28 protein-coding genes (1 of these 28 cut by a window edge) are annotated in these 48,048 nt (G+C 41.3%); 12 read left to right on the top strand and 16 right to left on the bottom strand.

Going from position 1 to position 48,048, the window contains the following annotated elements; all coding sequences use genetic code 11:
• Nucleotides 1-53: 53 nt before the first annotated feature.
• The gene (locus MTBBW1_RS15845; protein ID WP_080804736.1) at nt 54-12,671 is read right to left on the bottom strand and encodes a type I polyketide synthase; all 12,618 of its coding nucleotides are present in this window, start codon (nt 12,669-12,671) and stop codon (nt 54-56) included.
• A 691-nt stretch (nt 12,672-13,362) separates the two neighbouring features.
• On the opposite strand from MTBBW1_RS15845, the gene MTBBW1_RS15840 reads away from it, so the two are divergent.
• The 3 genes from MTBBW1_RS15840 (at nt 13,363) to MTBBW1_RS15830 (ending at nt 17,713) form a co-directional block, all read left to right on the top strand.
• Nucleotides 13,363-14,964, top strand: coding sequence for a sigma-54-dependent transcriptional regulator (locus MTBBW1_RS15840; protein ID WP_245809425.1), 1,602 nt, complete (start codon nt 13,363-13,365; stop codon nt 14,962-14,964).
• 1 nt (nt 14,965) lies between these two features.
• Nucleotides 14,966-15,865, top strand: a complete 900-nt coding sequence (locus tag MTBBW1_RS15835) for an acyltransferase (protein ID WP_080804735.1) — start codon at nt 14,966-14,968, stop codon at nt 15,863-15,865.
• 282 nt (nt 15,866-16,147) lie between these two features.
• A complete protein-coding gene (locus tag MTBBW1_RS15830; RefSeq protein ID WP_080804734.1) occupies nt 16,148-17,713 on the top strand; it encodes an AAA family ATPase in 1,566 nt (521 codons plus the stop codon).
• A 193-nt stretch (nt 17,714-17,906) separates the two neighbouring features.
• Here the strand turns inward: MTBBW1_RS15830 and MTBBW1_RS15825 are convergent, their stop codons facing one another.
• Genes MTBBW1_RS15825 through MTBBW1_RS15815 form a run of 3 tightly spaced genes read right to left on the bottom strand, consistent with a single transcriptional unit; the run spans nt 17,907 to nt 19,297 of the window.
• The gene (locus MTBBW1_RS15825) at nt 17,907-18,326 is read right to left on the bottom strand and encodes a PspC domain-containing protein (protein WP_080804733.1); all 420 of its coding nucleotides are present in this window, start codon (nt 18,324-18,326) and stop codon (nt 17,907-17,909) included.
• 15 nt (nt 18,327-18,341) lie between these two features.
• Nucleotides 18,342-18,614, bottom strand: a complete 273-nt coding sequence (locus MTBBW1_RS15820; RefSeq protein WP_080804732.1) for a hypothetical protein — start codon at nt 18,612-18,614, stop codon at nt 18,342-18,344.
• Nucleotides 18,614-19,297, bottom strand: a complete 684-nt coding sequence (locus MTBBW1_RS15815; protein WP_080804731.1) for a PspA/IM30 family protein — start codon at nt 19,295-19,297, stop codon at nt 18,614-18,616. Before MTBBW1_RS15815 ends, MTBBW1_RS15820 begins: the two co-directional genes overlap by 1 nt.
• A gap of 466 nt (nt 19,298-19,763) precedes the next feature.
• Here MTBBW1_RS15815 and pspF point away from each other — a divergent pair, with 466 nt between their 5' ends.
• Both pspF and MTBBW1_RS15805 read left to right on the top strand, forming a co-directional pair.
• Entirely contained in the window at nt 19,764-20,864 is a 1,101-nt protein-coding gene (gene pspF / locus MTBBW1_RS15810; RefSeq protein WP_245809424.1) for a phage shock protein operon transcriptional activator, read from the top strand.
• Nucleotides 20,865-20,908: 44 nt separating this feature from the next.
• Complete coding sequence (locus MTBBW1_RS15805) at nt 20,909-22,111, top strand: aldo/keto reductase (protein ID WP_080804730.1); 1,203 nt, start codon at nt 20,909-20,911, stop codon at nt 22,109-22,111.
• Nucleotides 22,112-22,454: 343 nt separating this feature from the next.
• On the opposite strand, the gene MTBBW1_RS15800 is transcribed toward MTBBW1_RS15805, so the two are convergent.
• From MTBBW1_RS15800 to MTBBW1_RS15780, 5 genes are all read right to left on the bottom strand, one after another.
• Complete coding sequence (locus tag MTBBW1_RS15800; protein WP_080804784.1) at nt 22,455-23,213, bottom strand: SDR family oxidoreductase; 759 nt, start codon at nt 23,211-23,213, stop codon at nt 22,455-22,457.
• Nucleotides 23,214-23,427: 214 nt separating this feature from the next.
• Nucleotides 23,428-24,336 carry a 3-hydroxyacyl-CoA dehydrogenase gene (locus MTBBW1_RS15795; RefSeq protein ID WP_080804729.1) on the bottom strand — a complete coding sequence of 303 codons (909 nt, stop codon included), beginning with the start codon at nt 24,334-24,336 and terminating at the stop codon, nt 23,428-23,430.
• 389 nt (nt 24,337-24,725) lie between these two features.
• Nucleotides 24,726-25,793: a phosphotransferase family protein gene (locus tag MTBBW1_RS15790; protein ID WP_080804728.1), complete on the bottom strand. Its 1,068-nt coding sequence runs from the start codon at nt 25,791-25,793 to the stop codon at nt 24,726-24,728.
• 324 nt (nt 25,794-26,117) lie between these two features.
• Nucleotides 26,118-26,822 (bottom strand): TetR/AcrR family transcriptional regulator, encoded by a 705-nt coding sequence (locus tag MTBBW1_RS15785; protein WP_186441367.1) that lies wholly within the window; start codon nt 26,820-26,822, stop codon nt 26,118-26,120.
• Nucleotides 26,823-26,960: 138 nt separating this feature from the next.
• Nucleotides 26,961-28,169, bottom strand: coding sequence for an acyl-CoA dehydrogenase family protein (locus tag MTBBW1_RS15780; protein WP_080804726.1), 1,209 nt, complete (start codon nt 28,167-28,169; stop codon nt 26,961-26,963).
• A gap of 418 nt (nt 28,170-28,587) precedes the next feature.
• On the opposite strand from MTBBW1_RS15780, the gene MTBBW1_RS15775 reads away from it, so the two are divergent.
• The 3 genes from MTBBW1_RS15775 to MTBBW1_RS15760 all read left to right on the top strand — a co-directional run bounded on the left by MTBBW1_RS15775 (nt 28,588) and on the right by MTBBW1_RS15760 (nt 31,226).
• On the top strand, nt 28,588-29,649 hold the full coding sequence (locus tag MTBBW1_RS15775; RefSeq protein ID WP_186441365.1) for an electron transfer flavoprotein subunit beta/FixA family protein: 1,062 nt from the start codon (nt 28,588-28,590) through the stop codon (nt 29,647-29,649).
• Nucleotides 29,646-30,701 (top strand): electron transfer flavoprotein subunit alpha/FixB family protein, encoded by a 1,056-nt coding sequence (locus MTBBW1_RS15770; RefSeq protein ID WP_080804724.1) that lies wholly within the window; start codon nt 29,646-29,648, stop codon nt 30,699-30,701. The genes MTBBW1_RS15775 and MTBBW1_RS15770 overlap by 4 nt, the downstream gene beginning before the upstream one ends.
• 297 nt (nt 30,702-30,998) lie before the next feature.
• Nucleotides 30,999-31,226 carry a hypothetical protein gene (locus MTBBW1_RS15760; protein ID WP_080804722.1) on the top strand — a complete coding sequence of 76 codons (228 nt, stop codon included), beginning with the start codon at nt 30,999-31,001 and terminating at the stop codon, nt 31,224-31,226.
• 440 nt (nt 31,227-31,666) lie between these two features.
• Here the strand turns inward: MTBBW1_RS15760 and MTBBW1_RS15755 are convergent, their stop codons facing one another.
• The gene (locus MTBBW1_RS15755; protein WP_186441363.1) at nt 31,667-34,861 is read right to left on the bottom strand and encodes a formylglycine-generating enzyme family protein; all 3,195 of its coding nucleotides are present in this window, start codon (nt 34,859-34,861) and stop codon (nt 31,667-31,669) included.
• Between the two features lie 249 nt (nt 34,862-35,110).
• Here MTBBW1_RS15755 and MTBBW1_RS15750 point away from each other — a divergent pair, with 249 nt between their 5' ends.
• The gene (locus tag MTBBW1_RS15750; RefSeq protein WP_080804720.1) at nt 35,111-36,001 is read left to right on the top strand and encodes a hypothetical protein; all 891 of its coding nucleotides are present in this window, start codon (nt 35,111-35,113) and stop codon (nt 35,999-36,001) included.
• A 168-nt stretch (nt 36,002-36,169) separates the two neighbouring features.
• Here MTBBW1_RS15750 and MTBBW1_RS15745 read toward each other — a convergent pair whose 3' ends face one another.
• From MTBBW1_RS15745 to MTBBW1_RS15725, 4 genes are all read right to left on the bottom strand, one after another.
• The gene (locus MTBBW1_RS15745) at nt 36,170-37,381 is read right to left on the bottom strand and encodes an AI-2E family transporter (protein ID WP_080804719.1); all 1,212 of its coding nucleotides are present in this window, start codon (nt 37,379-37,381) and stop codon (nt 36,170-36,172) included.
• Nucleotides 37,382-37,948: 567 nt separating this feature from the next.
• A complete protein-coding gene (gene mqnB, locus MTBBW1_RS15735; RefSeq protein ID WP_080804717.1) occupies nt 37,949-38,749 on the bottom strand; it encodes a futalosine hydrolase in 801 nt (266 codons plus the stop codon).
• A 4-nt stretch (nt 38,750-38,753) separates the two neighbouring features.
• Nucleotides 38,754-39,557, bottom strand: coding sequence for a ribulose-phosphate 3-epimerase (locus tag MTBBW1_RS15730; protein WP_245809423.1), 804 nt, complete (start codon nt 39,555-39,557; stop codon nt 38,754-38,756).
• Nucleotides 39,558-39,718: 161 nt separating this feature from the next.
• Nucleotides 39,719-42,142 carry a FapA family protein gene (locus tag MTBBW1_RS15725; RefSeq protein ID WP_080804716.1) on the bottom strand — a complete coding sequence of 808 codons (2,424 nt, stop codon included), beginning with the start codon at nt 42,140-42,142 and terminating at the stop codon, nt 39,719-39,721.
• A gap of 215 nt (nt 42,143-42,357) precedes the next feature.
• Between MTBBW1_RS15725 and MTBBW1_RS15720 the strand changes: the two genes are divergently transcribed.
• The 3 genes from MTBBW1_RS15720 to MTBBW1_RS15710 are packed head-to-tail and all read left to right on the top strand — an operon-like array spanning nt 42,358 to nt 44,766.
• Complete coding sequence (locus MTBBW1_RS15720) at nt 42,358-42,906, top strand: hypothetical protein (protein ID WP_080804715.1); 549 nt, start codon at nt 42,358-42,360, stop codon at nt 42,904-42,906.
• The gene (locus MTBBW1_RS15715) at nt 42,903-43,859 is read left to right on the top strand and encodes a GGDEF domain-containing protein (protein WP_080804714.1); all 957 of its coding nucleotides are present in this window, start codon (nt 42,903-42,905) and stop codon (nt 43,857-43,859) included. The genes MTBBW1_RS15720 and MTBBW1_RS15715 overlap by 4 nt, the downstream gene beginning before the upstream one ends.
• The gene (locus MTBBW1_RS15710) at nt 43,834-44,766 is read left to right on the top strand and encodes an exopolyphosphatase (RefSeq protein ID WP_080804713.1); all 933 of its coding nucleotides are present in this window, start codon (nt 43,834-43,836) and stop codon (nt 44,764-44,766) included. Before MTBBW1_RS15715 ends, MTBBW1_RS15710 begins: the two co-directional genes overlap by 26 nt.
• Nucleotides 44,767-44,775: 9 nt before the next feature.
• On the opposite strand, the gene MTBBW1_RS15705 is transcribed toward MTBBW1_RS15710, so the two are convergent.
• Together MTBBW1_RS15705 and MTBBW1_RS15700 are read right to left on the bottom strand one after the other, a co-directional pair.
• Nucleotides 44,776-46,632: an ATP-binding protein gene (locus MTBBW1_RS15705; RefSeq protein ID WP_139786784.1), complete on the bottom strand. Its 1,857-nt coding sequence runs from the start codon at nt 46,630-46,632 to the stop codon at nt 44,776-44,778.
• 320 nt (nt 46,633-46,952) lie between these two features.
• Nucleotides 46,953-48,048 carry the 3' portion of an ABC transporter ATP-binding protein gene (locus MTBBW1_RS15700; protein ID WP_080804711.1) on the bottom strand. It continues 8 nt past the right edge of the window, so the window shows 1,096 of its 1,104 coding nt (coding positions 9-1,104); its start codon lies beyond the right edge, outside the window; its stop codon occupies nt 46,953-46,955.

The raw sequence follows: 48,048 nt of genomic DNA, 5'->3' as shown, positions 1-48,048 counted from the left end.
AATTTTTGGGAGTATTGGTCTAAAAAGATGTGGATTTTGAGTAATCAGGTTGTTTAACTGATCCTCAAATTCTCCGGCAGCTTTTGAAGTTTCACCATCTGAAAATCCACAAGCTCCATCAGATAATTGCCTTCCCTGTCAACAAGATCAATATTGAATGTGTCTGTCTCGTCATCCGATGCTGTTCTGGTTGTGATGCAGAGATATTCTGCATCCTTTTCTCCTCTTCTGTGGAACTTGAGAGAACCGATTTTGTAGGGCAGAACGATAACACTATCTGTAAAAAACTGAAAGACACCGCCTGTCTGGAACATGCCATCAAGAAGGATAACGTCAGTGAGAAAACATGGATAGGGATCTTCAGTGAAAAATGTTGATCTGCTTCTGTCCGAAATTTCAGTGATAACCGTTTCTCCGTCAAATGACAGAACTTTCTGTATGGTTCTGAAAATATCGTCCATAAAAAGACGCTGTGGGTGATAGATAAGTTCTGCAAGCCTTTCGCCATTTTCAACTTCTTTCAACTCAGGAATATCACGTTTTTTTCCGGAATGGCCTTCCAAATAATCAAAGAGATGATCAATAATTACTTCGCTTTGATAATGGAGCTTTGGATCGCCCATGGCAACACCTGCATTGTTGACAAACTGGGAAGTAATGCGGCAGTTGTAGCTTTGTTGACCGGATTTTTTTTCTAAAACTGTTGCCAGCCCTGGTTTAACTGAAATCATTATATCCTTGGGTTTTTTCTGGAGCAGTTTTATGCCGTAAGGTATCGAAAAGTTCTTGATTTCGCTGATACCATGACCTTTCGCACCATGTATGGCCATTGCAGCTTCTGCCATGGTTTCCACACCGGTTGCCCCCAAAAAGACCGGGGTCTCTTCCATGGAGTGATCCAGCAAAAAGCGATCTTTTTCAATGTTCAGGTTTCTGGAAAAAACAGTAGTGTCATCGACGATATCGTCAAACCTGCTGTCAAGGAAAGGGGCAATGGTCAAAATACCGTCTCTGTCAAAGGCGTGATCAAGTCCTGTAAATACAACTTCCCTGGTTTCAGAATCCGTAAGTTCATCCATAAAAAAGGCAATACCTGTTTCAAGGGGCAAAAATTTAAGGCCACGCTCTGTCAGAACCTTCTGAACTGTTTCACGGGTTGCCATTCCTGCACCGCTCCATGCAGTCCAGTCCATTATTTTGCAGAATATTTGCGGACTATTAGCCTCTTCCTTCATCAGGATTTTTGCCATCATATCATTTGCGGCTGTGTAGTCTGTCTGACCTTCATTGCCAAACTTTGCCGTGACAGATGAAAAGCCCACATGAAACCTTACCCCTTTTCCTTTAAGGGCAGAGATAACATTTGCACAGCCGGAAACCTTGGTGTTGAATACACGCAAAAATGAGTCAAAGCTCTTTTTCTCAAAGGGCATACTCTCCTCAAGACCTGCGGCATGAATCACACCGTCAATGTGGTCAATTGATTTCAGGGCATCTTCAACAGCATCTCTGTCTGCAACATCGGCAGCAAGGTATGTCACATTTATGCCTTGTGATTTGAGGATTTCAATGTTTTTCCTGGAATCCCTTATGGATATTATTTTTGATGCTGCTTTTTTCAATTCAAGTGGTTTCAGTGGAGCCTGTCCGGAATCTCCTTTGCCCCGCTGCTTCAATGCAGCCATGATCGCTGATTCATTATAGGATTCATCAAGAAATTCAGGCACAATATCGTCAATATCGCTTCTTCCCATTATCACAAGATCGGTTTTATATTGTGATACCAGGGATTTGAGGATTTCAAATGTTATGCCTCTTGCGCCCCCTGTAACAAGCAGGCAATCGGCGGAATTTACAAGGGGTGTTCCTGTCTTGCAGAGCTGTTCTTCAAGGCGCATCACATATTTTTTGATATCTTTAAAATCAGCAGCTATTTTATAACCTGTCTCCACCCTTGGATCATGGGAGCTTATCTCATCAAGAAATAGTTTTGAAATAGCCTCCTTAATTCTGGCACTGTCAGTTTGTTTCTCGCTATTTTGTTCAAGGGATGTTGAAATATCAACCATTTTCACCCTTGTATCAGGCATCTCCTTGGCAAGGCTTTTCATCATACCTGAAATACCTGCAAAGCATGGTTCAATACCCTCCGAATAATCTTGCAACCCTGAAGTTTCTTTAAATCCTAAAGAGTCATCGTGGGGAAAAACAACAGAATTTATAGAGAGAGCTGCTATCATTTTCCCCTGTTGATTCAATGCCCCATACATCTTTTTTATAAGAAGGAAAAAAGATTTGACATGCTGTTCCGGTGTTAATGGTGATGATTTTTCATCCTGTTCAGTTGTCAATGGTGATGATGTTCCCCTGAAAACAAGATCAAGGGGAGCAAGATTTATAAAGATATCCGGTTCCTGATTTTTTGCAGATATTGTTGCTGATATTTTCTCAGCACTTGAAACTGTTGCTTCATCTGACGAAAAATCGGCGAAAATGATATCATCGCAAAAGTCAAAATCCTTTTTCACATCTTCTGTTTCAGCAGAAGAAGGCATTTCTGAGGAAGTCATTGCTGTGGAAGTCTTTTCTGAGGAAGTCTTTTCTGAGGAAGCCTTTTCTGAGGAAGCCTTTTCTGAGGAAGCCTTTTCTGAGGAAGTCTTTACTGAAGGTGAAACAGGCAAAATACCCGTAACCTGACAACCCTCTCTTTTAATAGCTGTTGCAATTCTCTGTGCAAAACCTGCATTGTCAAGGGTCATGATGACCTTTTTACCCTTTAAAAAGGATGTTTCGCCCATTGTGGTTACAGGAAGACCTGTCTCCCTTATTACAGGCACCAGTCGCTTCATGTCTCCAGCTTCAGGCTTGCCTCCTCCTGCGGGTGGAGTAGGCTCTGGGTCATCAGGATCATCATTGCCATCTGCATTGTCATCTGTATTATCATTGATTTGTAAACTACCATCAATAACTTCTGAATTATCAACGAATCCAGTACTGTCATTGATTTCTGAATTAATACCGGTTTCTGTGTTGTCATTAACAATCCCGGAAGGAGCTATTTTTGCATCCACATATGCAGCAAGTTTTGCAATGGTATTGAGATCACGAAGTTTCAGATCCTCCGGAACCGGAAATCCAAAATGTCCGGCTGCATTGGCAAAAATCTCAACCTGCTTTACAGTGTCAATTCCAAGGTCTCCTTCAAGGTCAAGATCTGCATCCAGCATATCTTCGGTGTAACCTGTCTGATTTGCTATGATCTCCCTTATCTTTGCAAGGGTTGTTTCAATTGAAGCAAGTGTTGTTTTGGATGTTAAAGAAACGCCTTCTGTCGGGCTTTCTGATTGCAATGATTCTGATCTCGCTACAGATTGCGATGAAACTTCTATGTCTGTTGTCACTCCATATGTTGCCCCTGTTCTGGAAGCAACATATGCAGAAAGCTTTGCAATGGTGTTAAGATCACGGAGTTTAAGATCTTCCGGTACTGCAAAACCAAATGTGGCAGCACTTTTTGCAAATATTTCCACCTGCTTTACAGTGTCGATTCCAAGATCAGCCTCAAGGTCAAGATCTGGCTCAAGCATGTCTGACGTGTATCCGGTCTGCTCGGCTATTATCTCCTTTACCCTATCCATGTAATGCGAAAGATCGCTGGAGGATATCCCTGGAAATTCCACAGCAACTTCCGTTGAGATTGCTGCTGTGGTTGAACTCTGTGCAGCATCACCGGCAACTGGAGCTGTATGATGGCCTCCCACAACAGAGTTTATATATGCTGCAAGTTTATCAATGGTGTTAAGATCTCTGAGTTTAAGATCTTCCGGTACTGCAAAGCCAAATACTCCGGCACTTTTTGCAAATATTTCCACCTGCTTTACAGTGTCGATTCCAAGATCAGCCTCAAGGTCAAGATCAGACTCAAGCATGTCTGACGTGTATCCGGTCTGCTCGGCGATTATCTCTTTTACTTTTTCAATGATACCTGAAGTGTCAGGAGCAGAAATAGCTGATGTGGAAGGTGCAGACATTGGGGCAGATGTTGCCGCTGTTGTGGGAGATGCTTCCCGGGAAACTTCGGGCGTCGAGGCCAGAACAGATTCTGTACGTGGCTTTTGGGTCATTGCACCTGAAGTTGGTACACTTGAAGGAATTCCACCTGAAGGAATTGCACCTGAAGTAGTTGCACCTGAAGTAGTTGCACCTGAACGAATTACGCCTGAAGGAGTTGCACCTGAAGGAATTGCACCTGAAGGAGTTGCACCTGAAGGAATTGCACCTGAAGAGATTGCGGTTTTTGGCGCAAAAGAGTCAGAAGTTTTGCTGACATTCCCTTTCAGCTCCCCCGGAACCACGCACAAAGTGTTGTCTATGATCTTAAGTTCAGGGTTGTAGCTCTCTGTAATTCTTTCCAGCCAAAGAGCATACTCTCTGTTATTTTCAAACTGCTTCTCCTCAATGCGCCTGACAAACAGAAATGCAAAGTGAGAACCAAACCCTGCCGCAAGGTGCAGGCCATATTCAGAATTGATCTTTTTGCGGCTGCTGAAGTTAAGCTCCTTAAAATGATCGGGGATTTTTGTCAGATTGGCAATGGGCGGAGCCTGTCGCCTCTGCAAAGCTTTTATCATAACAACATCCTCAATGGCTGCCCCAAGCGTATGGCCTGTAAAGCCTTTAGTATTTGTAATGCAGATGTTGTTAAGATGATCACTGAAAGCGGTCTTTAAAGCTGTCACCTCGGCATCGGCACTGCCTCCCCTTGCAGGGGTGTAGGTCTCATGGGACATGAAAAGAAGCTTTGAGGCATAATCTTCCTGTTTCAGGTGATGCTGCTCCTCGATTTTTGTGATAAAGCGCTTCATCTCGCTTGCCATGTGAGCCACATCAATGTTGAACGTGTGGTAGGCGCTGTTGGCCATGTGTGTTCCAAGAATTTCAGCCTGTCCCCTCATGCCGCGCTCTTGAACAAGGGATGCCTGTTCCACAACAAGCCCCACAGCTCCGCTTCCCAGGATTGTGCCGTTACGGTCGCTGTCAAAAGGTTTTGCTGCTTCAGATACACGTTTTTTGACAGTGGCAGCGCCAAGTGCCAAAAATCCTGTACCTATCCACTGGTTCTGGGCAGAAGATGTGGCATTTTCGCCGCCAATTACAATGACCCGCCTGCATCGTCCAACCCTTATCCAGTCCTCGGCAATGCCTATGGCCTGGGTGGTTGATGCACATGCGCTGCTCACAAGGGTGTTGGGCCCCTTTGCCCTTATTATCTGGGCAAGATGAGCAGAACCAAGGGGGCAGGCATTGGTCATGAAGTTTCTGTCAAATCTGTAGGGGCCAAACTCATCTTTTTTACGATTTCTTATCTTGAAAAACCAGTCAGTAACCGATGCCTTTACTGTGGCATCCTTAACATTTTCCATGAGATAGTAGTAGATATTCTCAAACTCCTCATATGGCTTTAAAAAGAGCTTATCATAAAAGTATCGCTCCATCTCATTTATCAGGGTTTCGTTACTGGGGAAAAGAGATGTTATTATAACGCCTGTCTCATCCTGCATCTCTTTTGGAAGGGCAAAACCATCGGGAATCATCTTTCCGCCTGATGCAGACTTTTTGTACTGCATCACAAGGGGAATACCTGCATCTTTAAGGGCTTCAATACCGGCTGCAATTCCAAGGGCCATGCTGATATCGTACTGCGCTTTTATTCCATACTCGTCTGTGAGACTGAAATATCCAAGCTGACCTGCAAGGTGGATCACATCCTCGGTGCGTGTTATCTCCACAAAACGTGCATTGCCGTCTGGCTGCTTAAACAGGCGTGTAATGTTTTTGTCTGTTATCTTAAGCTGCTCATCTAAGGTCAAAGGCTCAATAAAGTTGCTGCCCTCAAGGATACGATCAAAGTTATCAGATGCAAAGACACGGTTTGCCTTACCGGGAAGTCCAACAGATACCCCTGAAATCACAATTGGGTCGGTTGTGAAATTAAAGCGCTCCACAGCCTCCATTGCAGCTTCCCTTTTGCGTCGGATAAATTCATCATGGAGAAGTTTTTCCGCAAGCTCGGCATTTTCCCTTTTAAATGAATCAAAATCATCTTCAAGGGTCACTGCCTGATGGGAACGACGGCTTTCAACTGCCTGTAAAAGTGCTTTTTTCCTTGCCGGAAGAATTGCATCTCTTTGTGGATGCTGCCTTGAAAATATTGTGCTGTAGGATTTAAGATAGTCACGACAAGCCTCAAAGGATTTGAGTTCCCCCTGCTTTGCATCAACTGCAACAATACTCTGGTATTCGGCAATGTTGATCTTTTTTAAAAGATTGGCAAGAAGCCTTCCTGGGCCTATCTCTATGTAGTGGGTTCTTCCTGATTCATAGACATATTCAACAGATTTTATGAACTCCACAGGGGATGTGATCTGACGTGCCAGAAGATCCTTTACAGCCATGCGATCTTCCGGATATGGTCTTGCAGTTACATTGGAAATCACACGGGAGAAGGGAACATCATTAAAGGTTATGGTGGCAAGATACTCCCTTAACTGCTCTGCCGCATCCCTGAAAAGCGGTGTATGAAACGCTCCGGAGAGGTTGAGCCTCCTGAATACAATATTTTGGGAATTTAAAAATGCACAATATGACTCAATGGCTTCGGCATTGCCTGATACGGCTGTCTGATTTTCGCTGTTTTTGTTGGTTATGTAGATGTCGGAAAGGCCGGACTCTCTTATGGATGCGGCAGTATCTTTTTCATTTCTGAAAACCACCATGATCTTGCCGGGATATTTTGTGGCAGCCTCTTTCATAAGATCAGATCGTTTTATGATAAGGCGCATGGCATCATCAAAATCAAGCATTCCGCTGCAAAAAAGAGCTGTATATTCTCCTACACTGTGCCCGATAAAACAGTCAGGATTAAAGCCCCTTGTACTGAGACGCTCAAAAAGGGCGGCAGATGAAAGAAAGACCGCAGGCTGGGTGTTTTCAGTAAGATTAAGGCGCTGATCTTCATTGAACATGATCTTCAGAAGCGAGTAGCCTCTCTGCTCCATGAAAATCTCTTCACCACGCTCCATGATGTCCCTGATTTCAGGATCGCTGTCAAAAAGCTCCTTCATCATGCCAGGACGCTGGGCACCCTGTCCGGAAAGAAGTGCCACCATTTTCTGACGTTTGCCGCCACTGCTGGAAAAAGGCCTCTGATTTTTACCGCCACCTCCTGAAAATTGACTTTTAGGAGTTATATCTTGACGACTTATGTTACCGCTTCCTGAAAGTTGACCTTGACGACTTATGTTGCTGCCACCTGAAAGTTGACTTTGACGGCTTATGTTGCTACTTCCTGAAAAATCTTTTGAAGCAACACTATCTCTTTTTTGAACACCACTTAAAGAAGCATCTGTTTTTACAGAAACCGTATCACCAGAACTTACTGAAACTGTTGATGGATATAAAGATGTAGATGCGGCAGCAGAAGAACTTACCTTTATGGTACTTAAAAGTGGTTTTTCAACCGACTTTGCAACTGTTGTGCGGGTCAGCCAGGAAGGAAGGGTACTCATGATCATGTGGCAATGGTTGCCGCCAATGCCGTTGACATTAAATGCAAAACGTAAAGGTTCTCTGTCTGATACCGGCACCATCTCATTTGCAACCTTCAGAATTGTACCGTTTTTAAGTGTGGTGTGCTCCCTGTCATAGTTGAAATTGGGAAGAAGAGTACGATTGCGATTCATCAGCACCATCTTTGCAAGGGATACAGCAGGATTTGCTGATTTGAAATAGCCAAACTGAGGTTTGATATTGCCGCAGTATAGCTCATGGTGAAAACATTTTTCCACAACCTGTTTTTCGATCATATCCCCGAGAATATTGGAAAAGGCGAAAAGATCAAGGTGTTTTACATCCTCCTTTCTTATGCCACTCTCCTGATAGCAGGCATTTATGGTTGAGACAAATGTCTGCTCGGACGGGGCAAGAAGATGATCTGGAACACTTGACTTTATTGTGCAGTGGTTCACCTCGGCAAGGATCTCCATGCCTGCTTCCTTTGCCTTGCCATAGGTGGTCAGCACATGTATTGCAGCCCCCTCTCCCATTGCATATCCATCTGCTCGATCATCAAAAAAGCGGGGCTCTGTGGCGGAAAGAAGACCAAGACGCTTGAAAGCCATTAAAACAGCAGGAAAAAGATTGGCATCAACACCACCTGCAAGGACAAAATCAAGCCTTCCAGATGCAATATTTCTTATTGCATTGTCTATTGCAATCACAGCAGATGCACAGGATGCATCAACAACATAGTTTACACCATTGAGACCAAAATGGTTTGCAATACGCCCCGAAATTATGTTGGAGAGAAGCCCGGGGGTTGTATCCTCGTTGTTTTCCGGAATGCGTTTGCGGATTGCTTCCACAAGCTCAGAGGCTATTTTTCCGGCAATATTCATATCTCCATTTCTATCTGAAGATACTGTTTTTCCGGCAACAATCTTATCTTTGCTGCTCTCTAAATCCCCTTTGGCAGCTTTATCAGAGGCGATTTCTGAAGAGTCACAACAGAGGCTCTTCTCTATAATCTCGGCAATCTCTGATTTTCTCACCCTCAGGATATTTTTGTTCTGCCTCTCCCCTGTCATTGTGGCAAGAATTACACCTGTGCGGTTTCCCTTTTCCAAAAGCTTCCCAAGGCCAGACGTTGTTATGGCCTCATCAGCAGCATCAAGCCCGAGAAGCTGTCCCCTTTCAAGGGATCTTACAATTGTTGGGGGCATACGGTACTTGATGTTATTGAACTTAAAATCTTTGATAACTCCGGCACTCACCATTGGCAGGTGATATATGGATTTTTTGTCAAACTCGGCATAACTTCTGTTGTCAAATCTCTCTTCTGGAATATCGGAAAGCTGCTTCTCACCTGACTGAAGGTTTTTCCAGAACTCATCACAATCCTTTGCACCCGGAAGGCGAACACCCATTCCTGCAATGACAATCCTCTCATCATTGAAGTCATGGGAAGGATCCCTGAAAATGCTGCGATTAAGGGGCATGTAACCGGGCCGGAACTCCTCTACCACAACATGATAGTTTATGCCGCCAAAACCATAGGAACTTACAGCAGCCTTACGGGTTCTGTTATCAGTGGTTTTCCACTCTTCAGGTTCCGTGATTATATATAAAAGGGATTTTGCAAGGTCATGGTTGGGGGATAGTGTCTCAAAATTGGCTGTGGGTGGCAGTACGCCTTTTTGAACAGCAAGAAGAGCCTTTACAAGACCTGCTGCACCTGCTCCTCCAAGAAGATGGCCTATCTGGGACTTTATTGAGCTTATACCGGTTCTTGATCTTGCATATACCTGCTTTAATGTCTGAAGCTCGGCCTGGTCTCCCATTATTGTGGATGTGCCGTGGGCCTCAATAAAGTCAATATCCTCAGGGGCTACATTGTCAGCAAGCATATTTTCGTAGCAGCGCTTGAGGGCAAGCACCTGGCCGTCAACATTTGGAGCCGCAATTGCCTTGCCCCTGCCGTCGGAGCTGCCGCCAATGCTTTTTATTATGCCAATTATGTTGTCATTGTCCCTTATGGCATCCTTCATGCGCTTCAGGATAAATACAGCAGAGCCTTCCCCCAGAATAAAACCGTCTGCTCTTTTATCAAAGGGAAAAGAGCCGTTGGCTGAAAGTGCCCCCATCTTGCAGAAACCTACAAATGATTCCGGTGCAAGGTGGGTATTTACCCCGCCAACAACCATCTGATCATGGGTTCCGGATAGAAGATCCTGCACTGCGGCATCAATTGCACTGAAGGAAGATGCGCATGCAGCATCAACAACATAGTTGACACCTCTTATGCCAAGATGCCTTGCAATACGTGAGGCTTCAATGTTTAAAAGCATTCCGTGAACCGGATCATACCCTGCATTTTTCCCTTCCATGCCCTTCTGAAGATCTTCAACAAGAATTTTTTGCTGTTCCTCGTCAAGTTCGTTGAAAGCATCTGTTTTCCTGAGCATAGAGAGCACTTCAGGAAAATGGTATTTCATCTGAAGCTCATTTCCAAGTTCATTGCCAAGGCAGGTGGCAATAATTACACCAACTCTGCCTGACGGGCAGCGTGCTGTATCATATTGCAGAGTCTCATTATCAAGATAGCCCGCATTTTCAACTGCCTGGTATGCAGTTTCAAGAAGCATCTTCTGGGTACGGGATAACTTGGCAGCTTTCTGATCATCATAACCAAATCTATCCTGATCAAAGAGAAAATCATCAACATAACCTGCAAGCATTGTATATGCTCTATCCTCGGCTGATTTATCGGCATCATAATAGAGATCCTTTCTGATTCGATCATCCGGCATCTCCTTTATGGAGTAGCGTTTTGAAAGGATATTTTCCCAAAGGGATTCAGGATCATGGGCATCAGGAAGCAGGCACCCCATACCAATGACGGCAATCTCGTCATTTACACTTTTTTTATTTGATGAAAAGATCTCAAGCCTGTCGAGATTATAAAAAAGAGCCTGTTTGACATACCTGTCAAAAAAATTGCTGTGGATATCGGCAAGGGTTACAGATGATTTGAAAAATGCCAGGCTGTCTCCGACAAGAAAATTTCCCTTTTTTCGATGCTCTTCGCCTTCAAACCATGTGTAATACTCCTCTCCCATGCGCTTGAAGTCAGGCAAAAATCCCTTTGCACCAATAAGAAGCGAGCCTATGTTGTTTTTCTCAAAGGTTTTTTTGCGAACTTCCAGTTTTTCACCCTGCTTGATCATCTCCTTCTCTTTCTGGATCATCATGCGGGCAAATTCCGTGGGAGCTGTGCGGGAGGCAAGACCTACGCTGTTGCCTATTACCATTGTCTCATCCTCTTCAAACAAAATGGTCTGATACTGCTCTTTTATACTCTTTGTGTCCACAATCTCCTTTGCAAAAAGATAAGCTGTGCCAACCTGAATCCCAATCTTAACACCCTTTGCAGCAAGGGAGGCTGAAATTCCTGATATAAAATGTGATGCAAAGCATGTGGATATTCCGCCTGCAAAGACAAGACTTAAACCGGAAAGAGTCTCGTCATCCTTCTCTTTAAGCTTTGCAATGGCAGCATCCCACAAAACAAGGCTCGACAGAGATCCTATGTGGCCGCCGGCCTCTTTGCCTTCAAAAATAAAGCGGGTGCATCCGCTTTTGATGGCATTTTCCATCATGGATATTGAAGGAGTATGCAGGTATGTCTTTGTACCTGCCTTTTCAAGTTCAATGACCTGGGAGGGTATCCCTCCTGCAAAAAGAGCAAATGGTGCCTTGTATTTTTTAACCATCTCAAGGTGCTTTTCAATGGCTGGGTTAAATGCCTCAATACCCACAAGTCCGGCACCAAAGATCTTGACCTTTTCAGAACCATTTTTAAGCATGTTGTCAGCCAGAACCGGAGGAAGGCTTCCCACTGCAAAAAAGGGAAGAGCACCAGCCTCAAACACCTTTACTGCAAAGTCAGGATTGTCACTTACATTTGCCATTGGCCCCTGAATAAGAGGTAAACGGGTTCCATGATCCTCTGCCATTGGAGAGTTGGCTCTCATTGGGTCAAAGGCATCCACATCATTTAGCTGACTGCCTATATCCTTGAAAAATTGAGATATCATACCGGCAAGATCAGTGGGAAGTTTTGCAAAATCCTTTGCAAAAAATCCATCTTGGCCAAGAAAAAAGAGGGACTGGACAGCAGCGGCATCACTGTTGTCCATCCCTGTTATATTATCCTCAATTTCCTTATATATAATAAGGGAACCATCTTTTTTATCAGAGACCACAATCCCCTTTTCCTTGAGATCTTTTGCAATACGGGTTCCAAGTTTTGCAAATACACGGAAAACATGACGGCTGTCAGTGGAGATCTCCATTGAGTCACTCTCGTCAAGTGTTGAGAGTAGTTTTCTAAAATTATCGGAAAGGGGAGATTCATCACAAAGCCACACCTGGCTGTCCAGAACAACTCCGCTTACTCCGGCTGCAAACATGCCGCTTGCAGTGTTTCTACCAACACCACCATGAATAAATATGGGCAAAGTGCTGTTTTTGAGGTACCACTGCATGAGTACAAATGAAGAGTAGTTGGATACACGCCCACCTGCTTCATTGCCTTTGAGAATCAATGCATGGGGACTTAATGCGTCAATGCGGTGGTTAATGTTGATATTCCTTGTTTCAAGAACAAGTTTGGTGTCGGAAAAATTTTTGAATTCAAAGGAAGAAGATGAAGAAGATGAAGTAAAACCGGAATTTATTGATACGACAATGGTGTCAATGTTTGGAGATTCAAAATCGCTGATTTCGTTGAGAAGTGCCTGAAACTCCTCCTTTGAAGAAGATACAGAAGTCTCTTCCACAGAGGTTGTAGAAGAGCCTTTCACAGTGGCTTTGGTATTATCCACGGAATCTTTTTCAATATTTTCAGGTTCAACAAGACGCAATCCAAAAAGTATATCAGCATTTATAAGTTCTTTTATTCCTTTTATTATCTCCTGCCTTGACAAAAACTCAGTATCAAATACAGGCAGAGCACCTGCCTTGAAAACAGCCGTAAAAAAGTTAAGTGAAAAAACCCTGCATGGGTTGTAAATTATCAGAGGGAGTCTGGAATTAAGTATTCTTGAAAGCATTATATTTCTCTCCAAATTTTTCTATTTGCATGCAGAGACAAACGCGTACCTTGTCTCTAAACTTAAAGTCATATGTTGTTTTTTTGTTAGTTGTTAATATTGATGAAGCTGTAAAAAGTCCGGTTTTAAGATTACTTCACTCATAACCCGCTAAAATTATTATTAGGTATTTTGGTGTTATGGAGTTTTTTACCGTGAAAATGGATACAAATTTTCATATTCGGGGGTGCCTGAGTCACAGCTATCTCCGTTTACAAGAGCATCAATATTGTTTGAACCAGATCATATACTCAAAGTTGAGACCTATGATCTTGTAAGCCTTGTCAACACTGTCTGAATCAGGATTCCCAAGATTAACAGGATAAGGCAGGATTATCTATCCTGAGCATCCTATCCATCCTGGTTATCCTGGTTCAGACAACTGCAATAACTTCTGAAAAAGCAATAAGATGTCGATTTTAAGTAATATATCAATTTCTAAAGGTTCTGATTACAATCAAAAAACATACCATTACATTTTAAATATTATAACCAACTGATATAAAAACAAATATAAGCACCAGAACTTATATACACACAAAAATTACCACCAACCCTTACATTCATTATTTGAACATGCCTTGCAATTTATGCACATTAAATATAATAAGATTGTTAACCAAATGTTCATACAAAATCATAAAGAGAAAAGATGCAATTGAAACAAAGCCAATTACAAAGCGAAGAAAAAGCCTTTTTCAGAACAGTTTACCATGCGGCATTTGCAAACCCCTTTGGCGAATTAAGGGAGAGGCTTGACAGAAAAATTGCAGGACTTTTTCCGGAAGTTCCACGCAGGGAGAGTTCTGATCTCTGCATTGAGGAGGTCGATAAAAGAATAAAACGCCTTGAAAATGAAGGCAGAGGAAGCATTCAGGGTTTTACCGGAAAGGACAAAGAGATTATTCAGGTTGTTTTTCTGTTTGATATTTTCCATAAATTCAGGGACAGGTTTGATCAGCTTATCATTGATCAAATGAAGGCAGGAGAGACTCCGGTGCATGTCAGTTTTGCTGAAGAAGCCATGAAGATGCTGCACAAAAGGGGAATCCCTGAAAAAAAATTCCTTCACTACTTTGCATTTTCATTTCAGTTAAGGCGTGCTTTTTTTTTCATATCCAATTTTCTTGTGGGAACAAGTCCCTGCATGAAGGAGTTAAAAAGAAACCTGTGGAATAATGTCTTCACCAACAACATCCAGCTTTATGACAATATACTTTGGAATCGAATGGAAGATTTTTCCACCCTGATTCTTGGTGAAACCGGCACAGGTAAAGGAACCGCAGCAATGGCCATAGGAAGAAGCGGTTTTATTCCTTTTGATGAAAAAAAAGGCTGCTTTAAAGAGAGCTTTACAAGTGCCTTCATACCCATAAATTTGTCCCAGTTTCCCGAAGCCCTTCTGGAATCAGAGCTTTTTGGCCATAAAAAAGGTGCTTTTACAGGTGCTGTTGAAGATCACAAGGGAGTTTTTCAACATTGCAGCAGTCATGGCTCAATATTTCTGGACGAAATAGGAGAGGTGCCAGGCCATATTCAGATAAAGCTTCTGCATGTACTTCAGGAAAGAGTCTTTACCCCGGTTGGAAGCCATCATGCATCACGCTTCCGGGGCAGGGTCATTGCGGCAACAAACCGCCCAATGTCTGCCATAACAGATGGAAGCATTTTTCGGGATGACTTTTATTACCGACTTTGCTCCGACATGTTTGAAGTTCCTCCCTTACGCCTTAGAATAAGGCAGCAACCGGGGGAACTTCAGGAACTTCTTTCATTTACAGTGGAAAGAATTCTTGGGAAAAAATCAGAGGAGCTTGTTCAAAAGGTCTCACGAATTATTGACAGGCAGCTTGGAAAAGATTATCACTGGCCAGGGAATGTCAGAGAAGTTGAGCAGTGTGTTAAACGGATTATCCTTCGCCGAAATTATGAGGGACATCCACATTTTAAAAAAGGGAAAATAGAGAATTCCGGGGAGTCAAAAACAGACTGTTTAAAACAGAATTCTCTCAATCAAAAATCCCAGGAAACAGATATTTTGAGACAAAAACTTAGGGAAACTGATGCATCCCCCCAAAAATTGGAAACACGCAAGCTTCTGCTCCAGTCTGTGGAAAATGGTGAAATGGATGTTACAACTCTTGTATCCACCTACTGCCGGCTTCTATATCATGAGCACGGTACATATGAGGCTGTTGCCCGCACAACCGGACTGGACAGGCGTACTGTTAAAAAATATATAAAGGATAGATAATATGCTGGATTTTTTACCCAATACGATCAAAGGAATGCTATCATTCTTGATGTATCTTTTAAATACCATTGTATTGTGCAGTGTGCTTTTTGTTGTTGCATTTATCAAACTTGTTTTACCCATTCCTGCCCTGTTAGCCTTGTATAACCGTATTCTCATCTCAATTGCCATGACATGGGTTGGCATAAACTCCATTAATTCAGATCTTTTCAACCGCATCGAATGGAAAATAAACGGTCTTGAAGCACTGCACCTGAAAGAGTGGTATCTTGTGCTTTCCAATCACCAGTCATGGATGGATATTCTGGTATTGCAGAAGGTTTTCAGGGGGAAAATCCCGATGCTTAAATTCTTTTTGAAAAAGGAGCTGATCTGGGTTCCCATCCTTGGTCTTGCCTGGTGGGCGCTGGATTTCCCTTTTATGCGGCGTTACAGCAGCGATTTTATTAAAAAGAATCCGCACCTTAAGGGAAAAGACCTTGAAACCACACGTAAGGCATGTGAAAAATTCAGGACAATTCCAGTCTCTGTGATGAATTTTGTGGAAGGGACACGGTTTACACCTGCAAAGCATGAAAGACAGAAATCTCCCTATAAAAATCTGCTGAATCCCAGGGCAGGCGGTGTTGCCTTTGTCTTAAGTACCATGGGAGACTGCATCAGGAAAATCATCAACGTCACCATTGTCTATCCGGATGGGGCAGATACCTTCTGGGGATTTATCTCTGGAAGAGTCAGAAGAGTTGTGGTTGATATTGAAGTACTTCCCATAACCGATGATATTTTAGGGGACTATTTCAATGACCCTGTTTTCAAGGCAAATTTCTGTGAGTGGCTAAACGGGCTCTGGAAAGAAAAGGATGAAAAAATATCGTCAATCCTTGAAAAATTCAATAAATAAAAGCCATCTTTCATTTGTCGGTTTACACTTTTTTTGAACCATGATTTTCATGATTAAGGGATTACCTTGATTATTAAAAAAGATTTTAAACCTTTCAATTGTGGCAGCCATCCGCCATGCACGTAATATGGTGTAAACAGGAAAATGTACGAATCTTAAAAATACAAAAACAACTACTGATTCTTCAAGTTTAAACTGTCGGGTGACTTTTAAGACCTTTTAAAGATTAAAGGCATTTTCTATCCAACAATCAAACCTTAAAAGAACACTACCTGGAATGCCATGACTGAAAGAAAAAAATTTTCCACAGGGCAAGATTTTGAGGAGATAAAAAAAAGAGGGGAGTTTTATTTAGACAAGACCCTCCAAATTTATGATTTTTTGGATCAGTGTGGGAAACATAACTTTTTGTCACGCCCACGCCGTTTTGGCAAAAGCCTCATGTTGTCTGTTTTGAAAAATATTTTTACAGGTAAAAAAGAACTGTTTGAAGGCCTCTATATCTATGACAAACTTAAATTTGAAAAATTTCCGGTACTGCATCTAAGTTTTGCAGGTATCTCCAGACATGATGATCTTAAAAAATATATTCAATACAATGGCAGAATACATATAGACGATAAAGAGCTTAAAATTAAAGATTTTGACTACTTTAACATTGGAGTAGTTTTAGAGGAAATCTGCGAAAGAGCCGGAAAACCAGTGGTTGTTTTAGTTGATGAATATGACAAACCAATCCTGCTTCACTTGAAAAATATCCAAAAAGCCGAAAAAGTCAGAAATTTTTTCCAGGATTTTTATGCTCCGATCAAAGACCATGACAGATATATCCATTTTTTTATGCTAACCGGACTCACTAAACTCATGAAGATGAGTATCTTTTCCGTGCTAAATAATCCAAAAGATATCAGTTTTGTTGGCAGGCATACAGATTTGATTGGATATACCCAAAGAGAGGTAGAGGATAATTTCAGCAAAGAAATAGAGGCCATTGCCAAAAAACAAAACAGGGAAGTAACGCAGATCCTGCAAAGGATGAAAGAAGACTATAACGGTTTTAATTTTGGAGGCGAAAAACTTTACAATCCCTGGGATATTAATAATTTCATTGAGAATGAAGAGTTTGGCTCTTATTGGTCAGATACAGGTATTCCAAGTACGATTAGTGACTACATCAAGGATAACGCCATTGATGTACAACGAATTATTGATTATGAAAGGGATAACAGCCTTATTGTCAGCGAAATGGATTTGCGAGTTCATAACCTGCAACGTTTAAGACCGGAAGTGTTATTTTTTAATGCCGGATATCTCACTATTCGGAATAAAGATGAGCAGAATCACTATTATTTAAAATTTCCCAACAAAGAGACCGAACAGGTCATGTTGGAATATTTTTTAAAATTAAGCCTGGGGAAGCACTACAATTTACGTGATTGGAAGGATGTTTCCCAAAGAATAACATCTGGAGTCTTTGAACAAAATGCTGATGTTATTCAGAAAAGTGTTCAGGACTTGATTTACCGGAATTGCGTAGGGATTCCATATGACTGGCACAACAAAAATCCTGAAGGTTGGCTTAAATCAATGGTCGGGGTCGCTATTCGTATGAACAACATCTATTACATGGGTGAAAACCAGAATATCATCGGTCGAACAGATCTGCATATTCTAAGAGGCGGCGCAGTTTATGTTTTGGAGTTTAAAGTGAATAAAAACGTAGATGAGGCAATTGCTCAAATTGAAAAAGACTATGTACAAAGTTACCATAATAGCTTTGAGAAAATCATCAAAATTGGAATCAACTGGAATAAAATATCTAAAAAAGTAGATGTGCTTATAAAATAGGTATTGGAGGTTAGATTTTCATTAAATATTTGGACATTCTTCATATCAACTCAAAATTAGTTTACACTTTTCGAAAAATTCTGAACCATGATTAAAGGATTTAAGGATTAACAAGATTTAAAATCAAGGTAATCCCTTAATCATGAAAATCATGGTTCAAAAAAAGTGTAAACCGACAAATGAAGAATGCCAACTATTTGACAATTTTATGGGGCATAAAGGCTTGGCTGCCCAACTCCCGATCCCATTGGAAATCTCGGGCAGTCACAATATCTTCCATGCGCTGGATACGGATTTCAAGCTTTTTGAACCTCCTGGAAAGTGCTGTCAAATCCACCTTACTGGAGTAAATGGAGCTTTCATTAACAAAACCTCCACCATGGTCAACGTATCCAACCGGTTGGGGTTTCATCATTAATGATGCCAGAAAATAGATGCCCACCATTGGCCAAAGCCCACTTAAAAAAAGCATCAGCACAAAGAAAAACCGGACAGAAGAGACAGAGAGATCAAAGTGTTCAGCCAAACCTCTGCATACACCCATGATAACCCCATCCCTTGAACGGTAAAGTCCCTTGCTGATCTCATTGAATCTTTTCAACATGCTTTTCATTGAAACACCTTTTTATTACAATTCCTTTCCATGGAAGCTGTGACTATCCCTTGAGCCTTCCATGAGGATTATTTCAAGTGCGTCCACTCTTTTTTCCATTCGCTCCAGCCCCAGAAGTATCTCCTGTATAGCCTTTTCTTCATCAGCACTGTATTTTTTGCTTCTGACAGAACTTTGGCCCTGCCGCATCCTGAAAATCATTACTATGGTACCGCAGACAAGAGCCAGGGCAATCAGGGCACAACCAAAAATAATTCCCAGAATTCCTGTCCATTGCATATGGTGCATTACAACGACTCCTTTTGCATTTCAGTCTGTTTTTTTGATGATTTAAGGGCATTGAGTTCTCTCTCAATCTCGTCATCTATCATGAGAGCTTCAAATTTTTCCTCAATGTCGGGTTTGACGCCAAAATTGACAAGATCCGCTTCTGCTTCCATCTGCTCAATACGGTTTTCAATATCATCAAATCTTGCAAGGGTTTCGGCATTGTCAATGCGACGGATATCTTCCTGTGCACGTTTTTTCCTTCGTGCATGGATATGCCTCTGTACCAGCATCCTCTGTTTTTCCCTGGAGGTTTGAAGTTTTTCTTCAAGCTGACGGATATCATCCTGATACTGGGCAACAAGAGCAGAATGCTCCTTAACCTCATTTTCAAGGGATTCAAGAATATTACTGAATCTCCGCTTCTCCATCAATGCTTCCCTTGCCAGATCATCTCTGCCCTTTGCGACGGCAAGCTCAGCTCTTTCTGCCCACATCTGCATACGGTTTTGAGCCTGATCCATCTCTCTTTGCACCTTTTTTTTGCTGGCAATTGCACCGGCGCATGACACCTTTAATTCCACAAGTGTATCTTCAATTTCACGGATCATAAGTTTTATAAGTTTCTCAGGATCTTCTGCATTGTCAAGCATTGCGTTCATGTTGGCATTGATAATATCTTTAAATCTTGTAAATATACCCATTGTCTCCTCCTGTAAATTTATTAATCTGCTATTTTTTTTGTGAAGTATTTTTTCGGCAATTCCTGTTGTGCTGTCAACAAAAATTCATTAAACTTGCAGTTTATAAGAAAGTCCCCGCCTTTTAAGGACTTTCATGATTCGTTGTGGCAGATGAATCTGCCATGGCCGTTTATAAGAAAGTCCCCGTATTTCAAGGTTTTTTTCAGGGCTTTCATGCTTCGTTGTGGCAAGATGGGTTTGCCATGGCCGTTATACTGATAACTGAATGAAACGCTATATTCATTAACTGCAAGAAATTGCAGATAGTATGCCAGCAATCAATCATGGGAGAAAAATATTTTTTTATCATGTTTTTTCAATATGTTAACTGTCATCATCATACATGATGCCGGTTGAAATCACCCAAAATTATTGGCATATGCACCCTGTTAACTGGTAAAAAAACCATATTAAGGTTATTATCACCATGACAGACAGATTTTTCATCTCTTCGCCATCCATGCCCATCTCTTCTCTAACCATGGGAACACCAGAAGCCATGGGACAATCAGAAGCCTTCCTTGATTTTCAGGAACGTCTCTCAAGGGTAGCTCCTGTCAACCGGCCGGTTCTTATTCTGGGCGAAAGGGGTACCGGCAAGGAACTTGCCGCAACAAGACTTCACTTTCTCTCACGGCGCTGGCAAGGACCATTTATTACCCTGAACTGTGCCTCTCTTTCCCCTACTCTTCTGGAAGCCGAACTTTTCGGCCATGCAAAAGGTGCATTCACAGGTGCACATCAGCGGCGCAAGGGACGATTTGAAACTGCTGACAAAGGAACTCTTTTCCTTGATGAGATTGCAACCATTCCAATTGTTGCACAGGAAAAAATATTAAGGGCTGTGGAATATGGATCTTTTGAACCCGTTGGCAGCTCTTCATCCATTGAAGTTGATGTCCGGATTATCAGTGCCACCAATGCAGACCTTGAACAGATGGCCAAAAAGGGCTATTTCATGCAGGATCTCCTTGATCGACTCTCCTTTGAGGTACTTTTTCTGCCACCTCTTCGCAAAAGAGGGGAAGATATTTTAATTCTGGCCAACCATTTTGCCCGCAGAATGGCTGTGGAACTTGCCAGGGAAGAGATTCCTGTTTTTACATCTAATGCTGAAAAAAAGCTCATGAATCATACATGGAAAGGAAACATAAGGGAGCTTAAAAATGTCATTGAAAGGGCAGTGTACAGAACCGACACCCATGTGATAAATGAGATAATTTTCAATCCCTTTATCTCGCCCTATGATGATGGTTCATTTAATGACCGCAATCACGTTGAAAACCGCAATGATGCCCCGATAAATAACCAGGAGACAAATACAAAAATCAATAAGGCAGAAATTGGGGATCTGGAAAAAATGCCCTTGAAAGATGCCATCAAAGTCCTTGAAATATCGATGCTTAACAAAGCATTGAAAGCCTCAATGTATAACCAGAAAGAAGCAGCTTTGCATCTTGGACTTTCCTATGACCAGCTCAGGGGACTTATTCGTAAATATAAAAACGATCTGTTTCCAACAAAATAGAATGCATTGTTTCACATACACCCCTTAACAAAAAAGGAGGATTAATGCTTTACAGAAAAATACCCAAAACCGGTGATTCACTCTCAATACTTGGATTCGGATGTATGCGCCTGCCAACTGATGAGAAGGGAAGCATTGACAAAAAAAGGGCCATTGAGCAGATTCGATACGCCATAGATAATGGCGTCAACTACCTTGATACAGCATGGCCATACCACAGCGGCAACAGCGAACTTCTTGTTGCAGATGCCCTTGGACAGGGCTACAGGGAGAAGGTCAGACTTGCCACAAAACTGCCATCATGGATGATCAAAAGCCGTGATGACATGGATTATTATCTCAATGCCCAGCTTGAGAAACTTAAAACAGGACACATTGACTACTACCTTATCCACAACCTTGCAGGGCCTATTTGGGAAAAACTTAAATCCTTTGGCGTACTGGAGTTTATTGACAGGGCAAAACAGAGTGGACGCATTGTTAATGCCGGATTTTCATTCCACGGGAAAATTGATGATTTCAAAACCATTGTGGATGACTACCCATGGGAAATGTGCCAGATTCAGTACAACTATCTTGATGAAGAGCTTCAGGCAGGCACGGAAGGCCTTGAATATGCCGCATCAAAAAATCTCGGCATCGTCATCATGGAACCCTTAAGAGGCGGGAATCTTGGAATCCCTGAACCACCGCCTGATGTTGATGCCATCTGGAAGGAAGCTCCTCACCTGCGTACACCTGTGGAGTGGGCATTAAGATGGATCTGGAACCGCCCGGAAGTCACAGTGGTTCTTTCCGGCATGAATGAAGAGGCGCATATAAAGGAGAATCTTGCAATTGCAGATGATGGTTATCCAGACTCCCTGACAGAAGAGGAACTTAAACTTGTCAACAGGGTCACAAATAGATACAGAAAACTGATGAAGGTTGGATGTACAGGGTGCGAATATTGCAAGCCATGCCCGTCAGGTGTTAATATTTCCGGCTGCTTTGAGATATTGAACAAATTTCATCTTTTTAAAAACGAAGATGAGGCCAAATTCATGTATGCAATCAGAATGGCCGGAGCCATAACAGGCACAGAACCTGCTTTTGCATCACAATGCACTCAATGCGGAGAATGTCTGGAAAAGTGCCCACAGGGTATTGCCATTCCCGATTTTCTGGAAGAGGTGGCTGCTGCCTTTGAAGATGAAAATTTTGAACAACGGATAGCAATGGGTAAAAAGATGCTGAAAATTGAATAAAAATTTGGTTATATTTTATTTATCACTTTGATATGCGTTATTTACAACTTTATACTTTTCTTACTCTTTCTATCATCTGAATCACTGATTCAACCGATTAAATGATTGCACGGATTGAAAAAATCTGCGTCATCCTCGTAATCTTGAGCAATCCGTGATTCAGACAATTTTTTTTAAAAGCATAAAGTATTTTGGGCATAAGACTAAAGATGCCAAAATTTTTGGCATCCTTCAGAATCCATCAAAAGTAGTTGACACTTTTTTTGAGATAATTCCCTAAAAATGGGAATGTGGCTCCAAAAAGTGTAAACTGGCAAATGAAGGATGCCAAATTTTTTTACAGTTATGCCAGCATACCGCCATCACAGGTAAGGCAACTTCCCGTGGTATAGGAAGAGGCATCAGATACCAGAAAAAGCACTGCCCCTGCCATCTCTTCAGGCTGGGCAATGCGTCCCATGGGAATCTGGGGAAGAATCATGTTCTTGATATCCTCGTTTTGTGTAATGGCACTTGCAAATTTTGTATCTGTAAGACCAGGCAACAGGGCATTTACCCTGATATTAAACTTTGCAAGCTCAATTGCCCAGGCACGTGTCATGGTGATAAGCCCTGCCTTTGTGATTGAGTAGATACCCTGAAACAGAGAAGGCTTCATTCCATTAACTGAAGAGACATTGACAATGCTGCCGCCGCCACCTTTCTGCATGAGCTTTGCTGCTGCCTGAATCATGAAAAAAGGCCCTTTAAGATTGACATCACATGTTTTATCCCATGCCCACTCCTCGGCATTGATCATCTCTCCAAAATATGGATTGGCAGCAGCATTGTTGATGAGAATATCAAGTTTGCCATAAAGCTCTTCAACCTTCTGCATCAAACCACTAATCTCTTCCATTTTCCCGACATTGCATGGAAGGGATGCGGCCTTTCCACCATTATCCGTTATCTTCTTCTCCACATTTGAAAGGTCTTCCACCTTTCTGCTGACCAGTATGCAGAGTGCTCCCTGTTTTGCAAGATAGATGGCAATGGCCTCGCCTATTCCTCGGCTTGCCCCTGTTATCAATGCTGTTTTACCTATAAGTGAAAATTGTTCCATGAATTCCTCCATATTATTGTTCCTGCTCTTTCTGTGAATGTTTTTTCGGTAGTGTCATAAAAGTGTTGATATCTTTTTGTGAAAGCCCTGCTGAATCAAGGTTTGTGAAGAACTCATCAACATATTTGGGACACCACCGTTTTTTCCAGATCGTTGAACCGGCACTGGAACTGTCGCTCCCTTGAAGCCGCCCTTTAAAATTTCAGATCTCTGTTTATTTTCCCGATGTCAGAAAATCTTTTTTGGCAAATGCCGGAGCAGGATACTCATAAAATCCCCTGCCCGTCTTTACCCCAAGATCACCTTTATCCACATACTCCCTTAAAAAAGCCGCATTGCCAAGGGCATGTTTATCCTGACGTTTCTGCGCCCAGAAATCAGTAACCTTCCAGACAGTGTCAATGCCGATACTGTCAATCATTCCAAAGGGACCAAGGGGAGTATGAAGCACACCCATCCAGGATCGGTCAATATCTTCAACAGAGGCCACCTTGCGGCTTGCCAGTGTCAATGCTGATCCAATAAATGCCATAAGCATATTGTTGAATACATAGCCATGATTTTCGGTTTTAAGCTCAATTGGAATCTGTCCTATTTTGATTGCAAATTCCCTCACAAGAGCAATGGTCTCAGGATCTGTGCCAGGATGCGGCATTATGTCCACAATCTTTGTTATTGCAATATCATGAAAGTGAAATGCACAAAATTTTTCAGGTCTTCCAACTGCATGGGCAAACATGGATGGAACAAGCGTGGATGTGTTTGTGGTAAAAACAGTTTCGGGTTTGCACAGTTCATGAAATGAGGCAAATATTTTTGCCTTCAGGGCAGGATCCTCAGGTACTGACTCAATGATAAGATCAGCATCCTGTGCAGCAATTTCAGGTTTATCTGTCAGGATAATCCTTTTTATAGCAGCTTCCCCCTCTTCAGGTGTAAACTCACCGGAGGCTGTGATTCGGATGCAGTTTTTCTTAAGTCTTTCAAATCCCTTTTCCAGAATCTCCATGGAGATGTCGTGCATTGCAACATCATATCCATGCAGGGCACAAATAAGGGCTGTCTGCTGCCCCATTGTACCGCCACCCACAATCAAAATCTTTTTAATATCTTCAACCTTCAATGTATGATTCCTTTTAAATTACCTAATGAAATTGCCCTTCAATCACCAATACTCTGAATGAATGGTTTTAATTAATGATTTTTTTTAACGTGAAAATGAGGCATCCTTCATATCAACCCAAAAGTAGTTTACACTTTTCGGAAAATTTTTGAACCATGATTAAAGGATTTAAAGATTAACATGATGAAAAATCAGGATAATCCCTTAATCATGAAAATCATGGTTCTGACAAAGTGTAAACAGGCAAATGAAAGATGCCGAAAATGACTATTATTTTTATATTTGGGGTGATTGATACATAATCAAGCATGCCTGTTTATCGTGAAAATGACTATCATTTTTATATTGGGAGGGTTTGATACGTAATCAATCATATCTGTTTATTACTGTCAGAGTTTCGATTTTTCAATTAATGTCAATGCTCTGTTCTCAAGAATACGAACCCCGTGGATCAGATTCCCGAATCGCTTGTCCTTTGTAAAACCCTCATAAAACCGCTTGTAAATCTGCTGGGCAATAACAGCAAGGCGAAACAGACCGAAACACTCATAAAAGTCAAATTTTTCCATGTTGCGGCCGCTCTTTTCCCCATACATGGCTATGATCTCCTTACGCGTCATGGCTCCATCCATATCTGTCGGCATGGATTTCATCAACTGCCACTCCAAAGGATCTCTTTTTTCTACCCAGTAGGCAAGGGAGCTGCCAAGATCCATAAGCGGATCACCATATGTGGTCATCTCCCAGTCCAACACACCGGTAATTTCAACAGGTTTGGCAGGGTTAAGCACCACATTATCAAATTTATAGTCATTGTGGATAAGAGACGGTTTATCAGTATCAGGCTGCATTTTCTCCACAAGCCATGATATGACTACTTCAAATTCCGGTGCATCCGGAGTTTTTGCATTCCTGTATCTTTTTGCCCATCCTTCCACCTGACGCCCGATATAGCCTTCTGGTTTTCCAATAAAATCAAGTCCTGATGACTTGACATCAATTGAATGAATTTCAAGATGAAGATCAATGAGGTTGCAGCACAACTGCTTTGCATCCTCCCTTGAAAACACAAGGCCATCAGGCAGCTCCCGTCTGAGGATAATACCGGAAAACTTCTCCATAACATAAAATGGAGCACCAATTATGGATTCATCATCAGAACAGGCAAGGGGCTTAGGGCAGTAGGGAAAATTTGGGTATATTGCGCTTAATATCCTGTATTCGCGCACCATGTCATGGGCAGCTTTTATCTTTGCACCAACGGGAGGGCGTCTTAAAACCATCTCTTTGTCACCCATCCTCAAAAGATATGTCAGATTGGAAAATCCCCCTGGATACTGTTCCACTGTCAACTCTCCGGAAAGCCCATCCACATTTTCCATTAAAAAAGCCTTAACAGCATCAATATCAAGCTCTTCCCCTGACCTGACCTTGACGGCTTCGTCATGAAGTGTCATTGTTTTTTCCTTTTTTATATGTTTTATAGATTACATAATATTATTAAATAGTCAAAATCGACATCTTATGAGATTTTTTGTAATTATTAAATTTGATGAACCTGTAAAAAGTCCGAAATAGCAAACTCGCTATTAATAATTTCAGCATGTTACAACTCAAAAAATGCTGAAATCTGGCTTTTTACGAGACCATCAAATTTGTCTGAATCAGGATAACCAGGATGAAAAAGATGTTCAGGATAGATAATCCTGCCTTATCCTGTTAATCTCGGGCATCCTGATTCAGACTGCCGCATAACAGTTAACATGTGGCCAAAATTAGAACTAAATCCCACATTCCGCATAATCGGGATTGAGACAATATGATTCTGTAAATTCAAGAACACAGTCGGCATAGGCATCCACATCAATTTCCCTTTTGCGGTATTTCCAGCGCTTCAGATACCACTCCTGCTGCATGGCTTTTATAATGCTTGCTGTCAAAAGATGATTCTGTTTTCGGAAAATCCCCTTCTCTTCTCCTGATTCAAGTATAGTCACAAGCATATTTTCAGTATATTCTTCCATGGCTATTACTGCCTGGCGACCTGTGGATGTCAGATTTTTTGCTTCCATGAATGTAAAATAGAACCAGGGGCGTGCAGATTCGCTCAAAAAAAGATGTGTCTTTATGACAGCACGAAGCTGCTCAAGAAGAGGGGCTGTTTGATCATGAAACTGGGCAAAAATATTTCTGATCATTGAGCTTCCCTGTTTCTGGATAATTGCTAAAAGTTCCTCTTTGCTTGCAAAATACCCATAAAGTGCCCCAAGGCTCATGTTTGCACGACTGCTCAGATCCCTCATTGTCATTGCCTGGAAGCCCTTTTCATAGGTTATGTCAAACACGGCATCAAATATCTTTTCAAAATTTTTAATAGCAGTTGACTCTTTTTTTATCCTGATCTTCTCCTGGTTTTCAAGATAGACATCACGGTATATCTCTTCCCTGTAATTCTCCACTCTCTTTTTGAAATCCGCATAGTTCATTAAAGTTATGCCCTTGATCTGCTGATCCATTCTGCTAAGTAATTGGGTTTAATTAACTAACCCAAACTCCCCCTCGCAAGTCTGTAAGAGCTGCCTGGGATGAGAGAATGGGCAAGTTATTAAACATCAATTCCTAATCTATTTGATGTTTTTACCCTGGTAGCTTTTCAATATTCGTCTTGCAAGGGCAGTTTTATGTACCTCATCTGCTCCATCATAAATACGTGCAGCACGTTCATGACTAAAGAAAAAAGCAAGAATAGTATCGTCTGTCATACCAAGCCCACCATGAACCTGAAGGGCACGATCAACAACCCTGTTCATTGTATTGGCAACCACAAACTTGATTTTTGATATTGCATCCCTTGCCTTTGATGCCCCTACATTGTCAATCTGCCATGCAGCATGAAGGGTCATAAGTCTCGCTGCCTCTATCTCGGCTGCGGACTCTGCCACCCAGTTCTGGACAGTCTGTCGGGTTGCAAGGGTTTTGCCATCAGGGGAGATCACCCGATGGTTGGCCCTGTGACACATAAGATCAAATGCACGGGAACAGATGCCAAGCCACCTCATGCAGTGATGAATACGTCCAGGTCCTAAGCGATCCTGAGCCATCACAAAACCCTGTCCCTCCCTGCCAAGAAGGTTGCTCAAAGGTACCCTGCATGACTGGTACAAAATTTCACCATGACTGAAATAATCATCCCCTTCATGCCCCATTACAGGAATATTTCTCACAAGATTAAAACCTGGGGTTTCTGTGGGTACAATGATCATACTTGCCTGAAGATGCGCCGGAGCTTCGGGATTAGTAACAGCCATTACAATGGCAAACTGGGAGCCGTCCGCCGCAGTTGTGTACCACTTATGCCCATTGATCACATATTCATCTCCTTCCTTTACAGCAGTTGTTTCAAGCATGACAGGATTGGAGCCTGGCATATCCACTTCAGTCATGGAGAAACAGCTTCTTATCTTTCCCTGTACCAGAGGCTTTAACCAGGTCTCCTTCTGGGCTTCGGTTCCATGATCATGGAGAATCTCCACATTACCTGCATCAGGTGCCTGGCACCAGAAGACATAGTGCCCCAAAGGAGATCTGCCAAGGGCTTCGGAAACAAGGCCATGCTCCACAAGACTTAAACCCATGCCACCACACTCCACAGGAAAATTTGGTGCCCAAAGCTCCATTTTTTTAACCATTTCCTGTTTTTCCCTAAGTACCGGCAGAAGCTCACTGAAATTTTTTGTCAAAAATTCCGGTTCAAGCGGTATAAGCTCCTTATCAACAAACTCATTGATCATATCGACTATGATACTTATTTTCTCAGATACCTCAAAATCCATGAAAACTACCCCCTGATATATAGTTGTCTCTATTTAAATGCCTGCACTTTTGGCATACTCTATACTCTTTATATTTGACGATTTGGTTTTATTGCATCCATGATTACAAACAAAAAATCAGATGTCAATAAAAAAATGAACGAACGTTCGTTTTTTATATTGCATATTCCAAAATCATGGGGTATTTTCAAAATAAAAGGGCATGATTGCGCATCAATCACCCCCAACCATAAAAATGTGATGCATTTCCACGGTAAACGGACATGGCTGTGATTCAGCCACCCCCGAATATGAAAATTTGTATCCATTTTCACAGTAAACGGTCATGGCTGTCATCCAGCCACCCCCGAATATGAAAATATGTATCCATTTTCACGGTAAAAAAGTTGAATGGAATGAAAAAAATGGAGAAATAATAATGAAAATTCTTGTTTGTATAAAACAGATCTGCATTGCAGATGTGGAGATTGATGAATCAGGACAACAGATTAAATCGAAACATATACCTGAATTTGCAATGAGCCGTTTTGATGAAAATGCCCTTGAAGAAGCGATACAACTCAAGGAAAGGTACCAGGATAAAGGAATGGATGTCTCTGTTGATGTGCTTACAGCGGGCCCTGAAAATGCATCAGAAATCATAAGACGCGCAATGGGAATGGGTGCAGACAGAGGGATTCATCTTGCGACCGAAAATTCACACAATGCCATTATCAATGGGGCATTAGCAGCATCGTATATTGCATCTGCTATAAATTCTGATAATCAAGTGGTGAAAAAATCTGAAACATCAAAAATTTATGACGATTCAATGGAGCATCATGATTCAATGGAGCATCATGATTTAATGGAGCATCATGATTTAATGGAGCATCATAATTCAATGGCTCCTGATGATTCAAGAATTCCTCATGATTCGACTGCTCCAGAAAAAAACAGAAGCACCAACAATGCCATCATCAATAACTGCCCGTATGATCTTATTCTTACAGGCATAATGTCCGAAGATCTTATGCAGGCACAGGTAGGCCCAATGCTGGCCGAATATATCGGCATTCCATGCATTACATCAATTGTTAAAGTTGAAGTAAACAAACTTATTGAGGCAGATGAGAAAGCCAAAAACTTTGACTTAACTTTGCTTCGGGAAATTGAGGGGGGATTAAAACAGAAAATTTTAGCATCATTTCCAGTTCTATTAACTATTCAGGGCGGTATTAACAAACCCCGATACCCTTCTCTTTCAAACATACTGAAAGCACGAAAAAAAGAGATTCTCACAATGAAACCCGATTTTCTCCACACGGATACCCAGCCGCAATCAGACAAAAAGCATAATCAATTAATGAGAGAAGATGCCCTGAAGTTTATTCGCCTTGAGTATCCGGTAAAAAACAGGGAAGGAAAGGTTATTTACGGAAGCTCCCAACAAAAGGCTGAAGAGCTTAAAAAAATATTAGAGGAGAGAAATCTTGTATGAAAAATACTTTTAGAAAAAATAAAGATAATGACACAAAAAAAATAATTGTAATAGCAGAACATCTGCAAGACAAAATACGCACCATTACATGGGAGCTAATGAACTTTGCATTCAGGCTTTCAGAGATAACGGGCAACAGGATTGTGACAGTTCTTCCCTGGGAAATGGATGGGCAGACCGAGTCATCATGTAATTCCATGGTTCAAGATATTATGGGAAATGCCCCTGTTGATATGGATATTATTTGCCTGTCAATCAGTGGCGCAAGCCACCCTGACAGCCTTGCAATCAAGGAATCCATTGCAACTTTGCTTGAGGAAGTCAAACCATCATTTGTTATTGCAGGACACACTTCCCAGGGGCTTGACATCGCACCCGGACTTGCAGCAAAGATCGGTGGGATAGCTCTTACCGGTGTAACAAGACTCATTATTGAGGATGAGCAGCCTGCCTTTGTGCAACCGCTTTTCAAGGGCAGGGTCAATGGAGTGACAGCACTTGAAAAGGGAGCTGAATCCCCTGTTGTTATTACCATTCAACCCGGAGTGTTCAGCAGAGAAAAAGATAAGCAATCAAAAAGCAGGTGCACTGTTATTACAAAAAAAATGGATATGGAGTCATTATCCAAAAAGAAAAAAACTGTTAAATATGCTGAGCTTCTTCACATATCAGGAAAAAAATCCAGGCTTGATGGTGCAAAGGTAATTATTGCTGCCGGCAGAGGCATAGGCTCTCCTGATAATATTGAAGATGTAAAAGAGCTTGCAGAGTGTTTTCCTGAATCCGCAGTTGCAGGTTCACGCCCCCTTATTGATATGGGCTGGATGACCTATGAACAACAGGTAGGCATCACCGGTGCTGTTGTTGAACCGGAACTTTACATGGCAGTTGGGATTTCAGGATCATCCCAGCATATTGCAGGCATGAAGGATGCCGGCTTTATCGTATCGGTTAATAAAGATCCCAATGCAGCTATTTTTAATGTATCTGACATATGTATTGTTGAGGATGGCTTGGAGTTTGTAAGATGCTTAAGGTCTCTGTTTGCCTGAAATGGTTGTGTGGCTAATTCTTCTTGAAGTTTCCTTGAAGATCACTAATGCCTGTGTTTCTATAACGTACATGGCTGATGACCGCCACAATCGAAGAGATGAAAGTCGTTTTAAAAACAGGATGTTACCGAGACTTTCATATAAAAATATATGGAAAACCAAGAACAAAAGAAAAATCAGAAAACACGCTGGCACAGAATACTTGGAAAAGTAGGCATGCTTCATTTCCCAGTTTACACTTTTCTAATAGAAAACTCTGAATAGCGGGAACCTCTCACAAAAAAGTGTAAAGTACTTTTGGAGTCAAATGAAGGGTGCCGAAAAGTATTTGAAGAGCTTATGACGCCTGTGGATATCGCTGTCATGACAGATATTTCCATTATGAGCGAGCCGCCAGAAGCGGATATTCTGCTTTTTAGAAGGAAGCTTGCCGGGCTTAAACCACAGGAAAGAATGGCTGGATTAAGTTCCGAAGAGCTAAAAGAAATTGAGCAATACATAAATAGTCTGAAGAATAAAAAGTAAATATAAAAAATATTACACCACCTGTCAGAATAACGGATTTAGCGGATTTATATGAAAGTCTCTGTAACATCCTGTTTTTAAAACGACTTTCATCTTTTCGATTGTGGCGGGCATCAGCCATGTACGTTTATATGAAAGTCTCGGTAACAGCTTGTTTTTAAAAAGACTTTCATCTTTTCGATTGTGGTGGTCATCAGCCATGTACGTTATAAGAAAGTGCCACCGATATACTGGAATTAAAGGATTTTTATTCTTCGTTGTGGCATGTGGTTACTGCCATGTATTTTTATATGAAAGTCCCCGCAAATGGCTGTTTTCATAAAGACTTTCATCCCTTCGATTGTGGCGGTCATCAGCCATGTATGTTATACAGATTATTTATCAGTGAAATCTGTGCAATCTTCGTAATCCTTGATTAAGACAACTATCTGTATACCCCATTATTGTAGATTAGAGGAGAGTACAAGCCGGAAGCCTATGCCGTTATTCCAACTATCCGGAGAATAATAGTAACGTTCCGCTGATCTTGCATAACGGGCACTGGAAGCCCATGCCCCACCCCTAACAACTCTACTTGAGCTTGATGATGCTCCATTGGGATCAACCACAGATTCAGACGTAAAACTCCCCCACCAGTCCTGGCAAAACTCATATACATTACCGTGCATATCATACAAGCCCCAAGAATTAGGTGTTTTTTGAGCAACAGGATGTGTTCCCGCACAAGTAGCACCACCCCAGCTACTCCAGTTTAAGCATCCTGAATAAGTAACTTCTGAATTACCACAGTACCAACCCATTAGACTCAAATTAGGCTCATAAGAACAAGAGAGTACCGTAATGTGGCCATTAGCAAAGGCAGTAGTCGTTCCTGCACGGGCACTATACTCCCACTCTGCCTCTGTGGGAAGTCTGTACGTCCTGTCACTAATATCGTTTAAAGCAGTGATAAATGACTGAACATCATCCCAAGAAACACACTCCACCGGACAATCAGAACCGCATTCAACAAAACATGAGGGATTATTACTCATCACCGCTTCCCATTGACCCTGGGTTACTTCCGTGGTCTGCATGTAAAAGGACTGGGTAAGTGTTACCTCATGCTGAGGCCCTTCCCAGGACTCTCTTCCAGGCTCATCTTCAGGCGACCCCATCATGAAAGTGCCTGCCGGAATAAAGTTAAAAGTCATTCCCAGGGAGTTTGTCACGGTTTCATCATCCAATATGGGTGGGTCAGTGCCATCATGGTCCACATCAATCTCAAGTGCTGTATAAAGCCTTGCCAGCTCACCGTTCCGCTGACCCAGCCTTCCATAGCCTGAGAGCAAAATGGTGTAAACACCTTCAAATCTTTCTGATTCCGGCGAAAACTCTGCTACCGGGGAGCCATCATAGGCACCGCCTGCAAGGGAGTATCGGTTGCCATCCGGATCAACCACCTCCCACTCAATGGAACTCTGGTTAAAGGCATTATTGTTTCCATCCTGCACAACGGCACTCAGTGCCCAGGTATCGCCACTTTCAACTGCCCCGATCTCAATTTGTGGCAAGTCAAACATGGGCCAGGTGGTGCTGTAAATCTGCCCATCAAAGAGTTGCTCCTGCCCCTCAAAAATAGGCCAGGGTGCAAGGTTCATATCAGAATCAAGCCCAAGGTAATAATCAAAGCTGCCAAACTGTGCCATGGACTCACCATCAAGCATGGATTCACCGCCAGGCATGAACTCCCCGTCAAGAATACCATCTTCCGAGTAAGCAATGTTTCCCGAAACAGTTGCATTTAGGTTTATCTTTGAAGCACCAACCCTGTAAAAAAGAAGCTCCACAGTGGGAACAATGGCAACTTCCCCCACCACAGAACCTGCTTCATTTACAGCCGCCACAAGGGAGTCCTCAACATTGACGGTGGCCACAGGTTCCCAGATATCAGCAACTTCATTGTATCTTGTTCCAAGCTGGATCTCTGTGTCAGTGAAGGTGCTTGTGGTGATATCAACGGCAGTGGATGCAGATGCCCAGGCACGGGATTTAATGGTCAGAAGGATATCCTGGTAAACAGAAACGCCATCCACTGTAAAAGCTGTTATACCTCTTCTCTCCAGAAGGATCTCTTCATTTGGATTCTCAGCAGTGCCCCATTGGTAAGCTCCATCAAACTGATAGCGGGCACTGATATCAGCCTTAAGGGTGCCAATCAGAAGAATCTCCCCATTGTCTATTATGGTTGCATCATCTCCAGGTACACCTTCTCCATCATCTTGTGTGTGCCAGTCAAGATCAATATCCATCTCTGGCTCAAATTCAATACTGGTCTCCATTGATACTTCATTGGCTGCATCTTTCAGTAATCTGACAGAGCGGTATCCAGGATTTTCTGACGGAACAAAATTTGGCGAAATCCTCTCCTCCACTTTGAGTAAACGCTCTTTCCAAGATATTTTGCTGACGGAAAAGCCATCTTCATCTGTTGAATGTTTAATGAAGGTTATTCCCTTATCAGTTTGAGATTCCACATCAGTTTGAGATTCCACATCAGTTTGAGATTCCACTTTTTTTTCTCTTTGCTCCGATGTTGCCCTGTCTGCCTGGTATGCAACGGCAGCTTTCTCCGGATCAAAGAGCTTGATACTGCCACTTATTCGACCTGATGTGACAGCTTCGGATAAAATACCCTGGCTGGTCTGCACCACAATCCCATCACCTGTATCTACAACTGACTCAACCTTTTTCAGATAACCGCCTTCAGAATCCTCACCAACTATTATTGAACCTGTCTCTGGAAGAACCTGGCTGCCTGTATCATCAAAAATATAGTCATCACCTGAGACATCGGGGTTTACAAGTCCTGATTCCTCCTGATTTATTAGGGGAACATCCTCACTGAACTCAAAGGGTTCATCAAGGGTTGTTACTTGCTTGTAATTCTCTCCAATGAAAATTTCTCCGCTTTCTCCCCGGGGTTTTGCAACTATAACTGCGTAAAAAGTTGTATCTGCACTTAAACCCGGCACCTCGGCCTGGAGTTCCCCTGCAATCTCCTGTTTAAGGGTGGATTGCGAAGGTAAAAAATTATCAGCAGTATCCACATGGACTTCATAGGTAAATTCCGAAAAATCAGGTGAAGATACCGGAAGCCAGGCAATGGAAATGGTGTCAACACCCAATGGAAGAATCTGCACAATCTCCGGTGGAACAGACTCCAAAGCTTCAATGGCAGCAGGGGTTGTTGATATGATCTGCCCATCCAGCATGACATTGCCATCTTCAATGCAGAGAACAACATATCCATTATTAAACTCCACTGTCTGGAGTGTTGCTGTGGCTGGAATTTTCAATACTGTGCCGCCCATTCCCCCGGTATCGCCTGCACCATCACTTCCATCTGTGGTTTCAAAGGTTACCATGGCACCGGATCGGGATACTGTAAAATTGCTGGAATCACCTGCAATGGTTATGGTGTTGATACCTGGAAAATTTAGAAGTTCAACATCAGCATCACCTGAAATGGTAATATGGTTTGCCCCTGTTGTGCCATATATGGTTAGCGTTTCCCCTGATGATACTGTCACATCGGGACCATTGTCCGTCAAAACAATAGCTTCACGGGCAATCGCAGAAAAGTTTAGAATCATTAATGATAACGTCACCAACAACACAATTTTTATTCTACTTCGCATTTAAACCTTATCCTTTCTTTTTTGGTATTTTAAAAATAAATTTACCACATTCACATATCATTAATTTACTTTACACTTCATATCATTTTTTCTTGACAAAATAAAGAGCCTATGTCCAAAACTGCAATGGTATCCATTACAATAAAAATTGTAACTCTTGGCTAATCCCTTGAAGATCACCATAAGCTGTGTTACTTTAAATTTATGGAAAATCAGAAACAGGAAAAAAACCAAAAAACACGTTGGCACAGACTCCTTGGGAAAATGCTTGAGGAGCTGCTCACGCCTGTTGATATTGCTGTTATGACAGATTTCTCAATTATGAGTGAGCCACCCGAAGCTGATATACTGCTTTTGAGAAGGAATCTGCCAAACTGGTCTGAGGAACAAAAAAGTTTATTGCCTGACGGAATAAGGGACACAGATGCAGAGCATATTCTCATTGAATTCAAATACACAGAATCTGTAAATCAATCTGTTCTTAATCAGGCTTTGGCATACGATACCTTTTATAAAAGAGCAAAGAAGCTTTCGCAAAATCGGGTTAAGACTTTTGTTCTAAGTTCAAAGAGACCCACAAAACATTTTTTCAACAAATTTGACTATAAAGAGACATCCCTGCCTGGCATTTATAAAAGCAATGCTCCCATGCTGGAGTCTTTAACTGTAATATCATTAAACGATCTTACTGATGAACCACATAACCTTTTTGTAAAATGTTTTGCAAGCCGAAAAAAAGAACAGGACAAGGCTTTTAAAAAACTTTTTAAATCTGGAAAAAATCTACTTCGTTCAGGGCTTTACCGCCTGATTGCAGGTTTATGGAAAATCAAAAATTCAAAGGAGGTTCCCATGAAGCTTGAGATGACTCCTGAAGATGTCATGGAAATTGGAAAAGAGTGGGAAGAGCTTTTTCTCAATATTATTCCTGTTGAGAGAAAGCTTGCCGGACTTAAACCGCAAGAAGTCATGTCTGCATTTAAACCCCAGGAAAGACTCGCCGGGCTTAAACCGCAGGAAAGAATGGCTGGATTAAGTTCCGAAGAGCTAAAAGAGATAGAACAATATATCAATAACCTGAAGAACAAGAAGTAAATACAGAAAACATTATATCAAAAGCCAAACCGATAAATGTCACGAATTGTGCTGATTTCAACAAATACTCAACACAAACCATGTGATCTGAGTAAACCGTGCAATTTTAACAATCCGTACTTCTGACAACAACCCCATGTTTAACGTCGGCCATAAAAATTCAACTGTTTAATTTCCGTCCTGCCGTGTAAGAAAGGCATTAAATTCAAGTTCATAGATATATAGAAGGACAAGGGTTAGACCAAATACCATGGGCCCATAAAGAAGACCTGTAAGGCCAAAATAGCTGAGTCCGCCCAGAATCGAAAAAAAGATAAGAAGTGTATCCATTCCAGCAGAGCCTTTCATGAAAAGAGGACGGACGATATTATCTATCATTCCCACCACAACAACAGACCATACTGTCAGGAAAACAGCATACTGCCATGAACCTGATATAAAAAGCCATATGGTTGCAGGAACCCATATCAAAGCTGTTCCAACCATGGGCACAAGTGATGCAAATGCCATTACAGCTCCCCAGAAAAATCCTGGAAGACCACATATATAAAAGGCAATACCACCTGCTGTACCTTGTGAAAGAGCTGTTACAAGAGTCCCCAGAATGGCGGATTTTGCTACTGCCTTGATTTTGTCAAGCAATATCCTTTCATGTTCGCTGGAGAGGGGAGAAAGATGCATGATATACTCAAGCTTTTTATCCTGATCCTGAATAACGAAAAAAAATACAAATATCATGAGACAAAATTTACCGGCAACAGCAGAGATATTTGTAATGATATATTTTCCCTGACTCATCATAATTTCTCCGGCACGTGATGAGAGAGTTATCATAAGTGAGTGGACATTGATTTCTTTAAGAAGGCTCTCTTGCATGTTATTGTGTATAAAATTAAAGGCATGAGAAATGAGGGGCGTCTGGGCAACCCTCTCAATGTTACCATCTGCAATCCATTGATTTATTGCATTAAATGATAGTATCCCCTGACGTATTACAGCCGAAAATAAAAGAAAAAAAGGGATGATTATAACCATGTTAAGAAGCAGGCAAGAGATAAGAGCAGCAACATTTTTATGATGATTGCATCTTACCTTTATCCACTGGTAGACGGGATTTGAAAGTACAGCAAGAATTATGGCAATTATTACCGGATCCAGATATCCCTGCATCATCTTGTAACACATTAAAAATGCTGCGGATATAAGAATAAAAAGAAAATAGTGAGCTATGTTAAGTTTAGGAACAGTGTCTGAAATTCCTGATATATCAATTTTGCATTGATTTTCGGAAATATCGGATTTTATTGCTTCATCTTGATTTGAGTTTGTATCCATATTATTACTGCTGTCCAAAATTACCTCCCTTATCTCAACCTTCATGGCAGGCTCAAGCCCCCCCTTACGATACTCACAATCGACACCTTACTGTTTTTCAGCAGTTATTGCATTTGTCTGAATCAGGATATCCTCAAACTACTTTACACTTTTCTGAAGAATACACCCTAAAAAAGGGGCTGCATCCCTGGAAAGTGTAAAGTGCTCAATGAAACATGCCCTTTTTTGCTTAAAAACCTGAAAAACTGCTCTTGCTTTCAGAAAGTGTAAAGTGATCATGAAGCATGCGGTGTTTAAACGGTAAACGATCATGGCCAAGTTTCGGCCACCCCGGAACATAGAATTATGTATATAGTCCCACAGTAAACAGGCATGATTGATTACATATCTATCACCCCCAAATATAAAAATGATAGTCATTTTCACGGTAAACGGTCATGGCTGTCATCCAGCCACCCCCGAATATGAAAATTTGTATCCATTTTCACGGTAAACGGGCATGATTGCGTATCAATCACCCCCAAAAATAAAAATGATAGTCATTTTCACGGTAAACTCCCATGGCCAAATGAAATTTCTGCCACCCCCGAATATGAAAATATGTATCCATTTTCACGGTAAAAGAGCATTTAAAGCCAGACAGACTCTTTCAACAGCAAGAGGGATATTCCAGTCTGACTTGTTCCTTATTCCGACAAGGTTTGAAGCTGCTCTGATTTCAATAAAAGGGATATTGTAAAGAGATGCCACATGAGCCGCTGCCGCTCCTTCCATGGATTCCATACACGGCAAAAAAGCTTGTATTAGAGCATCTTTTGTGCGTGATGTTGCAGTTATGGTTGAGACAGTTAAAAAATCTCCTGATATTATTTTATATCTTAAACTCTTTTTTGACAGGTTGTTTTTGATTATGTATTTAGATTTTCCCGTAAGGTCACTGTCCAGGAAAAAAAGCCCTTCCCTTGATTCAGGTTGATCTTTAACAAGGTCAAATGGCAAAGGATCATTTGGATAGCCTACATGCTGTGTAAATGAGAGTGGAGAGTTGTCGTATCCTCCCGTGTGTGGAAATGGCAGTGGAGAGTTGTAAAATTCTCCAGGGCGTGGGGTATGACCATGTATGTTTGAAGACAACCGAAAATCATGATGCTCCACACCTGTATGGATATATCTGTCACTTTTTGCAACTGCAATATCTCCAACGTCAATACCTGCACTTTCAAAAGCCCCGCCAATGCCTGCCTGTATAATAATATCAGTTTTTTGAGCCTCAATTGCCTTTGTCAGAGAATGGGCTGTATTGATAACACCAACCCCTGTTATGATTACTGTCACATTCGTGTGTTGATAAATGCCTTGTTCAATCAATGGCATTATTTCCATCTCTGTTGCTGCAACAAGAAGAACTCTCATGATTCTACCTTTTACAGGAGCATACGCCTGCAATCTGCCGTCTGAAACCTTCTATTGTTTCAGTATAATCGGGTGTATTGAATATTGCAGAGCCTGCCACAAAGGAAGTTGCTCCTGCCTTTGCCACATCTTCTATTGTCTTTGGCCCCACACCTCCATCCACCTGAATAATGGCACTGGAGTTTTTTGATTTTATCATATCAGAGAGAAGTTTTATTTTTTCAAGAGTTGAGGGGATGAACTTCTGGCCACCAAATCCTGGATTTACACTCATGATCAGTACAAAATCAAGATCCCCAAGCACCCATTCTATCGCACTCAAAGGTGTTGCAGGATTAAGGGCGACACCTGCTTTCACATTAGTTGGTTTTGTGTTTGCTTCCCCGCTATTGCAGTTTGTGGAGGCATTTGCCTCATGATAACCGGACTTAAGCTGATCTTTTTTGCTCTTATCTTTTTCATCCCTTTTATCTTGGCTGTTTTGCTTTACCTGGGATTTTATAAGCTGTATGGTTCGGTGAAGGTGGGTACAAGCCTCTGCATGTACAGATATGTAATCTGCCCCTGCTTTTGCAAACTCCGGAATCAGCAAGTCAGGCTTTTCTATCATCAGATGTACGTCAAGCACAAGGGAAGTTGCCCTTCTGCATGCATCAACAATGATTGGTCCGTAAGTAATGTTGGGGACAAAATGGCCATCCATAACATCAATGTGAATCCAGTCTGCTCCTGCTTTTTCAACATCTTTGAGTTCTTTGCCAAGTTTTGTAAAATCTGCGGACAGTATTGAAGGTGCAATAATTATCATTGTATTTGTTTTCTCCTTATGTTTCTCCTTGTAAAGGATCTGTTTTAATCTTTTCCGGCCATTAAGTTATCATTTTAAGATTTGAATATGGATACGATACTCATCTATATATTCCCTTTTTATATCACCAAACTCTTTTTTATCCGCAATCTCTTTTTTACCTAAACGATCTTCTGCACTGGTATTTTTTTTAACTTTTCTGTAAATTTTACGTTCTGATAATCATCATCAAGGGTTATTGAAGCAAAGGCTCCATTAATGACTGTACCCTCTACAATGCGTCCGGAGACAGTTATTTCCGGAACAGATGGCTGTGATTCTGCCCATTGGAAAAAACGGTTACGATCCATTTCAAGGGAAAATATCTTTCTTCGTGATCTTTCAGCAAGTGTCTTTATCGTACTTTCCATTTTATCAATACGGGCGTCAATCTCTTTTTTCTGATTATTATACTTTCTAAGGGTTGAAATAGCTGATGACATTTTCTCTTTGAGTGCGTCAATTAAACACATAGTTTTTTCATATGAGGCAGAGTCTTCTGATATCCTGCCCTTTTCAATCTCCTTATTAAAGCGAAGTGATTTTGCCATGGCTCTATCATGTAGAAGCTTCAAATCCACCATTTTATTAAAGATAAACTCGCTTTTTTTGCCAAGTTTTTCCTTTTTTTCAATAGCTTCATCAAGACTTTGTCTGCTTGCACTTATCTTCTTTGTAATATAAAGAGATTGCCGTATTATATGATCCTGCGCTCCAACCTTTAATCTGCATGGTTCTGTGACGTCACTGCCTATGCCGGCTGCTTTTATTCCTTTTCTTGCACAGACAGAGGATGCAATCACACGGCTTTTTTCAGCAATGCATTTACCGCTTAAGAGAAGTGTTGAATCAATTATCTCATGTTCAACAGTAACATCTCCAAAGGATTCTATTCTGGAGTTATGAATATATTTTGCCTTGATGTTGCCTTGCGTGATTATTGTACAATTCATGATGCCCATCTCTGCTGTAACATCACCCACAGCATCAAGCCTGCAACCACGTATCTCCCGGGCCTTTACATCTCCTGCCTGAATCCTGTACGCACCTGTCAAAATCCCTGCGATATTGACACTTGCATATGGATCTATAGGCCCATACTTTATATCTGCATCCCCAAGAATGTTTACAACAGGAAAAATAAAAAACCTGCCCTCCACCGACATTGCAGGATATCCCCCCATTGCAGCCACAACATGGGTTGAATCTTCAGAAAGGGTAACTCCTCTGCCACATCTAAGTACTGCATGGTTGGGGTTTATTGGTATGGTATTGACTTTTTTGCCAGTAATATCAAGTAGTTCAATTTTTACTTTCTTTGTATCAAGGGATGCCAGCACATTGTTTTTTTTCAGGAGATTGTTTTTATCCCTTTTATGTATATCAAAATTATAATGTGGTATTGAGCTGTAGAGATATTCTCCAAGGGCAACCGGAAAAGAGCTATCTTTTGCGTCAAGGTGAGACTTAATAATGGCATCACTGCATATTCCATATGTAATGGCATTTTCATTGAGTATGCTGATGATCTCTTCTGGTGTTATTATCTCTTCCATTTTATCTAAAGCGGCAGGGATATTTACCCACGCCTCCATTTGTGAATCAGATATAGTGATCTCAATTTTTTCTTTAACTTCATTTGGCTCTTTTAGCTCTTGTGATTCATTTAGATTATCAGAGCCATTTAATCTTTCTGATTTAGATATTTCATGAGTGTTTTGACTGTTATCCGTAGCAGATGAGTGAATACGTTTTTGCTCTTTTAAAATCAAATTTTTCTGCATGTCTGTCAATATGCCTTCAGAGACCATGATGTCGCCAAGCATATGAAGCTTCCGGAATTTTTCAAACCACTCATTCTGTTTTTCCATGGCAGCTTCCACAACTTCCGGTGTGGAAAAGCCTTTTTCAAGCACCCTTAATGCAAAGTCATCATCAAGAGCCTTAAGCTGGATAAACTCTCTTTCTGCCTCCCTGAATGATATCTCTTCTGAAGATTGACTATCTTCTTCATTCTCCTCATTGGGTTTTTCATGCTTGGCCGCAGATTCATCATCTTGTTCCGTGAAAGATTGAGATTTTTCATAATTATCGTTGTTAGGGCCAGGTTTATCAAAATCAATTTTTTCAAGTCTTTTCTGCTCTTCTGTGATAATATCCCGCTGTTCTTCGGTAATAACACCGTATTCAACAAGAAGATCACCAAGCATTTTCTGAATCTTTGCTTCACGGAAAAGCTGCTGTTGACGTGTAAGGGCAAGTTCAACCTCTTCACTTGTGGCATATCCTTTGTCAACGGCAATCTGGCCGAACTGCTCACCCTTTTTTTTAAGAACCAGAAAATCACGGATAATCTGGAGAAGGTTAACCTGATATCTTGTGGCCAGTTTTTTTTCAATCAGCAATGCACCAAACTCGTATTGCTCACCTTTTAAGGCTTTTTGTTGCATAAATGCTGCAACTGTTTTAAACTGGGTTTTATTGATCGTCCCGTATCTCAATGCAAGCTGTCCGAGTGAGGGGATCCCTTTTTCAGAACTTTTCACAATTATATGAATATCTCCTTTTTCATATGATCAAAAAGCTGTCTTCAAGGAATGAGTTTTAAACAACTTGCCCATTTCAAAACATCCAGCCATTGTAGGCCGTATGCTTTAAGAATTCTAATTGAACATCTTTTTTCGTGCTCATTCCTAAATAAACTAAATGGCGACTTACCGCCACAATAGAAAAACACATCAAGGTTTAGTCAGGGTCCGAAATGAATGAATCAGATAAGCGAGCAGCCTATATTGAAGATAAAAAAATAACACTCCTTGTAACAAATCTGGCATCAAGCATGATTGGGACAATTATAAACTGCCTTATTATAGGAGCAGTCCTTTGGGATATTATCCCTGAGAAGAATATCATTATCTGGGTGATGGTCAATATCATTTTTGTTTTGATTCGATATACCGGTCTTTGGATGTACAAAAAAGGTTTTAAAGAGCATAATTATAAGTTCTGGAAAACGCTTCTGTTGTTCTCCTTTTTCATTTCAGGAACACTCTTTGGAAGTTCAGGCTTTTTCCTGATTTCACCACAATACCCTGAACACACTGTTTTTCTCTATTTTGTGTGCGGAGGCATGATGGCCGGAGCCCTTGGAGCCTACCATAACCATTTGCCTGTTTTTTATGTATATTCCATAACTGTCTTTCTACTTCCAACAGTTGCAATTTATAATATACATACATCCACAACTTCTGCAATGTCAGCCATGGGTATTGTTTTTTTCTTCTTCTTTCGGTTCATGCAAAAAAAATGAACAGAGATTTAAGTGAAGCACTTGCACTCAGATATGACAACAATCAGCTTGTAAAAAACCTTCATATTGAAAAAAAGAATACTGAACGCCTAAATGAGCAGCTAATGTCAAAAAACAGGGAACTTAAATCCCTTACCCGCATTGACCCCTTGACAGGTCTTAAGAACAGGCGCTATCTTTTTGAGGTGTTCACTCCTGAAAATACAAGGCTTATGAAAGATTATCTGCTTGATGAAAAAGGTACAAACAGACGCTTTAAACAACATGCCTCACAAAATCCACTGGAACCAATTCTTACAAATAATGAAGATGATATGTTTGATTTTCATGACAAAACTAATTCCATCAACTATGGTTATGGCATTTTTATGATGGATATTGATAAATTCAAACGTGTCAATGATACATATGGTCATGACTCTGGTGACATGATTCTCCGGCAATTCAGCACAAAATTGACAGATCAGGTTAGAAGTGACGATGCTGTAGTAAGGATGGGCGGAGAAGAGTTTGTTGTAATTCTGAAACTTGCCGAAGAGAGATATATTGACAGATTTGCCGAAAAAATCAGAACATCTATTGAAGAGTATATGTTCAGCATTACACAGGGCAGAAAAATAAACATCACAACTTCTGTTGGTTATGTTTTTTATCCGTTTTTTTCAAAATTCCCAATGAGCATGACATTTGAGCAGATGATTTCGCTTTCAGATAAAGCTCTTTACCATGCAAAAGAAAATGGCAGAAACATGTGTGTCAGAGTAAGATGCAGGGAGCGGGATTCAGATAATATTGAGACCGTTAAATCTGTTTGCTCTAATCTGGATCGTGCAGTGGAAAAGGGAAATATATTTTTTGAAATTTGTCCGCCATGCTCTTCAGGAGCAATATTGAAAAAAAAGAAAAAATCAAAAGGGAAATTATTAAATGACAAGAATTGTAACGAGGCCTGATTTTGATGGAATTGTCTGTGCGGCAATGATACTTGAAGCCCTTGAATCTGAAATCAATACCACTGACAGTGAAAATATTCCGATTTTATGGCTGGAGCCAAGCCAGGTTCAGCATGGTGATGCTGATATTAAAGAAGGGGATATCATGGCAAACCTTCCCTTTGATCCACGATGCTCGGTGTGGTTTGATCACCATGTCTCCAATGACAGAAATCATGATGTTGAAGGGCTTTTCAGGATTGCACCCTCAGCAGCGGGTCTTGTGTATGAATATTACAAAGAAAAAGGGATGATAAACCGTGATTTTGATGAATTAATAAAGGAGACTGACATCATAGATGCAGCACTTTTGTCCCGTGACCAGGTACTCTATCCAGAAGCTTACCCTTATGTTCTTTTGTCCATGACCGTGAAAAACCGTAATGATTCAGATCCACCCTACTGGATGAGACTTGTGGATTTGCTGCGCTCTTCATCAATTGAGAATATACATAAAGATAATGAGGTGACAAAACGTTGTCAAAAAGTCATTGAAGAGAATCGTCTTTATGAAGATATCCTGAAAAAGTACACACAAATTCACGGCAATATATGCGTTACAGATTTTCGATCACTTGAGAAAGCCCCTTCAGGCAACCGTTTTTTACCATATTCCATATTTTCCGACTGTGTGGCAAGCATGAAAATAAGATATGACCATCGTGATAAAAATATTGTGCTTGTAAGTATAGGCAAAAGTATTTTTAAAGACGGCTTTAATATCAATATAGGAAAGCTTCTTGCGCGTTACGGTGGTGGCGGTCATGCAGGCGCTGGCGGGTGCAGCATGGAAAAAAGTGTTGCCCAGAAGAATATTGATGAGATCATTGAAATAATGAAAAAAAGTAACCAAGAGCAATACTTATAGACTTATCTGCTATTTTTGTCCGGCATCAAGAAGTCTTATCAGCCAGTAATCGCTATAAAGCTTTTTTATAACTTTTATGGCATCTTCTATATCCATATCCACATCACGATTCTGGATATCGGTTACAAGTCGGTACAATGATTCAAAAAGAATTCTGTTTTCCCTTTCCATGATGATAAATGAACCTTTTTCATGGTTGTTAAGCCTTAAGATCTCCTGCATGGCCACCTTTGACGTAATTTTCTCCTGACGCTCGTCCCTGAAAAGCTGAAACCATGATTCAGGATGGTTTTCAGCAAGGTCATTGAAATTTTTAAGGCGGCTTGTAAAGGAGTTTCCCTTTATATGAAGAAATCCTGTTACAGTTGTCTTTCTGGAGCTTGTTCTCACCATGATATTTTCAGGCACAGCCTTTCTTCCCTTTTTCATTGGCCCTGCCTTAAGTTGAGTACCTCTGCCCATTGCCCTTAGCATTACCTGAAGTTTTCCTGCATCATCAGCATCATTTATAATTGAATGTTTTTCATATTCAGATGCTTCGTATTTTCTATAGGATTCAAGTATTTTTTTAATTTTTTCAGTGTTACCTGTCTCCTGAAATGCAGGCACAGAGAGGTTAAGATGTTTTTTAAGCCATGATATCTCCTCCTTGATATGACGGATCTCCATGAGAATCTGATCCTTGAAGGAGCTTAATGGCTGGGGCAGAGGAATTTTGTCCTTTTTAAACCTGAAATAGTCCGAGGCATTGTTTAGCACTTTACGGATGCTCTCTCCGTTGCTGATTTTATCCATCTCCTCTTCAGTAAAAAGAGAGCTTATATCTATTGAAGCTTCCCTGGCACGACATGCAAGTATCTCTTTCATCTCGTTTTTTGAAGGTGTATTGAGAAAGACCGTGTTTTGCCCTATACGTTCCACCACTGAAGGATTAAAAACAGCAGAGTAAGCTTCCCAACGCTCAGGAAAGAGATTGAAAATCATAAGAGTATTTGGAATATGTGTAAACAGCTCCTTGACTGCCTCTCCAAAGCTTATCAGCAGCTCTTCATTGTATTTCAGCCCTTCAAGCTGATCAAAAACAACAATCAATGGCTCATCTTCAATGGAGAGCTTTCCAAGAACCCTTATGGCTTCAATGGCAAAAGCCTCAAACCCAGTTGATTCTCCTCTGTTTTCAAGGCCAGTGCTTTTAAGTTCTGTTTCGGAAAGCTCATGTCCGGCAAGCCATTTTCTTATCATCTCCCGCCGGCCTATGTCAGAGTAAGAGCAGTATTTTATCAAAGCCTTGACAATGGAAGAGCCTTGCCCGCCGAAACCATGGGTGTCTCCCCACCATTCAAGGGTTCTCTTCTCAATGAACTTCCAGTTTTTTCTTCTGGTTTCAGTGTCGTCCCCACCAAGTCCCCTGTAGATATTAAGATGACTCTGGGATAGGAGAGCCTCCATGGATTTCATATTTTCGCTGGGGTTTTTAAGCTGTTTTATAACATTTATTATAATATTGGAAAAACTTCTGGCAAGAAGATATTGAATCTGCGTATAGGAGGTACCGGGAACCCTTTCAACAAGGGATTCAAGCATTCTTGAGTAGATGTGGTATAGAATGGATTCAGGGTTGTTGGGCTGTCGTATAAATAGAATACGGTTAGCTGCAATCATCTCCCTTGCAAGACGCATGATAAGATGTGTCTTGCCTGAGCCAGGGTTACCTGCCAGGACAACACCTGTTGATTGATGATTTGGGTCAGAGGCAATCTCTCTTACAAGCGACTTAAGCCTCATAAATTGTTCAGAAAAAAGTGATTTAAGATCTGTATGTTCCTGAAAAGGACTATCTACTCTGCTGGTACCGAAGGGATTCACAATATACTCCTGTATGTGAAAAAACGAATCAATGGGATTATTCTCCATATTTTTATAAGAAAGTCCCCGTATTTCAAGGTTTTTTTCAGGGCTTTCATGCTTCGTTGTGGCAAGATGGTTTTGCCATGGCCGTTATTTGATATGAAAGATGCCCAAAATAAAATTGTATTCTCTTGAGGCAACACAAATCGTAAAAATAGTCATCCTTCATATCCCAACATGGGTATTTTATACTTTTTGGGGAGGGATATCCTGAAAAACGTAGTTTGGTTTCATAAAGTGTAAAGTGGTCATTAAGTAAGCCTAAATAATAATACATTTCAATATATAGAAAGGGTTGTCTCAGCATCAAAAATATGCATCTGGTTGAGATTCATGGCAAATTTAAGGGAATCTCCATATTTGATGCTTCTTCTGCCTTCGCTTCTGGCAATCATTTTGACACCTTTTATGTTAACGTGGACATGGGTCTCATTGCCAAGGGGCTCAACAACCTCAACCAGTCCGTCAAACTTCCATGATGCAGGAAGAGATGGATTGAGATCTGAGGGAGTTATCTCTTCTGTCCGAAGTCCCATAACCACAGATTGACCATCCCTAAAACCATTCAAATGGGTGTCTCCGGGAGGCACAGGTATCTCAAGACCACCGTCAAATATCAAAAAAGCGTTATCTCCCCTGAATTTTATAACAGCATCCAAAAGATTCATTGGAGGCGTGCCTATAAAGCCTGCAACAAAAGTATTTGCAGGTTTTGAAAAAAGCTCCATGGGACTACCCACCTGCTCAATATATCCATCCCTTAGCACCACGATTCTGTCAGCAAGGGTCATGGCTTCCACCTGATCATGGGTAACATATATAATTGTAGAGTTGACACGCTGATGAAGAAGTTTGATTTCAGCTCTCATCTGTATGCGAAGTTTTGCATCAAGGTTTGACAGGGGTTCGTCAAAAAGAAATATCGAAGGCTTTCTAACCATTGCCCGGCCCATGGCAACCCTCTGGCGCTGCCCACCTGACAACTCATGGGGTTTTCTGTGGAGCAGATTTTCAAGTCCCAGAATCTGACCTGTCTCCTGAACTCTTCTGTCTATTTCATCCTTTGGGGTTTTATTGAGGCGCAATCCAAACGACATATTTTCATATACATTCATATGGGGATAAAGAGCATAGTTCTGGAACACCATGGCAAGCCCCCGCTCCTTTGGCGCCAGATCATTTACAACCTTGCCTCCAATGGATATTGTCCCGTCGGATATGGCCTCAAGACCTGCCACCATCCTCAAAAGTGTTGATTTGCCACATCCAGAAGGTCCTACAAGTACAAGAAATTCCTTGTCCCGTACATCAAGATTTATTCCGTGAACTACTTCTGTTTTGCCATATCTTTTAATTACATTATTGAACTTTAGT

It is taken from the genome of Desulfamplus magnetovallimortis, assembly GCF_900170035.1.
Classification (GTDB): Bacteria; Desulfobacterota; Desulfobacteria; order Desulfobacterales; family Desulfobacteraceae; genus Desulfamplus; species Desulfamplus magnetovallimortis.
Note: the sequence above shows the minus strand (reverse complement) of the source record. Positions and strands in the feature narration are given on the sequence as shown.

Bases quoted from the DNA above. Each gene is read 5' to 3' on its own strand.
- MTBBW1_RS15710 (WP_080804713.1), top strand. From the start codon at position 43,834: ATGACAAGAATTGTAACGAGGCCTGATTTTGATGGAATTGTCTGTGCG.
- MTBBW1_RS15825 (WP_080804733.1), bottom strand. From the start codon at position 18,326: ATGAAAAGCATGTTGAAAAGATTCAATGAGATCAGCAAGGGACTTTAC.
- MTBBW1_RS15840 (WP_245809425.1), top strand. From the start codon at position 13,363: ATGCAATTGAAACAAAGCCAATTACAAAGCGAAGAAAAAGCCTTTTTC.
- MTBBW1_RS15730 (WP_245809423.1), bottom strand. From the start codon at position 39,557: ATGATAATTATTGCACCTTCAATACTGTCCGCAGATTTTACAAAACTT.
- MTBBW1_RS15715 (WP_080804714.1), top strand. From the start codon at position 42,903: ATGAACAGAGATTTAAGTGAAGCACTTGCACTCAGATATGACAACAAT.
- MTBBW1_RS15845 (WP_080804736.1), bottom strand. From the start codon at position 12,671: ATGCTTTCAAGAATACTTAATTCCAGACTCCCTCTGATAATTTACAAC.
- MTBBW1_RS15755 (WP_186441363.1), bottom strand. From the start codon at position 34,861: ATGATTCTAAACTTTTCTGCGATTGCCCGTGAAGCTATTGTTTTGACG.
- MTBBW1_RS15770 (WP_080804724.1), top strand. From the start codon at position 29,646: ATGAAAAATACTTTTAGAAAAAATAAAGATAATGACACAAAAAAAATA.
- pspF (WP_245809424.1), top strand. From the start codon at position 19,764: ATGACAGACAGATTTTTCATCTCTTCGCCATCCATGCCCATCTCTTCT.
- MTBBW1_RS15785 (WP_186441367.1), bottom strand. From the start codon at position 26,822: ATGAACTATGCGGATTTCAAAAAGAGAGTGGAGAATTACAGGGAAGAG.
- MTBBW1_RS15815 (WP_080804731.1), bottom strand. From the start codon at position 19,297: ATGGGTATATTTACAAGATTTAAAGATATTATCAATGCCAACATGAAC.
- MTBBW1_RS15830 (WP_080804734.1), top strand. From the start codon at position 16,148: ATGACTGAAAGAAAAAAATTTTCCACAGGGCAAGATTTTGAGGAGATA.
- MTBBW1_RS15805 (WP_080804730.1), top strand. From the start codon at position 20,909: ATGCTTTACAGAAAAATACCCAAAACCGGTGATTCACTCTCAATACTT.
- MTBBW1_RS15790 (WP_080804728.1), bottom strand. From the start codon at position 25,793: ATGACACTTCATGACGAAGCCGTCAAGGTCAGGTCAGGGGAAGAGCTT.
- MTBBW1_RS15745 (WP_080804719.1), bottom strand. From the start codon at position 37,381: ATGAAGGTTGAGATAAGGGAGGTAATTTTGGACAGCAGTAATAATATG.
- MTBBW1_RS15775 (WP_186441365.1), top strand. From the start codon at position 28,588: ATGAAAATTCTTGTTTGTATAAAACAGATCTGCATTGCAGATGTGGAG.
- MTBBW1_RS15800 (WP_080804784.1), bottom strand. From the start codon at position 23,213: ATGGAACAATTTTCACTTATAGGTAAAACAGCATTGATAACAGGGGCA.
- mqnB (WP_080804717.1), bottom strand. From the start codon at position 38,749: ATGAGAGTTCTTCTTGTTGCAGCAACAGAGATGGAAATAATGCCATTG.
- MTBBW1_RS15720 (WP_080804715.1), top strand. From the start codon at position 42,358: ATGAATGAATCAGATAAGCGAGCAGCCTATATTGAAGATAAAAAAATA.
- MTBBW1_RS15835 (WP_080804735.1), top strand. From the start codon at position 14,966: ATGCTGGATTTTTTACCCAATACGATCAAAGGAATGCTATCATTCTTG.
- MTBBW1_RS15820 (WP_080804732.1), bottom strand. From the start codon at position 18,614: ATGCACCATATGCAATGGACAGGAATTCTGGGAATTATTTTTGGTTGT.
- MTBBW1_RS15750 (WP_080804720.1), top strand. From the start codon at position 35,111: ATGGAAAATCAGAAACAGGAAAAAAACCAAAAAACACGTTGGCACAGA.
- MTBBW1_RS15780 (WP_080804726.1), bottom strand. From the start codon at position 28,169: ATGGATTTTGAGGTATCTGAGAAAATAAGTATCATAGTCGATATGATC.